Below are 56645 nucleotides of genomic sequence, written 5' to 3'. Positions count from 1 at the left end.
GCCAGGAACGGCGCCGTGCCGCCGGACGCCGCCGGCTACGGAGCGGGCCTCGGCGTCCTGGCACTCCTCGCACATCTGGCCGTACGCCTGCGCGCGCCCTACGCCGACCCCCTGCTGCTGCCGATCGCCGTCCTGCTCAACGGCCTCGGCCTGGTGCTGATCTACCGGCTGGACCTTCAGACCCCGCTCGACCGGGCAGCCCCCACCCAGCTCGTATGGTCCACCTCCGGGGTCGCCCTGTTCATCGTGGCGGTCGTCGTCCTGCGCGACCACCGGATCCTCCAGCGGTACGCGTACATCAGCGTCACGGCCGCGCTCGCGTTGCTCTGCGCCCCGATCTTCTTCCCCGCGGTCAACGGGGCCAGGATCTGGATCCGGGTGGGGCAGCTGTCCTTCCAGCCGGGCGAGTTCGCGAAGGTGCTGCTCGCCGTCTTCTTCGCCGCGTACCTCGCCGCCAACCGGGGCGCCCTCACCCACGCCAGCCGGCTGATCCGCCGGTTGCAGCTCCCCACCGGCCGGGTGCTCGGACCGATCGTCGCGGTGTGGCTGGTCAGCGTCGGCGTCCTCGTCCTCGAACGGGACCTCGGAACCTCGCTGCTCTTCTTCGGGCTCTTCGTCGTCATGCTGTACGTGGCGACCGGCCGGATCGGCTGGATCGCGGTGGGTGTGCTGCTGGCGTCGGCGGGCGCGTACGCCGTCGGCTCGCTCGAACCGCACGTCCACAGCCGGGTCGAGGACTGGCTCGACCCGTACGCCGGCATCGAGTCCGGGCAGGGTCCCGGCCAACTGGCCCAGTCCCTCTTCGCCTTCGCGGCCGGCGGGATGCTGGGCACCGGTCTGGGGCTCGGCCACTCCGTGCTGATCGGCTTCGCCACCAAGTCCGACTTCATCCTCGCCACGGCGGGCGAGGAACTGGGGCTGGTCGGCCTCAGCGCGATCTTCATGCTGTACGGGCTGCTGGTCGCCCGGGGGCTGAGCACCGGGCTCGCTGTGCGCGACCCGTTCGGCCGGCTCCTCGCGGTCGGCCTCTCCTCCATCGTCGCACTACAGGTGTTCGTCATCGCGGGCGGTGTGACGGGCCTGATCCCGCTGACCGGCATGGCGATGCCGTTCCTCGCGCAGGGCGGCTCCTCCGTGGTCACCAACTGGGTCATCGTGGCGCTGCTGATCCGGCTCAGCCACTCGGCCCGCATGCCGCCGCCCGCGCCCGTGGAGGTGGGCGTCCACGCCCCGGCACCGGCGGTGCGGCGGTGACCCGATGCATCCGGCACGCCGCCGTGTTCAGCCTTCTGCTCCTGCTCGCGCTGCTGGCCAACGCCGCCCGCGTGCAGGTGCTGGAGGCATCCGCCCTCGAGAAGAACCCGGCCAACCGCCGGGCGACGATCGCCCGTTACGCGGAGCCGCGTGGCGACATCCTGGTCGACGGGAAGCCGGTCACCGGGTCCGAGGACACCGGTGAACAGCTCCGCCACGAGCGCACTTACCTCGAAGGGCCGCTGTACGCGCCGGTGACGGGCTACTCGTCACAGATCTACGGCACCTCGTTCGTCGAGCACGCGCAGGACGCGGTCCTCAGCGGCAGCGATCCCCTGCTGGCGCCGTTCCCCTTCTGGGGCGACCTGAGCCGCAGCCGACCCTCCGCCGGGGACGTCGCCACCACCGTGAGGGCGGCCGTGCAGCAGGCCGCGTACCAGGGTCTCGGCGGCAGGCGGGGCGCCGTCGCGGCGATCGAACCCTCGACCGGGAAGATCCTGGCCCTGGTCAGCAGCCCGTCGTACGATCCGGAGCTGCTCTCCGGCAACGGGCCCGAGGTCTCCCGGGCCTGGGACCGGCTCAACGGCGCGGACGCACAGCCGATGCTGAACCGCGCGATCCGCCAGACCTATCCCCCGGGCTCCGCGTTCAAGATCGTGACCGCCGCCGCGGCCCTGGAGAGCGGCGTCGTCGATGACGTGGACGCGCCGACGCGCACGCCGGATCCCTACCTGCTGCCCGGCACCCGCACCCCGCTGCCGAACGCGACGAAGGGATGCGAGGACGCCTCGCTGGCCTACGCGATCCAGTGGTCGTGCAACACCGTGTTGGCGAACCTCGGGGCGCGGGTCGGACTGCGGGACATGGTCGCCACCGCCCGCGGGTTCGGCTTCAACGACCCCGGGCTGCGGATTCCTTCGGGCGTGACGGCCTCCAACTTCGACACCGACATGTCGCCCGACCAGCTGGCGCTGTCCTCGATCGGGCAGTTCAACACGACGGCCACACCGCTTCAGATGGCGATGGTCGCGGCGGCCGTCGCGAGCGGCGGCGACATCCGCAGCCCTTACCTCGTGGAGCGGGTGACCAGGGCGAACGGTGACCTGATCGCCCAGAACGGCCCCCGCGCCTACCGGCAGGCGATGACCCCGTTCACGGCGCAGCGGCTGCGGGAACTGATGGTCCGGGCCGTCGAGGAGGGCACGGGCGGCAACGCGGCGATCTCGGGCGCCACCGTCGGCGGCAAGACGGGCACCGCGCAGCACGGTATCGACAACTCGGGACTCCCGTACGCCTGGTTCATCGGATGGGCACAGGCATACGACGCGCCCCGACCGGAGGTCGCGCTGGCCGTGGTCGTCGAGGACGCCTCCGCGGTACGGGAGGACATCAGCGGCGGAGGCAGTGCCGCCCCCGTCGCGCGGGCCGTGATGAGGGCGGCACTCTGGGGTCCATGAACATCGCAGCGTCGCTGGACGCCATCGGGCGACTTGACCCGGAAACGAGCGCCTTCATCGAGGTGTGGGCCGAGGAGGCGCTCGCCCGTGAGGACTCGCTGGACACCGGACTCCCTCTGGCCGGGCTGCCGTTCGCGGTGAAGGGCCCCTCGGGCATCCGGTCCTACGCCGCGCGGCGGCTCACCGCGGCGGGCGGCGTGGCCGTCGGCTCGACATCGGTGCCCGGCCCCGGCACCCCCTGGCAGACCTGGGGTCTCGGCGCGCACGGCCCGACCCGCAACCCCTGGCGGCCGGACCGCACTCCCGGCGGGTCCTCCGCGGGGTCCGCCGCGGCGGTCGCGGCAGGCATGGTGGGCATGGCGACCGGCAGCGACGGTGCGGGGTCCGTACGGATCCCGGCCGCCTGGTGCTCGGTCTTCGGACTGAAGACGACGAACGGGCTGCTGCCCTCGCCCGACCGCACGGGCCTTGCCTCCGCGGGCGTCCTGACGCCGACAGCGGCGGACGCCCGGGCGTATCTGCGCTGCGTACTGGACACCTACGAGCCGGCCGCACCTGTCCTTCCGCTGCCGGCGGTCTGGTCGGCGGGCCTGGGCTTCGCTGACACGGAACCGGAGGTGGCGGCAGTCGCGCTGGCAGCGGTGGAACGGCTGGAGTCCGCCGGTGTCGTACGGCTCACGGACGCCCGCCCGGTACTGCTGGACCCGTGCGACGCGTGGACGGCTGTACGGGCCGGCCGGCCGGCGCGGGGAGCGGCCGTGCGGGCCGAGAACGACCGTCGCCTGGACGCCCTGTTCGCCGGCGCGGCCGTCCTGCTGACTCCCGCGACCCCCAATCGGCCGCACGGTCACGACGGGCCCGGGGCGGACGTCTACTCGACGTCGCTGACCTGGGCGTTCAACCTGAGCGGTCATCCGGCGGCCAGCATCCCGGCGGGCTTCACGAGCGACGGCTGCCCGGTAGGGCTTCAACTGGTGGCCGAGCGGGGGGCGGACGTCTCACTGGTCGAAATGGCGGTGGCGGCGGAGAAGGGCCTGATTACTGTGCGGCCATGACCTCCTTCGAGCTCGCCCAGGTGAACATAGCCCGCCTCAAACACCCGCTGGATTCCCCTCAGTTGAAGGACTTCGTGGACAACCTCGTCCCCGTGAACGCGGTCGCGGACGCCGCCGACGGATTCGTCTGGCGGCTCCGGACCGAGGCCGGTGACGCGACCGACCTCCGGGTCTTCGGCGACGACTGGCTGATGGTGAACATGTCGGTGTGGCGTGACACCGACACTCTGACGGCCTTCATGTACCAGGGCACGCACCGGGAACTGCTGGCCCGGCGCTACGAGTTCTTCGAGCGGGTGCACGAAGTGATGACGACGCTGTGGTGGGTCCCCTCCGGTCACCGGCCGACGGTCCGCGAGGCGGAGGAACGTCTGCTGCGCATCCGTGAACACGGACCGACACAGCAGGCGTTCACCCTTCGCAAGTCCTTCCCGGCGCCCACGGTGTGACGGCGGCGTCGGCCCGCCCCGGCGCTCGCCGCACATGTTCCGGTCAGCTTCGGGCGGGTCCGCGGGCCGGGAGCGTCCGTGACGCCGCCCTGCCGCGCCCGGCGGGGACGGCGTCCACCTGCCTTACGGTGCGTCCGCGCCTTCGGCGATCGCGTCCTCCACCTCCGCCACCCGCTCCTGCTCCTCGGCCGCGAACCGCTCCCGGTCGAGTTGTTCCGCGATGTCCTCGTCCTCGGACATCAGCAGGTCGAGGCTGGCGTCGCCCATCTCGAAGACGCCCATGTCGAGATACGCCTTCTGCAACCGCTCGCCCCACAGCCCGATGTCCTTGACGCACGGCACGATCCGGCTGAAGAGCAGCTTGCGGAACAGGTGGAGGAACTCCGACTGCTCCGAGTACTCCTCCGCCTCCTTCTTCGAGACGCCGAGGTTCTCCAGGACCTCGATGCCGCGCAGCCGGTCGCGCATCAGGTAGCAGCCCTCGATCACGAACTCCTCGCGTTCGCGCAGTTCCGCGTCGCTCAGCTGCTTGTAGTAGTCGCGCAGTGCCATCCTGCCGAACGCCACATGACGTGCCTCGTCCTGCATGATGTACGCAAGGATCTGCTTGGGCAGCGGCTTGGTCGTGGTGTCGCGGATCATGCCGAAGGCTGCGAGGGCCAGGCCCTCGATGAGGACCTGCATGCCGAGGTAGGGCATGTCCCAGCGGGAGTCGCGCAGGGTGTCGCCGAGCAGGGACTGAAGGTTGTCGTTGATCGGGTAGAGCATGCCGATCTTCTCGTGGAGGAAGCGGCCGTAGATCTCGGCGTGCCGGGCCTCGTCCATGGTCTGGGTGGCGGAGTAGAACTTGGCGTCGAGGTCCGGGACCGATTCGACGATCCTGGCCGCGCAGATCATGGCACCCTGCTCGCCGTGGAGGAACTGGCTGAACTGCCAGGACGTGTAGTGCTTGCGCAGCTCGCCCTTGTCCCGTTCGGTCATCTTCGCCCAGTGCCGGGTGCCGTACAGGGTGAGCGCCTCGTCGGGTGTGCCCAGCGGGTCGTACGGATCGACCTCGAGGTCCCAGTCGATGCGCCTGGCGCCGTCCCACTGCTTGTCCTTGCCCTTCTGGTAGAGGGCGAGGAGACGGTCGCGGCCGGCCCCGTTCTTCTGGCCGGGATAAATGGCCTCCCAGCTGAAGCGGGCGGCTCCCGAGGCGGGGACCTGCCAGAGCGGGTTGTCCGGTGCGTGTGTGTAGCGGTCGTGGGTCGACACTTCCGGCTCCTTCGCCTCGTACTCCTGGGTACGCAAGGACAGTTGGCAGGCTCACACGGTGATAGACGCTCAGTCAACAAGTCGTGCACAGGGGATTGACGAGCTTGCTGACGGGGAGTCTCATAACACCGACGCCGGTAATCCGACTCGCGAGGTGCCCTCAGCCATGACGACAGTGACCGACCGCGACGTGCAGCTGCTCCGCGACGCACTCGGCCCGCTCCGGGACCGCGAACAGGTCGCCGCGCGCCTGCTCGAGTCCTCCGCCAAGCACTCCTTCGACCCCGACAAGGAGCTCGACTGGGACGCGCCCGTCGAGGAGGGCAAGTGGTTCTGGCCCCCCGAGCTGGTCTCCCTCTACGACACCCCGCTGTGGCGGAAGATGTCCGAGGAGCAGCGGATGGACCTGGCCAGGCACGAGGCCGCCTCCCTGGCCTCGCTCGGGATCTGGTTCGAGATCATCCTGATGCAGCTGCTGGTGCGCCACATCTACGACAAGTCGGTGACCAGCAACCACGTTCGCTACGCCCTCACCGAGATCGCGGACGAGTGCCGGCACTCGATGATGTTCGCCCGCATGATCCAGAAGGGCGGGGCGCCCGCTTACCCGGTGCCGCGCGTCTACCACAACCTGGCCCGCGTGCTGAAGACCGTCTCGACCACGCCCGGCTCGTTCGCCGCCACCCTCCTCGGCGAGGAGATCCTCGACTGGATGCAGCGCCTGACCTTCCCCGACGAGCGGGTGCAGACGCTGGTGCGCGGCGTCACGCGCATCCACGTCGTCGAGGAGGCCCGCCATGTGCGTTACGCCCGCGAGGAGCTGCGCCGCCAGATGGTGACCGCGCCCCGTTGGGAGCAGGAGTTCACCCGGCTCAGCTGCGGCGAGGCAGCCCGCGTCTTCAGCGTCTGCTTCATCAACCCGCAGGTGTACGAGAACGTCGGCCTCGACCGCCGCGAGGCCGTCGCCCAGGTGAAGGCCAGCGGGCACCGGCGCGAGGTCATGCAGACCGGCGCGCGCCGGCTGACCGACTTCCTGGACGACATAGGCGTGCTGCGCGGGGCCGGCCGCAGGCTGTGGAAGAGTTCCGGCCTTCTCGCGTGATCGCATGAGGGGCGCCGCGGGGGCTGCGGTTACGCTGCGGGGCATGACCAGTCCCGCTCCCGCGACCCGCGCCTACCGACGGCTCAGCGTCGAGGAGCGCCGCGCGCAACTGCTCGCCGCGGCGCTCACCCTCTTCGCGCACCGGCCGCCGGAGGAGATCTCGCTCGACGACGTGGCGGAGGCGGCCGGGGTGTCAAGGCCGCTCGTCTACCGGTACTTCCCCGGCGGCAAGCAGCAGCTCTACGAAGCGGCCCTGCGCTCGGCCGCCGACCGGCTCGAGCTGTGCTTCACGGAACCGAAGGCGGGTCCGCCGACCGAGCGCCTGACCCGGGTGCTGGACCGCTATCTGGCCTTCGTGGACGAGCACGACGCGGGGTTCAGCGCGCTGCTGCGGGGCGGCAGCGTCGCCGAGACCTCCCGTACGACGGCGATCGTCGACGAGGTGCGGCGGGCCGCCGCCGAGCAGATCCTTGTCCACCTCGGCGTGGACGGCCCGGGGCCGCGGCTCCACATGATGGTCAGGACCTGGATCGCGGCGGTCGAGGCCGCCTCGCTGATCTGGCTGGACGAGGACAAGCAGCCGCCGGCCGACGAGCTGCGCGAATGGCTCGTCGACCATCTGGTCGCGCTGCTGGCGGTGACGGCGGCGACCGACGATGAGACGGCCGGCGTGGTCGCGGACCTGCTCGCGCAGGAGACCGCGGCCGGCCCCGTCGGCACGCTGGTGCGCAGGCTGGGGCCCGTCGTGGGCGGCGCCGCCCACCTGCTGTGAGACTGGTGGGGTGAGAAGCGAGAACACCCCCTTCGAGGGCGGCCCCCTGGACGGGCGGGTGCTCCCCGTCCTGGTCGGCCCCACCGGCCATCCCCCGAAGTGGTACAAGGTGCCCGTACCGAACGACGACGGCTCCCCGCCCACCGTGTACGCGTACCGCCGGGCCCCCTCCGGTTACACGAAGCGCCTCGGGCTCCAGCGTGGCTGGAAATACGAGTACGCGCCCGGGGGCGTCGAGCGGCGCGAGATCAGATGGCCCTGGTCCAGGCCGGGGGCGGGCACGTAGGGCGTCTGCGGCACGGGGTGGGTGCCTGCCGGGCGCCGGTGCGCGGATCTCGTGCGGCGGGCTCGTCCCCACCACCCGCTCGTTCCTCCCGAGCCTTGAGCGCGGCGGCCGCCGGCCGCTCGGACCGCTGCTCGCCGGCCTTGAGCCGGGCCATGGCGACCAGGCGGCAGCCGGCCGCGCGTTCGATCAGGTGCTTCTGCTCCAGGGCGCGCCGGGGCCCCGGGCAGCGGCCCCGTCCGCGGGAAGTGGCGTCGGCCGCCCGGAAGCAGCAGGACCGCGATCGGGCCACGGCCCGGCTGCGCCCGCCGAACGGCTGCTCGCGTCACTCTCCGCCGAGCAGGTCGCGGCCCTCGCCACCACGCCCGGCACGCCGTCGGCCCGCCCCGGCCGCCGGCCGGCGCGACGGCCGGCAGCGCGGGCGAGGACGACGGTTCGGGCGGGGCATCGGCCGGCGGCCCTGACGGGAGCGAGGCTGCGGACAGCGGTCAGGCTCCGGAGACCGACGCCAGGTATGCCTCGGCCTTCTCCGGCTCGTAGAAGAAGTTCTCGAAGTCCGCCGGGTCGTTGAAGCCGTTGGCGAACCGGTCGGCCACCGGCTGGAGCACGCCGCCCGCGCCGATCAGGTTGAGCACGTGCTCCGGCGGGACGCCCAGCATCGCGTTCGTCCACTTGGTGACGTGCTGCGCCGTGTCCCAGTAGCGGTCGAAGGTGCTCCGCATCCACTGCTCGTCGAACGGCCGGTCGCCGTGCTCGGTGATCGACGCGAGGTAGGAGGCGGCGCACTTGGACGCGGAGTTGGAGCCCTGGCCGGTGATCGGGTCGTTCGCCACGACGACGTCAGCGACGCCGAGCACGAGCCCGCCGCCGGGCAGCCGGCCGATGGGGTTGCGAACGGTCGGGGCGTACCGGCCGGCAAGCGTGCCGCCCGCGTCGGTCAGCTCGACCTTGGTGGCCCGCGCGTACTCCCAGGGGGTGAACTTCTCCATGAGTTCGAGCGTCAGGGCGAGGTGCTCCGCGGGGTCCTTGACGCCCTGGAAGACGTCCAGCGGCCCACCGGGGACGCCCTCCCAGAAGAGGATGTCGGCCCGCCCGGAGGTGGTGAACGTCGGCATGACGAACAGTTCGCCGACACCGGGGACCAGGTTGCAGCGGACCGCGTCGTAGTCGGGGTGCTCGGGGCGCGGTCCGAGACCGTGGACGTACGCCACGGCGAGCGCGCGCTGGGGCTCCGCGTACGGGGAGCGGGAGGCGTCACGGCCGAACATCGAGACCAGTTCGCCCTTGCCGGCCGACACCAGCACCAGGTCGTAGGTGCGGGAGAAGTAGTCGAGGTCGGAGACGGCGGCGCCGTGGATGACGAGCTGACCGCCTCGCTGGGCGAACGTCTCCATCCAGCCGGCCATTTTCACACGCTGGTCCACCGACTGCGCGTAGCCGTCGAGCTTGCCGACCCAGTCGACCGCGCGGCTGGCGTCGGGCGCGGCGACCGAGACGCCGAGGCCCTCGATCTTCGGGGCCTGCGACTCCCAGAAGTTGAGGCCGAGGTCGCGCTCGTGCTCGAGGGCGGTGTGGAACATGCACTGCGTGGACATGACCCGGCCGGACCGGATCTCCTCCGCCGTGCGGTTCGACATCAGGGTGACCTCGTAGCCCTGGGACTGGAGGCCGAGGGCGAGCTGGAGGCCGGACTGACCGGCACCGACTATGAGTATCTTCCGCATGGCGGGTTCTCCGTGGTTCTGCGTCGCGGTTCGGGAGGCTATTCGGGGGTGGCGTCGAGGGCGTGGGCGACCAGCGCCAGCAGCGACTCGATCACCGTGATCCGGTTACGGGCGTCCATGATCACTACCGGTACGTGCGGCGGCACCGTCAGGGCCTCCCGCACGTCCGCCGCCTCGTACGCGGTAGTTCCCTCGAAGTGGTTGACGGCCACGATGTACGGCAGCCCGCAGCTCTCGAAGTAGTCGAGGGCAGGGAAGCAGTCGGGCAGCCGGCGGGTGTCGGCGAGCACGATCGCGCCGATCGCCCCGCGCACCAGGTCGTCCCACATGAACCAGAAACGCTGCTGGCCGGGCGTGCCGAAGACGTACAGCACGAGGTCGTCGTCGAGCGTGATCCGGCCGAAGTCCATGGCCACCGTGGTGGTGACCTTGTCGGGCGTGGCGGTGAGGTCGTCGGTCTCCTCGCTCGCCCGGGTCATCAGCGCCTCGGTCTTGAGCGGCGTGATCTCCGAGACGGAGCCGACGAACGTCGTCTTGCCGACGCCGAAACCCCCCGCGACGACGATCTTCGTCGCCGTGGGCGCACGGGTGGTGTCCAGCTGCCAGGCCTGCACGGCCTCTTCGGTACGGGCCTCGGGCTCCGTACCGTGGGACGTGTCGAGGGGCGCGGCGTCGGGCCGTGCGAGCGTGTCAGAGGCGGCGGAGTCCACTCAGCACCCTTTCCAGCAGTGCGCGGTCGGGCTGGCCGGTGCCGTGACCGGTCCCGTACACACGGATCTTTCCCTGGTCCGCCAGGTCGCTGAGCAGCACCCGGACGACACCGAGCGGCATCTTGAGCAGCGCCGATATCTCGGCGACGGTACGCATACGGCGGCACAGTTCGACGATCGCCCGCAGCTCGGGCATCACCCGGGCGAGAGTGCCGCCGGGCAGTTCCTTGCGCTCGGGCGGCGCCTCGAGCGCGGCGACGAACGTCTCGACGAGCAGCACGTGTCCGAAGCGGGTACGGCCGCCGGTCAGGGAGTACGGGCGGACCCGGGCCGGGCGTTTGCCGTCACCGCGCACGGGAAGCCGGGGGCCGGTCATGACAGACCACTCTCCATCGATTTGCGCAGCTCACTGCGGACTTCGGGGGTGAGTACGTGTCCGGCGCGGCCTACGAACAGCGCCATGTGGTACGCGACGACGCTCATGTCGCAGTCGGGAGTCGCGTGCACCCCGAGCAGGGAACCGTCGCTGATCGACATGACGAAGAGGCTGCCCTCCTCCATGGCGACCATCGTCTGCTTGACGCCTCCGCCGTCCATCAGGCCGGCGGCCCCGACGGTGAGGGAGCCGATGCCGGAAACGATCGTGGCGAGGTCGGCGCTGGAGCCCTTCGGGCCCTCGCGCGGGGCTACGGCGGCCGGGGCTGCGTTGAGCTCCGCGTCGGAGGACAACAGGAGCAGTCCGTCCGACGAGACGACGGCGACGGAGCGCACACCTGGCACCTCCTCCACCAGATTGCCCAGCAACCATTGAAGGTTGCGGGCCTCCCTGCTCAGGCCGAACGTGCCGGTCGCAGTCAACTGCGTGCCTCCTCGACTGTGTCCCCCGTCTCCGCTTCGGTCTCCCGCCGGCCCGTCCGGTGTGCCGGGTCCGCCGGTTCCGTCTGTGCTGTGGTCTCCGCGAGTTCGGCCTCCGCGTCACGGCGGCCGTCCTTGGCGCCCTGGTGGAAGCCGCCGAGCCGGCGGCGCAGGGCCTCCGCGTCGACGCTTCCGGTGCGCCCGGTGGGGGCGGCCGGGGGCTGGACGGACTTCGGCGTGCGCTTGGGCAGGCCCTTGTCCGTGACCCGGTCCCAGGCGGCGGGAGCCTCCGGCGCGCTTCCGGCAGGCTCCTGCTCCGGTTCCGGCCCCTGTTCGGGCTCCCCCGGTGCCTCGGGCTGCGTCGGCAGCCGCATCGTGAACGTCTCCTGGTCGACGCCGGTGGTCACCGGGTCGCCGTCGGCCGTCCGCTCGTGTCTCTCCGGCTCCGCGGCGGCGGCGAGGATCGCCCGCTCCGCGGCCTCGACGAACGGGTCGGGCTCGAGCCGCTGCTCGGCCTGCGGGCCGGGGCCGTGGCCGTCCTCGTGGTCCTGGGCGAGGTCGTCGCCGTCATGGCCGTCCCCGTGGTCCTGCGCAAGGTCGTCGCCGTCATGGCCGTCCCCGTGGTCCTGCGCGAGGTCGTCGCCGGGGGCGGCCGGGCCGTCGTCGAGCACGTCGGCGCTGTCGAACCCGGTGAGGAGGTCGGCGTCCGGCGCCGTGACTCCGGCCGGTGCGGTCCGGCCTGCCGGTTCCGTCGCATCGGTCGCTTCGGCCTGCGGGGCCGGCTCGGCCCGCTCCGCCACCGGGGCGCTGCCGTGAGCGGGGTGCCCGGGCTCGTGCTGCGCCGGCTCGCCGCCCGCCGGCGACGCGAAGGGCTCCGCCGGTTCCTCACCGGCCGCTTCCGCCTCGTGTTCCGTCCCGCCGGAGTCCTCGACCGGCTCCGCTCCGCCGGACGGGACGTTCTCGGAAACGTCCGGGCCGGCGCCGTCGGCGTCCGCCGGATCCGTGTCCTGCCGCCGCGGGCTCTTGGGCAGGGCGTTCGAGTTCGCCTCCGCCACCGAGCCGGGGAGGTTCAGCGCCGGGGCCGCCCCCGGCACCGGTACCTGGCGCCCCGCCGTCGCGGGCGGTCCAGTCGGCAGCAGCGCCTGCGGCACCACGACCACGGCGGTGATCCCGCCCTGCTTGTGCTCACGGAGCTGGATCCGCACTCCGTGGCGTGCGGCCAGCAGCGCGGCCACGCGCAGTCCGAGGCCCTCGCCCTCACGGCCTGCCGGGGGCTCCGTCTCGTACGACTCCGGGTCCTCGAGCCGGGCGTTGATCTCGGTGATGCGGCCCGCGGTCATACCGATGCCGGCGTCCTGGACGGAGAGCATCACCTCGCCGCTCTCCAGCAGCCAGCCCGAAAGCTCCACCTGGGCGTCGGGCGGCGAGAACGACGTGGCGTTCTCGAGGAGTTCGGCGACCAGGTGGCTGAGGTCGTCCGCGGCGAAGCCGGCGACCTGGGCGTGCGGCGGGAGGGACTGGATGACCACCCGCTCGTAGCGCTCGATCTCGCTGACCGCGGCGCGCAGCACGTCGACGAGCGGGACGGGGCCGACATGGCCGTGTCCGTGGTCGGTGCCGGCGAGGACCAGCAGGTTCTCGCTGTGCCGGCGCATGACGGTGGCCATGTGGTCGAGCTTGAAGAGCGTGGCGAGGCGCTCCGGGTCCTGCTCGCGTTCCTCCAGCTTCTCGATGACGCCGAGCTGGCGCTCCACGAGTCCGAGGGTGCGCAGCGAGAGGTTCACGAACGTGTGGTGGACGGTGTGGCGCAGCCGGTCCAGTTCGCGGGCGGTCTCCTCGGTGCGCCGGCGCAGTTCGGCGCGCGCCTCGGTCAGCTCGGCCTCGAGCGCGGCGCGCGAGCCGAGGAGTTCGCCCCGGCCGGCGTCGAGCCGCGCGGCGCGTGTCCCGAGGTCACGGAGCTTGCCATGGAGGCTGTTGAGGGACCGTACGACCTGGGCGAACTCGTCGTTGCGGCCGGTGAAGCGGACCGGTTCCTCGCTCTGCGGGGCCGGGGCGTCGGCGAGCCTGGCGGCGCCGATCCGCAGGACGGCGAGCGGGCGGGTGAGCGTGCGGGACACCGCGGCGAGCACGCCGACGGTGACGACGACCAGGCCGCCGAGGAGGGCGATACGGATCTCGAGCGCGGTGAGGTCGTCGTCGCGCAGCTGCTCGAACCGTTCGGTCCGTTCGGTGGCGAGGGAGGATTCGGCGCCGCGCATCTGCTCGATCCGGGCGGTGAGCGCGGCCTCAAGTTCGGTGGGGTCGGTGCCGCGTTCCGCGTCGGAGAGCTTGGGCTGGTCGGTCAGGCGGGTCAGGTAGGTCTCGGCCGTCTTGACCTCGGGCCCGGTGACGGTGGCGGCGAACTTGTCCCGGGCGGTCGGTGCTGCGGCCTGGTCGAAGTCGGCGAGGGCGGCCAGTTCGCGTACGCGTGCCTGCTGTGCGGCGGCTGTGAGGGCGTTGCGGGTGCGGGCGTCGGCGCCGGTGTCCTCGCCGGCGCTCTCAACGGGGAGCCCGGTGACGGGGTCGTAGGAGAGGACGGGGTCGGGCTGCGGCACGGCGAGCGCGGCAAGCAGGAGCCCCCGGGCGGCGGACGCCTGTTCGACGGCGAGGCTGAGCTCAGCGGGGGCCCGGGTGGCATCGGCGGCGCGGGGCGGCGTCCGGTCGGCGAGCTCGCCGGCCAGGGCGTGGAGCGCTGAGATGACCGCGGTGTAGGCCTGGTGGGTCTCCATCGCGGTGCCCTCGCCGGACAGCGCGGTGCGGCGGACCGAGGGTACGGACGCGAGCGAGCGCCGCAGCTCCGCACGGTCGGTGCCAAGGGTGTCGCGCATCTCGTCGAGCTGCCGGTCGACGCGGTTGCCGAGGCTGTCGGAGACCTCGCGGCGGTCCTTCTTGCCGCCCTCCTGCTCCTCCCCGCCGGCCGCGATGTACGCGGTGAGCTCGTCGCGTTCGTCGGCGAGCGAGTGTGCGAGGGTGACGGCCTGCCGGTCGAGCGCGGCCAGGGTGACCAGCCGCTGGGACTCGGTCAGATCGCCGGAGGCGGCGAGGATGCCGGGAGTGCCCGCGGCGACGACGACGAGGCCGGCGACGGCGACACCGGCGACCAGCCGGTTGCGTACCCGTCGGGAGCGGCCGGCCGACGCCTGCCCGGTCGAGGTCTGTTCGGCCGGGTCCTGCGCGGCGGTGTCCCGGGCGCGGGGCGCCGGGATCTGCTGGGGAGGGACCGGGGCCTGGGGGTCGCCCGGTGCTCCCGTGGACGGGGTTCCAGTGGGCCTGCCGCCGTTGCCCCGAGGCCGCTTCTTCTGCACCGGTGCTCGCAATCTTGCTTGACTCGTCCACCCATGAAGCAGAGATGACGACCGGTCACGCGCGTAAGCCCCACCCCTGGTACGGCTTCCGACCATTCCAGTGCCTTCGGGAGGGAGGCGCGCATCGGCCGCTCCGCCACCCGAACGAGTGAACAACACTCGTGAGTTGGCGAACAACTTCCCCGAGCGGCCCGCCAGGCCGCGCGGAGCCCGTGGGTTGGACCTTCCGGCGCCCCTTTGGCACTATGTGCGCCCGCAGGTTCGCACAGCCGCCCATTCGGGGCGAAGCACACCGTCTGACCTGCTCGTACGGGCCAGGCGCCGCTCTGCGAGGGCCTTGTGAAGGTCTCATGCAGACTGGGTTCATGCGCATCGATCTGGCTACCTCCCCCGGCTCTCCCGAGCGCCCCAACGAGGACTGGGTGTCCGTCGCCCTGCCCGCCTCGGGCCAGGGTGGAACCGTCGTCGCGCTCGACGGGGTGACACCTCCGAGCGGGGACGCGGGCTGCGTGCACGGCGTGCCGTGGTTCACAGCCCGACTGGGCGGGGCTCTGGTCGAACTGTCCGGTTCGCGGCGTGACCTGACACTTCGGGAGGTGCTCGCCGAGGCGATCCGGCGCACCGCGGACACCCATCGCGACACCTGTGACCTTTCTCACGTGCGCACACCTCAGGCGACGGTGGTGCTGGTGCGTTGGGGCGGGCCGGAGGGGGAGGTCGAGTACCTGGTGCTCTCCGACTCGACGCTGCTGCTCCGGTCGCCCGACGGGACGGTGTCCGCGGTGCTGGACGACCGGCTGGACCGCCTTCCGCGTATGGCGCTGCGGACCCACGCCTCGGCGGACGCGCTGCGGAACGCGGAGGGCGGGTTCTTCACTGCGGCGGCGGACCCGGCGGTGGCCCTGCGCGCGGTGGCGGGCAGCGTTCCGCGCGAGCGGGTGAGCGCCGTCGTGGCGCTCACCGACGGCGCCTCGCGCTGGGTGGACATGTTCGGCGCGGGCGACTGGGCGAAGTGCGTGGCGCTGCTGCGCGAGGAGGGCGCTCAGGGACTGATCGACCGGGTGCGGGAGCTGGAGGCGGAGGCGGGAGCCCGTACGGCGGCGATCCGGTGGAAGCTCCACGACGACGCGTCCGCGGTCTTCGCCGAACTGTGAGACCGCGTGCGCGCGCCGACCTCGTCCATCAGCTCTCCGCGCGGGCGTTGAGCTGGTGGAGCAGCCGCGCCAGCTCCGCGACCTCGTGACGGTCCCAGCCGGCCAGTTTGCTGCGGTACCGGTCGCGGCGGGCGTCGCGCACATGGCGGAACCGGGTCGTTCCGTCCTCCGTGAGCCGTACGAGGGAGGCGCGGCCGTCGGCGGGGTCCGGTTCCCGGGTCACCAGGCCCAGTTCCTCGAGCGCCCGCAGCTGCCGGCTCATGGTCGCCTTGCCGACACCGAAGTAGCCGGCCAGTTCGGTGGCCCGCTGGGCCCCGGCCTCGTCCAGCCGCACGAGGAGCCCGTAGGCGGCGGGCTCCAGCTCGGGGTGGACCTCGCGGGCCATCTCACCGGAGGATGCCCTGGCGCGGCGCAGAAAGACGGACAACTCACGCTCGAGCGCAAGGAATTCCTGGTCCACGCCACTCCCGCCGTTCGGGCCCGTTCCACCCGCCGTACCGCCTTCGTGCACGTCAGCACCCCTCGTACGCTTTCCGGGTCGTGTAAGTTTCTTGACGCGGCCGGTATCACCGCAGCTCCGCCAGTATTTCGCAGGCGTAGACCAACGGCGGCGCCCAAGCCCCCTTCCTACGGCGGGTCTACGTGCGTAGCGTCGCTCATGACATGTCCACACCATCCACTCCGCCATGGCATGTCGACACGTCGCCAGTTCCCCCACGAGGCCTTCGGAGGCACGCAATGCCCGTGCACAGATCCGGAACGACCGGTCGTCGGCGCCTCGCCGCGGCCGGCACTCTCCTCGCAGTCCTCTCCCTCCTCCTCACGCTTCCCGGCACCGCCACGGCCGATCCCAAGCCGGAGCGCGGCTCCGCCCACATGGGCATGGGTGTCGTCGCCCACGACGGCCAGGGCGGCCCCCCGCGCGACACCCGTGCCGTCCAGACGGAAGGCGTCGACGTCTCCAGCCACCAGGGGAACGTCAACTGGTCGGCTCTGTGGACCAGCGGGGTCAAGTGGGCCTACGTGAAGGCCACCGAAGGCACGTACTACAAGAACACGTACTTCACCCAGCAGTACAACGGCTCGTACAACATCGGCATGATCCGGGGCTCGTACCACTTCGCCACCCCGAACACCACGACGGGCACCGCCCAGGCGGACTACTTCGTCGACAACGGCGGCGGCTGGACCCGCGACGGCAAGACCCTTCCCGGCGCCCTCGACATCGAGTGGAACCCCTACGGCGCCGCCTGCTACGGCAAGTCGCAGGCCGGGATGGTCACCTGGATCCGCGACTTCCTGAACCGCTACAAGGCACGGACCGGCCGCGACGCGGTCATCTACACGGCGACCAGCTGGTGGACGCAGTGCACCGGCAACTACGCCGGCTTCGGGGCCACCAACCCGCTGTGGATCGCCCGATACAACACCACGCCGGGCACCCTCCCGGCCGGCTGGCCCTACTACACGATGTGGCAGTACACCTCGTCCGGGCCGATCGTCGGCGACCACAACAAGTTCAACGGCGCGTACGACCGCGTCCAGGCGCTCGCCAACGGCTGACCCCGGCTCACGGGGCCCGTCCCGCCGCGCCGGTCGTCACGACCAGTGCGCGGGGCGGGTGAACCCGTCGGGAAGCCGGGTGGCCGCGTCGCCCCGGGCCGCGTCGAGCTGCGGCTGGGTGAGGAAGATGCAGCCTGTCAGGTCCGCGCCGGACAGATCGGCGTCCCTCAGGTCGGCGCCGATGAGGTCGGCCAGCCGCAGATCGGCACCCGTCAGGTCGGCCGCGATCAGATACGCGCCGCGCAGACTGACACCCCGCAGATCCGCGTTCCTCAGCCGGGCGCCCATCAGGTCCGCTCCCCTGCGGTCCTTCTTCTTCCGCCCGGTCCCCCCTCCCGCGCGCACGAGTTCGCTGGCACGCAGCAGCAGGACGTTGACCTGCTCGCGTTCGGCGCCGACGTCCAGCTTCAGCAGCGCGCCGGGAGCGAGCCGGGTGAGCTCCTCGATGTGTTCCTGGCGCCGGCGCAGCTTCCCATGGAGTTCGCGGGCGGCGTCCAGCGTCAGCGCCTGGGCCACGTACCAGAGCAGTTCGTGCAGCTGCCGTACGACGGGGAAGACCTCGAACATCTCCCGGGCCGTGTCCGGGGCCTCACGCCAGCTCGTCCCGCCGTAGGTGATCTGCGAGACCTGCTGGCCCGCGCCGAAGCAGTCGTAGACGGTGCAGCCCGAGTAGCCGCTGTCCCGCAGGCGGGCGTGGATGCCGCAGCCGAAGTCGGTGCGCAGGTTCGCGCAGGGCTTGCCGGCCTCCTTGCTCACTGCGAAGTCGGCGGAGGCGGCGAAGGGCAGCGCCACACAGCACAGGCCGAAGCAGTTCTCGCAGTCGGCACCCAGGGTCTTCATCCGTCCATTGTGCGGGACCTGCGGAACGCCCCGGAATGCGGCGGCCGAGGGCAGACGCAGAGCGCCGCTGCGCGGCGGGCGGAGGGAGGGGCCCGGCGGTGTTGATCCACCGCCGGGCCCCCCCTCCGCGCGGGTCAGGCCGCCGCGGTCACCGGCACGTCCGCCGAGGACAGCGCGATCTCGAGCACCTGCCGGACATCGGTCACCGGGTGGATCTCGAGCTTCTCGAGGATCTCCGCCGGGACGTCGTCCAGGTCGGGCTCGTTGCGCTTCGGGATCACGACAGTGGTGATGCCCGCCCGGTGGGCGGCGAGCAGCTTCTGCTTCACGCCGCCGATGGGCAGCACCCGGCCGGTGAGCGAGACCTCGCCGGTCATCGCCACGTCCGTACGCACCTGGCGTCCGGAGAGCAGCGACGCGAGCGCCGTGCTCATCGTGATGCCCGCGCTCGGCCCGTCCTTTGGCACCGCGCCCGCCGGGAAGTGGATGTGCACGCCCCGGTCCTTGAGATCTGCGACCGGCAGTTCGAGCTCGGCTCCGTGCGAGCGCAGGAAGCTCAGCGCGATCTGCGCGGACTCCTTCATCACGTCGCCGAGCTGACCGGTCAGGGTCAGCCCCGCGGCACCGGTCTCCGGGTCGGCGAGCGACGCCTCAACGAACAGGACGTCGCCGCCCGCGCCGGTCACGGCCAGACCGGTGGCCACGCCGGGCACCGCGGTGCGGCGCTCGGCCGGGTCCTGGGCGGACTCGGGCACGTGGTGGGGTCGGCCGATGAGCCCGCGCAACTCCTCGTGCGTGACGGTGAACGGCAGCTCCCGGTCCCCCAGCTCGTGCTGCGCGGCGACCTTCCGCAGCAGCCGCGCGATGGACCGCTCCAGGTTCCGCACACCGGCCTCGCGGGTGTACTCGCCCGCCAGCTTGCGCAGCGCGGAGTCGTCGAGCGTCACCTCGCCGGTCTCGAGTCCCGCCCGTTCCAGCTGGCGCGGCACGAGGTGGTCACGGGCGATGACGACCTTCTCGTCCTCCGTGTAGCCGTCCAGGCGCACCAGCTCCATACGGTCGAGCAGCGCCTCCGGGATGGCCTCCAGCACATTGGCGGTGGCGAGGAAGACCACATCGCTGAGGTCGAGCTCCACCTCGAGGTAGTGGTCGCGGAAGGTGTGGTTCTGCGCGGGGTCGAGGACCTCGAGCAGGGCCGCCGCGGGGTCGCCGCGGAAGTCGGAGCCGACCTTGTCGATCTCGTCGAGCAGGACGACCGGGTTCATCGAGCCGGCCTCCTTGATCGCACGCACGATCCGTCCCGGCAGCGCGCCGACGTACGTACGGCGGTGGCCGCGGATCTCGGCCTCGTCCCGTACGCCGCCGAGCGCGACGCGGACGAACTTGCGTCCCATGGCGTGAGCCACGGACTCGCCGAGGCTGGTCTTTCCGACACCGGGCGGGCCGACGAGCGCGAGCACCGCGCCCCCGCGCCGCCCGCCGACCACGCCCAGCCCCCGCTCGGAACGCCGCTTGCGCACCGCCAGGTACTCGGTGATCCGCTCCTTCACGTCCTGCAGACCCGCGTGCTCGGCGTCCAGGACGCTCTTCGCGCCCTGGATGTCGTACGAGTCCTCCGTACGCTCGTTCCACGGCAGTTCGAGGACGGTGTCGAGCCAGGTGCGGATCCAGCTGCCCTCGGGGCTCTGGTCGGAGGCCCGCTCCAGCTTCTCGACCTCCTTGAGCGCGGCTTCCCTGACCTTCTCCGGCAGGTCGGCCGCCTCCACGCGGGCCCGGTAGTCGTCGGACTCGTCCTCGCCGTCCTGGCCGTTGAGCTCGCGCAGCTCCTTGCGCACCGCGTCCAGCTGACGGCGCAGCAGGAACTCGCGTTGCTGCTTGTCGACGCCTTCCTGGACGTCCTTGGCGATGGACTCGGCCACGTCCTGCTCGGCGAGGTGCTCGCGCAGTTGCTCGGTGGCGAGCTTCAGACGGGCGACCGGGTCCTTGGTCTCCAGCAGCTCGATCTTCTGAGCCGTGGTCAGGAAGGGTGAGTAGCCGGAGTTGTCCGCGAGCTGCGAGATGCCGTCGATCTGCTGGACGCGGTCGACGACCTGCCAGGCGCCGCGCTTCTTCAGCCAGTCGGTGGCGAGTGCCTTGTACTCCTTGACCAGTTCGGTCACCGCGCCGGGCAGGGGGTCGGGCACGGTCTCCTCGACCACGGTCCCCTCCACCCACAGCGCCGCGCCGGGTCCCGTCGTGCCGGCGCCGATACGGACGCGGCCGACGCCGCGGATCAGCGCACCGGGGTCGCCGTCGGAGAGCCGGCCGACCTGTTCGACGGTCCCGAGCACACCGGTCGCGGCGTAGGTGCCGTCGACGCGGGGAACGAGCAGCACCTTCGGCTTGTTGCCGGAGGGCCGGGCGGCAGCCTGGGCGGCCTCGACCGCGGCCCGCACCTCGGTGTCGGACAGGTCGAGCGGCACGACCATGCCGGGCAGCACGACCTCGTCGTCGAGCGGCAGAACGGGCAGTGTGAGCGGTGAGTTCGCCTTGATATCGGCAGCCATGATCTCCCCTTAGGCAGTCAAGTTGAGCTGTACCGACTCAATGGTCATGAGCCCTTGATTGTTCCCCGGCGGCTGTTCGCTCTGAGCGATCGGCGAAATCCGGTGGGCGACAGGACCCGGACAGGGCGACAGTGACCCGATGGACAGCAAAGGGCTGAACCCGGACGGGACCATCGCACGCGAGGGTGCGCTCGACCGCGTGACCCCGGCCTTCGCGCCGGTGGTGGCCGCCGCCGGCACGGAGATCGCCGGCCGTTTCGGCGACGGCAGGCTGCACAGCGCCTATCTCTACGGGAGCATCCCGCGTGGCACCGCCGTCCCCGGAGCCTCGGACCTCGACCTGCTGCTGGTCCTGCACACGGAGCCCACGGACAGGGACCGGGCGGACGCCGACGCGACGGAGGCGGTGCTCGACGGGGAGTTCGACGCGATCGACGGCGCCGGCATCCTGCTGGTCGGCGTCGATGCGGCACTCACCGAGGCCGAGCGGTACGACCTGGGCTTCTTCATCTCCTGCCTGTGCACCCTGCTGACCGGCGAAGACCTCGCCGCCCACCTTCCCGCCCAGTACCCCACGTCACTACTGGCACGCGAGACCAACGGCGACCTGGACCTCCTCCTGCCTCGCTGGCGCACCCGGCTGCGCGACGCCGTGACGGACGCCGACCGGCGCGCGCTGTGCCGGACGGCCGCACGGCGGCTCGTACGGTCCGGATTCACACTGGTCATGCCCCGCTGGGGCGGCTGGACCAGCGACCTGGATGCACAGGCGGAGCTGTTCGCCGGCCATTACCCGCAGCGGGCCGACCAAATGCGGCTGGCCGCCGCGGCCGCCCGCCGCCCGACGCAGGACGAGGCGGTGATCCGCACGCTGGTCCAGGAGCTGGGGCCGTGGATGGCCGCGGAGTACACGGCGACTCACGGGACCAAGGCGGCCCGGCCGGCACCGTGACCGTGCGTGACCCACATCACCTCGGAATCAGGTCGCGATCACCCGCCCTCCCACTGTGTAATATCCAAAAGAGCACTTCATCTATTACTTACTCGCTTGAGGAGTTCCCGGATGCCGTTCCCGTCGACCGCGGAGATCGTCCACGCATGGGTCCACGGCTGGGTCGTCTCGCGCGGCGCGGCCGACCCCACGCCCAGACCGTGGGGCTTCACGGTGGACGTCGGACAGGTCAAGCACGCCACCCGTCATGTCCTCACCTCGGACGACGAGGCAACCGTGCGCAAGGTCGCCGCGGAGGTGGCCGCGCCGACGGTCTGGCTGAAGGTCTTCGCCGACCCCGTCCGCGTCCTCGAATGGGCGGGCCCCGCGTGGGCCGTCGACGAGCCCGGCTGGCTGATGTCCACCGAGCTGCGCCGCACCCCGACCACGGTGCCCGCCGGTTACACGTTGAGGACCTGGACGCGCGGCGGTGTCGTGCGGGCCCTGGTCGTGGGGCCTGACGGGTCGTTCGCGGCGCGCGCCCAAGTCGCCCCCACCGGGCGCACGGCCGTCGTAGACCAGGTGGAGACCGCGCCCGAGCACCGCCGCAGGGGCCTCGGCCGGCTGGTGGTGAACACGCTCCACAACGCCGCCCTCGACCACGGGGCCCGCGTCGGTGTACTGGGCGGCACACCGGACGGCCGGGCGCTCTACGAGTCCCTGGGCTGGCACACCCACGCACCGCTGGTCAGCCTGTATCACCGGCCGGCATGACCGCGCCCCGCACCGGGACGGAGGCTTCAAGAACCCGCACCGACGCGGGCGCGCCCACCCCCCGTGGCCGCAAATCGGTTTGTCCCCCTCACATCGGCCCGGCCAAGATGGGGTAGCGATCCGTGTCGTCCCGCACAGCCGCCCGGAGGTCGAGAACCATGCCGTTCCCCGCCGCAGACGCCCCTGTCACCGTCGACCGACGGGAGGGATCCTGTGGCGAGATCGTGCTGCGCAGGCGGGAGTCCGGTGAAGAGTCGGTGTACGAGATCATCGCGAACGGCTGCTTCCTGATGGACACCTCCGACGGGAGGTCGGAGCGGCTGCTGGTCGACGCCGCACGCCGGGCGATCGGCACCGGGAACGTGGCGCCCCGCCTCCTCATCGGCGGCCTCGGGGTCGGCTTCTCGTTCGCCCACGCCGCCACCGACCCGTCCTGGCGGCGGATCGCCGTGGTGGAGAGGGAGGAGGCCGTCATCGACTGGCACCGCGGCGGCCCGCTCGCCGCGATCTCCGGCGACGCCCTCGGCGACCCGCGCTGCCTGATCCTTCACACGGATCTCCTCGAGTACCTCCGCTCGACCACGGACCGTTATGACGCTCTGTGCCTCGACATCGACAACGGGCCCGACTGGACGGTCACCGAGGACAACGGTGATCTCTACTCGCCGTCCGGACTCGAGGCGTGCAAAGGCGCGTTGGACCCCGGCGGGGTGCTGGCCGTATGGTCCGCGAAGCCGTCCACCAGCTTTGAGGACGCGTTGCGGAATGCCGGGTTCACTGGGGTAAGGACCGAAGAGATCCGCCTTGCCCGAGGCGTACCGGACGTGGTCCACCTCGGCGTTCGCCCTGCGTAGCCGGGACGCCGTCGCTGCCTTTACGCTGCTGGACTACACACGGGATCTACCTTCGAACCGGATCCACATGCAGCTCGCAGAGAACGCGTACAAGGGCGGGGCGATGGAGCAGACACACACCACGCAAAACGGCGTCGCGGCCACACCCGGGGCCCAGCGCCGGGTGCTGGTGGTCGAGGACGACGCGACGATCGTCGACGCCATCGCCGCACGGCTGCGGGCGGAGGGCTTCCTGGTGCAGACGGCACTGGACGGCCCTGCCGCCGTCGACGCCGCGGACGCCTGGCAGCCGGACCTGATGGTCCTCGATGTGATGCTGCCCGGCTTCGACGGGCTGGAGGTCTGCCGCCGGGTCCAGGCGCAGCGGCCCGTTCCGGTGCTGATGCTCACGGCCCGTGACGATGAGACGGACATGCTCGTCGGGCTGGGCGTCGGCGCCGACGACTACATGACCAAGCCCTTCTCGATGCGGGAGCTCGCGGCCAGGGTGCACGTCCTGCTGCGCCGCGTGGAGCGTGCCGCGCTCGCCGCGGTGACACCCCGCAGCGGCATCCTGCGCCTCGGCGAGCTCGAGATCGACCACGCTCAGCGCCGTGTAAGGGTCCGGGCGGAGGACGTCCATCTGACGCCCACCGAGTTCGACCTGCTGGTGTGCCTCGCGAACACGCCGCGCGCCGTCCTCTCCCGTGAGCAGTTGCTCGCCGAGGTGTGGGACTGGGCGGACGCCTCCGGGACCCGCACGGTCGACAGCCACATCAAGGCGCTGCGCCGCAAGATCGGCGCCGAGCGCATCCGCACCGTCCACGGGGTCGGGTACGCGCTGGAGACGCCGGCGCCATGAAACGGCGGCGGCCGGGCGGTGGACCGGGGCGGCTGAGTACCGCGTCCATCACGATATCGATCAAGACCAAACTCAGCACGCTCGTCGTGGTCTCGGTCTTCATCACCACCGGTCTGATGCTGATGGCGTTCCACAGCAAGACCGAGGTGCGTTTCATCACGGTCTTCACGATCATCGCGACCCTGCTGATCACGCAGTTCGTGGCGCACGGCCTGACCGCCCCGCTGGACGAGATGAACACGGTCGCCAAGGGCATATCCCACGGCGACTACACCCGCCGGGTACGCGGCGCCGACCGGCGGGACGAGCTCGGCGACCTAGCCTCCACGATCAACCGCATGGCCGACGACCTCGAGGCCGTGGACCGGCATCGCAAGGAGCTCGTCGCCAACGTCTCGCACGAGCTGCGCACCCCCATCGCCGCGCTGCGCGCCGTGCTGGAGAACGTCGTCGACGGGGTCTCCGCCGCCGACCCGGAGACGATGCGGACGGCGCTGAAGCAGACGGAGCGCCTCGGCCGCCTGGTGGAGACACTGCTCGACCTGTCCCGGCTCGACAACGGCGTGCTGCCGCTGAAGGCCCGGCGCTTCGAGGTCTGGCCCTATCTGTCGGGGGTGCTGAAGGAGGCCAATCTCGCCTCCTCGCGACGCAACCTGGCCTCCGGATCGGGCCATCACACCCGCACCGACGTCCATCTCCACCTGGACGTCTCCCCGCCGGACCTGACCGCGCACGCGGACGCCGAGCGGCTGCACCAAGTGGTGGCGAACCTCATCGACAACGCCGTGAAGCACTCGCCGCCGCACGGCCGGGTGACGGTACGGGCCCGGCGCGGCCCGCACCCCGAGTCGCTCGACCTCGAGGTGCTGGACGAGGGCCCGGGCATCCCCGAGCAGGAGCGCCACCGGGTCTTCGAGCGTTTCAACCGGGGCCGCGTCCCCTCACCGCACGGTCCGGGCAGCGACGGCGGCACGGGCCTGGGCCTGGCGATCGCGCGCTGGGCGGTCGATCTGCACGGCGGCCGCATCGGGGTGGCCGAATCCGCACACGGCTGCCGCATCCAGGTCACTCTTCCGGGACTCAGGACGGCACGCCCTTGACGTAGGGTTCGAACCGGAAGCGCAGATTCTCCGTGTAAGTGTTCGGTACACGGGAAGCCGATGTGCACAGCTGCGGAAAGCAGCCGGTCAGCACGTCGCCGGGCACCGTCAGGGGGTGCGGGCCAGGGGCCCGTAGCCGCCGTCAGGCGTACCCCCAAGCGACCGAACCATGCTTGTTTCCCGCCATTAACAGCCCCGAAACGCGCCGTTCGGTGTGACTTGCGCGACGTTGACCGGCCCGGTCTGCACCTCCCGGCCAGGGAGGCGTAGCCTTTATTTCCGCTGTCCATCACCTTGTGAAGCGGAAGAGGGCGGTTCTCGCCGTGTCGTCTCAGTCCCCCAGTAACTCGAGCATCTCGACCGACCAAGCCGGGCAGGGTCAGAACCCTGCCGCCGCCTTCGGTGCCAATGAGTGGCTCGTCGACGAGATCTACCAGCAGTACCTCCAGGACCCGAATTCGGTCGACCGTGCCTGGTGGGACTTCTTCGCCGACTACAAGCCGGGAGCGGCCGCCACGGCGGACACCCCCGCCGCCGGCGCGAAGCAGACTCAGAGCGACGCGGCCGCGGGGGCCGCGGCCGCACCCGCCCCGGCCGCCGCCGCTCCGGCCCGGCCCGCGACCCCGGCGCAGCCCGCCCCGGCCGCCCCGGCCCCGGCCGCCCCCGCCGCTCAGGTTCCGGCTCCGGCTCCCGCCAAGGCGGCCCCCGCGCCCGCCCCTGCGAAGCCCGCCGCCAAGCCGGCGCCGGCCGCCAAGGCCGACGGCACGCAGGCCGACGGCCCCGAGTTCGTGACGCTGCGCGGCCCGGCCGCCGCGGTCGCGAAGAACATGAACGCCTCGCTGGAGCTGCCCACGGCCACGTCCGTGCGCGCGGTGCCGGTGAAGCTGCTCTTCGACAACCGCATCGTCATCAACAACCACCTCAAGCGCGCCCGCGGCGGGAAGATCTCCTTCACGCACCTCATCGGGTACGCGATGGTGCAGGCCATCAAGGCCATGCCGTCGATGAACTGGTCCTTCGCGGAGAAGGACGGCAAGCCGACCCTGGTCAAGCCGGACCACGTCAACTTCGGTCTGGCCATCGACCTGGTGAAGCCGAACGGCGACCGCCAGCTGGTCGTCGCGGGCATCAAGAAGGCCGAGACGCTGAACTTCTTCGAGTTCTGGCAGGCCTACGAGGACATCGTCCGGCGCGCCCGCACCAACAAGCTGACGATGGACGACTTCACCGGCGTCACCGTCTCGCTGACCAACCCCGGCGGCCTCGGTACCGTCCACTCCGTGCCGCGGCTGATGCCCGGACAGTCGGTCATCATGGGCGTCGGCTCCATGGACTACCCGGCCGAGTTCCAGGGCACTTCGCAGGACACCCTGAACAAGCTGGGCATCTCCAAGGTGATGACCCTCACCTCGACGTACGACCACCGCGTCATCCAGGGCGCCGCGTCGGGCGAGTTCCTTCGGATCGTCGCCAACTTCCTCCTCGGCGAGGAAGGTTTCTACGACGAGATCTTCGAGTCGCTGCGCATCCCGTACGAGCCGGTCCGCTGGCTCAAGGACATCGACGCCTCGCACGACGACGACGTCACCAAGGCCGCCCGCGTCTTCGAGCTGATCCACTCCTACAGGGTGCGCGGCCACGTCATGGCCGACACCGACCCGCTGGAGTACCGCCAGCGCAAGCACCCCGACCTCGACATCACGGAGCACGGGCTCACCCTGTGGGACCTGGAGCGCGAGTTCGCCGTCGGCGGCTTCGCCGGCAAGTCGATGATGAAGCTGCGCGACATCCTCGGCGTGCTGCGTGAGTCGTACTGCCGCACCACCGGCATCGAGTTCATGCACATCCAGGACCCGAAGCAGCGCAAGTGGCTCCAGGACCGGGTCGAGCGCGCCACCACCAAGCCGGAGCGCGAGGAGCAGTTGCGCATCCTGCGCCGGCTGAACGCCGCGGAGGCCTTCGAGACCTTCCTGCAGACCAAGTACGTCGGCCAGAAGCGCTTCTCGCTCGAGGGCGGCGAGTCCGTCATCCCGCTGCTCGACGCGGTCATCGACTCGGCCGCCGAGTCGCGCCTCGACGAGGTCGTCATCGGCATGGCCCACCGCGGCCGGCTGAACGTGCTGGCGAACATCGTCGGCAAGTCGTACGCCCAGATCTTCCGCGAGTTCGAGGGCAACCTCGACCCGAAGTCGATGCACGGCTCCGGCGACGTGAAGTACCACCTGGGTGCCGAGGGCACCTTCACCGGTCTCGACGGCGAGCAGATCAAGGTCTCGCTCGTCGCCAACCCCTCCCACCTGGAGGCCGTCGACCCGGTCCTCGAGGGTGTCGCCCGCGCCAAGCAGGACGTCATCAACAAGGGCGGCACGGACTTCACCGTCCTGCCGATCGCCCTGCACGGTGACGCGGCCTTCGCCGGCCAGGGCGTCGTCGCCGAGACGCTCAACATGTCGCAGCTGCGCGGCTACCGCACCGGTGGCACGGTCCACGTCGTCATCAACAACCAGGTCGGCTTCACGGCGGCGCCGGAGTCCTCGCGTTCGTCGATGTACGCGACCGACGTGGCCCGCATGATCGAGGCGCCGATCTTCCACGTGAACGGCGACGACCCGGAGGCCGTGGTCCGCGTCGCGCGGCTCGCCTTCGAGTTCCGCCAGGCGTTCAACAAGGACGTCGTGATCGACCTCATCTGCTACCGCCGCCGCGGTCACAACGAGGGCGACAACCCGCAGTTCACCAACCCTCAGATGTACAACCTGATCGACAAGAAGCGCTCGGTGCGCAAGCTCTACACCGAGTCGCTCATCGGTCGCGGCGACATCACGCTGGAAGAGGCCGAGCAGGCGCTCCAGGACTTCCAGGGCCAACTGGAGAAGGTGTTCGCGGAGGTCCGCGAGGCCACCAGCCACCCGGCCCCGGCCCATGTCCCGGACGTCGAGGCCGAGTTCCCGGTCGCGGTCACCACGGCGGTCTCCCAGGAGGTCGTCAAGCGGATCGCCGAGTCCCAGGTCAACATCCCCGACAACATCACCGTGCACCCGCGGCTCATGCCGCAGATGCAGCGCCGCGCGGCGTCGGTCGAGGACGGCACGATCGACTGGGGCATGGGCGAGACCCTCGCCATCGGCTCGCTGCTGATGGAGGGCACCCCGGTCCGGCTCTCCGGCCAGGACACCCGCCGTGGCACGTTCGGCCAGCGCCACGCGGTGCTGGTCGACCAGGAGACCGGCGAGGACTACACCCCGCTGCTCTACCTGTCGGAGGACCAGGCCCGCTACAACGTCTACGACTCGCTGCTCAGCGAGTACGCGGCGATGGGCTTCGAGTACGGCTACTCGCTGGCCCGCCCGGACGCGCTGGTCATGTGGGAGGCCCAGTTCGGTGACTTCGTCAACGGCGCGCAGACCGTCGTCGACGAGTTCATCTCCTCCGCCGAGCAGAAGTGGGGCCAGCACTCCGGCGTCACGCTGCTCCTCCCGCACGGCTACGAGGGCCAGGGCCCGGACCACAGCTCCGCGCGTCCCGAGCGCTTCCTCCAGATGTGCGCGCAGGACAACATGACGGTCGCGATGCCGACCCTGCCGTCGAACTACTTCCACCTGCTGCGGTGGCAGGTCCACAACCCGCACCACAAGCCGCTGATCGTCTTCACCCCGAAGTCGATGCTGCGTCTGAAGGCCGCGGCGTCCAAGGTGGAGGAGTTCACCACCGGCGGCTTCCGCCCGGTGATCGGCGACGACTCGGTCGACCCGAACGCCGTCCGCAAGGTCGTCTTCTGCTCCGGCAAGGTCTACTACGACCTGGAGGCCGAGCGTCAGAAGCGCGGCGTCACGGACACGGCGATCATCCGCCTCGAGCGTCTGTACCCGCTGCCGGGTGCGGAGGTCCAGGCCGAGATCGCCAAGTACCCGAACGCCGAGAAGTACCTGTGGACGCAGGAGGAGCCGGCGAACCAGGGCGCCTGGCCGTTCATCGCGCTCAACCTGATCGACCACCTCGACCTGGCCGTCGGCGCGGACATCCCGCACGGCGAGCGTCTGCGCCGCATCTCGCGCCCTCACAGCTCGTCCCCGGCGGTGGGCTCGGCGAAGCGCCACCAGGCGGAGCAGCAGCAGCTCGTCAACGAGGTCTTCGACGCGTAGCCGGCACCCCGGCTGCCTCGACGAATGCCCGGCCCGGCCCCGCGAACACCTCGCGGGGCCGGGCCATATTCTGTTCGTATGTACTTCACCGATCGCGGTATCGAGGAGCTGGAGAAGCGGCGCGGCGAGGAGGAGGTCACTTTCGAGTGGCTCGCCGAGCAGCTTCGGACCTTCGTCGACCTCAACCCGGACTTCGAGGTCCCCGTCGAACGCCTCGCCACGTGGCTGGCCCGCCTGGACGACGAGGACGACGAGGAGTAGGTCCGCCGCGCGGGGCCGTCCTCGCGCCGGCCGCTTCCCGGGCCGGGATTGTGTACCGCGGCCGGTCAGGACCGCAGGCGCTCCCGTACCAGCGGCACCAGCCCGTGCACGATGAGCACCGCCCCCGCCGCCGCCCATCCCCCGCTGCGCCGTCGCACCCCGAGCACCACCAGTGCCAGCCCCGCCGCCGGCTGGACCGCTCCAGCCGCACGGAGCCAGGAGGCACGCGGCAGGCCCGGCGGTTCGGGCGGGGCTGCGGAGTCGGTCTCCTCGACGGCCGCCGCGTGCGCGGCGGTGCGGAGAGCGTCCGCCGGGGTACCTGGCGCCAGACCGCTCGGGAGGTCGAGGCCGTGGCGGGTGAGCACGGCCGTCAGGCCGACCAGCCTGGCCCTCGCGTCGGACTCGGGGTCGGGGAGCATCAGCGGTTCCAGGGCCTGGATGTCGAGGACCGGGTCGAGCCCGAGCCGTGCGGCGAAGGTCCGCATCGCCTCGTCCTCGCCGACGGGGGTGCCGTCGGCGAGCCAGATGTATCCGACCGGGCGGCGGAAGCCGGATGCCATGGTGAACCCGGCCCCGTCGTCGTCCCACCAGAGCGCCAGGACGGGACGGCCGGTGCCGATCGACAGTGCCGCGGCCCAGCCGCCGAGCACCGCGTCCACCGCCTCGCCGCCCTCCCGCCAGGGGCTGCCCTCGGGGACGAGCACGCTCCACTCCTGCCCTGCGGGGGCGAGGACCATCGGTTCGCGCAGCAGGCGGGCCGGGAGCCGGAGGGCCGCGGGTTCGGCACGGCAAAGCAGCACGGCTCCCACTGGTGTCGCGTTCATGCCCTCACGCTAGGGCAGTTTGTCCCGTAATCGTCACCGACGGGGCGCGTCGCCCCGCCGGGGGCCGCCTGAGGGAAAGGCACTCGCGCTTGACATCGCGACACCGCGATATATCGTGTTGCCATCGAGACGCGATATGTTGCGTCGTGGCCGGCCCCGGGAGGTCAGCACCATGGCAGAGACGACGTGGGAAGTCGCCGAGCCCCAGAAGCTCACCCTCGACGACCCGCTGACGACGCTCAATGTGCGTGTCGTCAACGGGACGGTCAACGTCGTGGGCACGGACGAAGGTTCCACCCGCCTCGAGGTCTCCGAGATCGAGGGCCCGCCCCTCGTCGTGACCAGGAACGGGTCGACCCTGACCATCGCGTACGAGGACCTGCCCTGGAAGGGGTTCCTCGAGTGGCTCGACCGCAAGGGCCCCCGCCGCAGCGCCGTCGTCTCGATCGCGGTACCCGCGGCGACGACCGTCGAGGTCGGCGTCGTCGGCGCGGGAGCCGTCGTCTCCGGTGTGCGGGGCACGACCGTGGTGCGCGGTGTCAGCGGCGACACCACTCTGGTGGGGCTGGCGGGCGCCGTCCGCGCCGACACCGTCACCGGCAACGTCGAGGCCCAGTCGGTCACCGGCGACCTGCGCTACAACTCGGTCTCCGGCGACCTGACGGTGATCGACGGCGCGGGCGCCGGCGTGAAGGCCGACTCGGTCAGCGGCGACATGGTCATCGACCTCGACCCGGGCGGCAAGCCCACGGACATCCGGCTGACCACTGTCTCCGGCGAGATCGCGGTCCGGCTGCCGCACCCGGCGGACGCCCGGGTCGACGCGAACACGGCCGGCGGCGCGATCTCCAACGCCTTCGACACTCTGCGGGTCAGCGGCCAGTGGGGTGCCAAGCGGCTCACCGGAACCCTGGGCGCGGGAACCGGCACGCTCAAGGCGACCACCGTCTCCGGTTCCATCGCCCTCCTCCGCCGGCCTCCCTCGGAAGAGGATCCCTACGAGGGAACACCCGCGGACGCCCCGAGTGGGAAGGTGCTCTGACATGCCCCCCGTCTTCGCCCACGGCCGGCTCCGTCTCTACCTGCTGAAGCTGCTCGACGAGGCCCCGCGCCACGGCTACGAGGTCATCCGCCTGCTCGAGGAGCGCTTCCAGGGCCTGTACGCGCCGAGCGCCGGCACCGTCTACCCGCGGTTGGCCAAGCTGGAGGCCGAGGGGCTCGTCACCCACGCCACCGAAGGCGGCCGCAAGGTCTACTCGATCACCGACGCCGGCCGGGCGGAGCTGGCCGGACGCAGCGGCGAACTGGCCGACCTCGAACTGGAGATCCGCGACTCGGTCTCCGAACTGGCCGCCGAGATCCGTGACGACGTCCGCGGCGCGGCGGGCAAGCTGCGCAGCGAGATGCGCGCGGCGGCGACCCGAACCGGCAAGAGCGGTACCGGCAAGGGCGAATGGACCCCGGGCCGGGGGAACTTCGGCGACCTCGGGGATTTCGGCGACCTCGCGGACAGCGAGTCATGGCGGGCCGCGAAGGAGGAGCTGAAGCGCGCCAAGCAGGAGTGGAAGGAGCAGGCGCGCCGCGCGAAGGACGAGTCGCGCCGGGCCCGCGAGGACGCACAGCAGGCCCGCCGGCAGGCGCAGGAGGCGCAGGAGACCGCCCGCGCCGAGATGCAGCGGATCGCCCGCCAGGTCCAGGAGCAGGTCCAGGACCACTTCGCCCGCGGTGACTGGCCGACCGGCGTGCGGGAGGGCCTGTCGGAGCTGACCGGTCAGCTCGGCGGACTGGCGCGGGGGACGGCCTGGCCGCCGTTCGTCAAGCCCGAACCCGCGGGCGCGGACCCGAACTGGGCGAAGGACACCGTGGACCCGGAGGACTCGGCCGACCCGGCCCGTGACCTGGAGCGGCTGCTCGATCGCTTCCGGGACGACGTACGGGACGCGGCACGGGACCACGGTGTGACGGCGGAGCAACTGGGCGATGCCCGCCGCCATCTGTCGACGGCGGCGGCCCACATCGTGGCTCTGCTCCGCGGCGGCACGGACTGACCGCCGGACCGGGGGGCGCGGCCGGCGCATCACGTCAGCGAGAGCGGCCGGGTCAGCCGGCCCGCGCCGCGCCGCCGTCCGTCCCGCCGAACATCGCCCGTTCCAGCGCGCCGTACGTCGCCCCGTGTTCGGCGAGGACCTCCGGGACGACGCCGCGGCCCGAGGCGAGGGCCAGCAGGATGTGCTCGGCGCCGATGGTCCGGTCGCGTCGGCCCAGGGCGATCCGCAGCGACTTCTCCAGGATCGACTTCGCCTCCCGGGTGAAGGCGCGGTGGCCCGACCACCAGCGCCGGTCCTTGCGGTCGCCGGCCAGCGCACCGGCCCCGTGGGTCTCCTCGACGCTGGCGACGATCGCGCCGACGTCGATGCCCAGGCCGGCCAGGGCCTCCTCGTCCGCCTTCGTCATGCCGCCGCGCCGGCGTACGTCGGCGAGGGACGCCTCGAGGGCGGCCCGCCGGTCCATGACGCCGAGGGCCGTGAACGCGAAGGCGGTGCGTGAGCCGCCGAGGTCCAGCAGGGCGAGGAGCAGGTGCTCCTCGGTGACCGTGGACGAATCGGCCCGTTCCGCGTGTGCGGTGGCGCCGGTCACCACCGCCCGGGCGTCCTTGGTGAAGCGTTCGAACATCACAGCCTCCCGTGCTTCTTGTGGACCGCTTGGCGGCTGACACCCAGCTCCGCCGCGATCTCCTGCCACGACCAGCCCTGGTTGCGGGCGCTTCTGACCTGTACGGCTTCCAGCTGCTCCAGCAGCCGCCGCAGCGCGGCGACCGCCCGCAGCCCGACGCGCGGATCGCGGTCGCCCGCACGCTCGGCGAGTTCTGTTGCTTCGGTCATGCCTGTCAACTTACATTGACAGGCGAGGGGATGTCAACCGCGGTTGACATCAGGGGCAGGGATGCTTCTCCGGCCCCCAGACCTCACGCACGTCACCGCGCGCCACCGTCCCGCAGAGCAGCACCGTCCGCGACCCCTTCGCACCGCCCTGCTCCACAGCCGTCAGCTTCTTCTCCGTCAGCCGCCCGCCGCCGGCCGCCCCGTGCGCCTCGATCCGTCCGGTGGCCCCGTCGAAGCCTCCGCCGCCGAGCCCCTGGTAGAGCACCGCCTGAAGCAGACCGCGGTCGAGCCGCTCGTCGTTGCCGCCCGTTCCACGCCAAGCCTGGTCGACGCCCTCCGCCAGATAGCGCATCGCGTCCCAGGCGAGCGCCACATGGGCGTCCTGCCGCATCGCGCCGGTACGGGCGCCGTGGTCGTCCGCGTAGGTGCGGTCGTACGCAGAGAGGAAGGCAGCGGCCTCGCCGCTCGCTCCGGACAGGGCGGGCGCCCTGCCGTGCGAGACGTAGTACAGCGTCAGCCCGGCGAAGACCTCCCACGGACGGTGCTCCTCCGTCAGCGCGTTGGTGACGTCGTCGCCGCCGAGTACGGCGACCTTCGGACAGTCACGCGAGTCGCGCGCCAGCTCCCCGAGGAACAGCTGCAAGTGGCTGCCCCGTCCCGCCCACACGACCGCCGTGCGCGGCTCGGCCGCCACCGCACGGCAGACCTCACGCGCCAGATCCTCCATGGCCTGGACCGAGGGCCCCACCGGGCCGCCCGGCACCGGCGAGGGCTCGGGCGCGTCCGTCGGCGTGTAGAGCAGCACGTCGGTGCGTTCGTCGCCGTACGCCGACCGGAACGCCGTCGCCAGGCTCGCGCTGTACGCGTCCGAGGGGTCGGCGATCAGCCTCACCCTCAGCGCGGTCCGGCCCTCCACCACCGCGGCGTGCTCGGCGAAGGACGCCATCACCTGGCCGGCCCGGGTGTCCGTCGGTGCGGTCTGGTAATAGTGCTCGCCCTGGCGGAGCAGCTCGTCGGCGGTGCCGGAGGTGCCGACCATCGGCAGGCCCGCCTCGTCGAGGATGGCCATCGCCTCATAGGTGCGCCGTCGACTCTGGCCGAAACCGACGACCCCCACGATCGAACGGTCCTTATCCGCGAGGTCGACGATCCGCCGTGCCACCGCAGGGGCGTCCTTGAACCGGTCGCCCGCGTTCGCGGCGAGCACCCGCAGCGGCACCCGCTCACCGGTGCGCAGCGCCTGCGCGTTCACATATGCCTGCGCGAGGGCGAGACCCCGCAGTTCGGCGAGCGTGCCGCCGCGCACCGGATCCTCCGCGTCCTTGCCGCCGCTGAGCGGCCCGAAGTACACGACGGTCCGGGAGCGCGGGCGCGGGTCGTCGGCTTCCCGGCCGGAGAGCTCCCGCTCCACCTGCTCGTTCTGCTGCTCTATGCGCTGCAGCACGTCCCGTACGGCCCGCTCGCTGTCGCCCGTGCCGAAGCCCGCGGCACCCTCAGCGACACCGACGCACTGCCCGTCGGTGCCGAGGAAGGTGGAGCCGAGACACGGGTCGGGCCCGACCCTGGTGAACGGCACACCGGCGAGCAGCCCGGCGGTGACCGCGAGGGCCAGCACCCCGGCGCCGAGCGCGCCCACCACCTCCACGCCAGGCCCCCAGCGGTGCGTGGGCGGGGCGAGCGTCGGCCAGCGGCCCAGCCAGTACGTGGCCGCCTGGTCGTCCTCCGGGCCCTCCTCGACCGGGACGACCATGCCGGAGGGGCGGCCCGGCGGGGTGCCGCGCTGGGCGATGTTGGCCAGGTCCGCCCCTGCGGCGGACAGCCCCGGGACCTCGATGTCGGGGATCCGGCTGGCGAGGGTGCGCACCCCGGCGGCCACGGCCACCACCGAGGTGCACCTCAGGTCCTCCATGGCCGAGCGCAGTTCCCTCAGGAAGCGCTGGATGCGCGACTCGGCGGGCCCTGCCTCCTCCACCAGGAGCACGAAGCGGCTGACCCGGCGCCGCCGCCACGGGTCGAAGGGCCGTTTACGACCGGCGGCCTCCAGGTCGGCGAGCAGCGCGTGCACCAGGATCCGGTCGAGCTGCTCCGGATCGCCCTCCGGGCCGCCGCCCACCAGGTCGAGGGCGGAGCGGAAGAACTCGGAGGGCGGGGTCCCCTGCTGCTGCCGTACCCACTCCGCGTACCACCGGCGGCCCCCGGAGCGGCCGCGGCCCAGCATCCGGCGGTTGGCCCTGCGGCCGTACAGGGCTCGCGGCAGCCGCTGGAACAGCGGACCGGCGATGAAATTCCACAGCAGCTCGAGCAGTGTGCCGCCGTTCGCCTGGTCCCGGCCGCCCAGCCACCACAGGCTCCGGGCAAGCGCGGAGACCTCTCGGTGCTGGGCGTAGCAGTGGTCCCGCAGCTCCCCGGGACGCCGTTCCATCAGGCCGCCGACGGCGGGCGCGCAGACGACGCTGCGCAGCAGCCGGTAGGAGGGCAGCCGCAGCCGCCCGGTGCCCGGCGGCATCGAGGCGTCGAGCTGGAAGGCGATCTGCTCGAACAGGTCGAGCGGCGGCTCCGCCGGGTCGGCCGGCACCGCCGGCACGCAGGCGTGCGGGGCGAGCCGCCCCTGCCGGCCGCGTAACCGGGTGCGCAGACCCGCGACGATCCGGCGGCCGGCCCGCCCGTCGCCCGGCTCGCTCAGGAGCACCACGGGCACCTGGCTGCGGCTTCGCCGTGGCTGGACGACGAGCTTGTCGAAGGCGTCGACGAAGCGTTCGACGCCCGGGTACGCCGGAATCCGGCTCTGCTGATCCCCCGTTGACACTGTTCCTCCCCCTTCACGCGCGACCGCGTGGTGTCAGTGCTCGTGCCCCGCATCGATGGGCCGCAATCGTCGCGGCGGCCCTCCCCGGCGGACCATGGGCCGCGTACCGTGGGCCACGTGATCGACTTCCGTACAGACGCTCCTGTCGCCGGCAGCCTTGATGTCCGGTGGCACGCCGGCAGCCCGGCGCCCGGGGACGACACCGCGCCCGCGATTCAAATCCATGCCTACAGCGAGCACACGCTGATTTTGCGTCAGAACAAGTCGGTGCACTTCGAGGCGCCGTTCCTGTACCTGCTGTTCGGCAACGAACGGGCGCTGCTGCTGGACACCGGCGCGACCGCCGACCCGGCCGCGATGCCGCTGCGCGCCACCGTCGACACGCTGATCGGGCAATGGCTCGCCCGGCACCCGCGGGAGCGGTACGGGCTGGTCGTCGCCCACACCCACGGGCACGGGGACCACATCGCGGGCGACGCGCAGTTCGCGGACCGTCCGTACACCGAGGTCGTGGGGCCGTCCCTCGACGCGGTGACGGCGTACTTCGGCTTCGAGCAGTGGCCGCTGCGGCCCGCGGAACTGGATCTCGGCGGCCGGGTACTGGACCTGCTGCCCGGACCCGGCCACGAGGAGGCCGCCGTCGTCTTCCACGACCGGCACACCGGTCTCCTGCTGACCGGAGACTCGCTCTACCCGGGCCGGCTCTACGTCGGGGACACCCCTGCCTTCGCCGCCACGGTCGACCGGCTGCTGGCCTTCTGCGCGACGAACCGGGTGACCCATGTCCTCGGCTGCCACATCGAGATGACCCGCACGCCGGACGACGACTACCCGCGCGGTACGACCTACCAGCCGGACGAGCCGCCGCTCGAGCTGACGCCGGACCATCTGCGCCGGCTGCGCGACGCGCTCGCCCGCCGCCAGGGCCCGAGCGGCGACTTCATCGTGGTGTACGAGGACTGACCCGGACGGTGACGTGTTCGCCGGTGCGGGCGTGGACGCGCACCGTGGCCGTCCGGCCGGCTTCGACGGTACGGACCCGCGGCCAGGCACGGCCCGTCACCTCGATCCGCCAGCCGCTCGCGCGGGGCGGCACCGAGACCTCGGTGACTCCGCGCGCCGAGCGGTACTCCAGCCGGTACGTTCCGCTGTCCGGCGCGTACTCCTCGGCCGTCACCCTGCCCGCCACGGCCGGCGTGTACGGAGCGGCCGTCTGCTCCTTGTTGGTGCGGAAGCGGCCTTCCGCGTCGACCGCGCAGTAGCCGCCGCCGTAGCACCAGACGTAGCCTGCCCAGCCGGAGCCGTAGCGGTTGAGGGAGGCGAGTGCTTCCCGGTAGAAGCGGCCCATGTTCGGCAGCGCGTTGTTGAGCGGGCCCCACTCGCCGACCACGACCGGCATCCGGTACCGCGCGGGGTACTCGGTCACGGCGCGCTCGTACGCTTCGATCCAGCCCGCCGACGGGTCGTAGTCGGCGCCCGCCTCCATGGCGGTGTTGTAGAAGTGCGGGGCGTAGACCGTCTTCGGATCGTCGATCCGACCCAGCCCGGTCGGCACGCCTTCGCCGACGATAGGCGTGGGCTCCACGAACAGCCAGGTGTCCCGGTCCACGGACCGGACCGCATCCGCGATCCGGTTGTACATCGGCGTGAGCTGCTCGGCCTCGATGCGCCGGGCGGCCGCCGGCAGGTCCTCGCCCTCCCGGATCTCACCCATCGGCTCGTTGATGAGGTCGTAGCCGATGACGGCGGGGTGGTCCGCGAAGCGGTCGGCCAGCACCCGCCACATCGCGGCCTGGGCGCCGCGCAGGTCGGGGTCCTCGTAGAGGTGCGTGAACGCGCGCTGGACGGCGGGCTCGAAGTATTCGGCGAACCAGTCGTCGGGGTGCGGGGTGAACGGCAGCCCGTCCGTCCTGGTCGCCCACTCAGGGATGCCGCGGTGGCCGAAGGCGGGGCCGAAGACGTCCTGGTGGGCGTCGATCAGCACATGGACGCGGTATTTGTGCGCCCAGTCCAGTACCTGGTCGATCTTGCGCAGGTACCGCTCGCTGTACCTGCCCCGCAGCGGCTCCAGGTCGTCCCAGAAGACGAGGAGCCGGGCGAAGTTGAAGCCCTGGGCACGCAGGTCGCGGAAGTGCCTTTCGGTGATCGCGGACAGGGCGGCCTCGCCCCGGTGGGTCTTGTCCTCGACGTTCCAGCCGCGCAGGGTCAGGACCCGGCCGCGGTCGTCGGTCAGCCTCGGTATGCCGTCAGGCGCGGCGCCGGCCGTTGTGCCGTGTGCCCCGGCGGGCGCGGCACAGAGCAGCAGGAGCGCGGAGACGAGGACGGCGAGCAGTCGGCGGTACATGAGGAACCTCCGGCACGGTCGTGGACCAGTGCCGGAGATCCCATCAGCAGAACTGACGAACCATCAAGAGTTGGTGAGCACAATCTTCCCGAACAGTTCACCGGTGGCCATCTTCTCGAAGCCCTCCCTGGCCCGGTCCAGCGGCAGCACCTCGTCGATGACCGGCCGCACACCCGTGGCCGCGCAGAAGGAGAGCAGGTCCTCCAGCTCGTCCTTGGAGCCCATCGTCGAGCCGACGACCTTCAGCTCGAGGAAGAAGATCCGGGTGAGTTCGGCGTGCGCGGGACGGTCACCGCTCGTCGCCCCTGAGATCACCAGGGTCCCGCCCGGCCGCAGCGACTTGACCGAGTGGGACCAGGTCGCGGCGCCGACCGTCTCGATGACGGCGTCCACCCGGCGCGGCAGCCGCGCTCCCGGCTCGTACGCCTCCTCGGCCCCCAGCTCGACGGCGCGCTTGCGCTTGGCCTCGTCGCGGCTGGTGGCGTACACACGCAGGCCCGCAGCCCTGCCGAGCACGATCGCGGCGGTGGCCACGCCGCCGCCCGCGCCCTGCACCAGGACAGAATCACCAGGACGCACACCGGCGTTGGTGAAGAGCATCCGGTAGGCGGTGAGCCAGGCGGTCGGCAGGCAGGCGGCCTGCTCGAAGGTGAGTTCCTTCGGCTTCGGCAGCACGTTCCACGCAGGCACGCTGACCTGCTCGGCGAAGGTGCCCTGGTAGCGCTCGGTGAGGATGGAACGGGGCTCGTCGGGGCCGACACCGTGGCCGCTCTGCCCGATGACGGAGTGGAGGACCACCTCGTTCCCGTCCTCGTCGATGCCGGCGGCGTCGCAGCCGAGGATCATCGGCAGCTTGTCCTCCGCGAGACCGACCCCCCGCAGCGACCACAGGTCGTGGTGGTTGAGGGAAGCGGCCTTGACGGTCACGGTCGTCCAGCCTGGGCGTGCCTGAGGTGCCGGGCGTTCGCCCAGTTCAAGGCCGTTGAGGGGCTGGTCGCGGTCGATGCGGGCGGCGTAGGCGGCGAACATGACCTTGAGAGTAGGGCGGGCCGGTGCGTGGCGGAACCACGCACCGGTGTGACACGCGTCCCGCTAGTCCCTCCGCCACTGGGCCGGCGAGTGCTTCGTCGCCGGGTCCTCGTACGAACCGGTGCTGCCCCGGTCGATGTGGAAGGTCGTCAGCGTGGTGACGGGCGACGCCGGGTCGCGGCGGTCCGCGATCACCCTCATGTGGGCGCTGAACCGCTCCGGGGTCACCTCGTACACGTCGTAGCCGTAGCGGTTGCCCTCGAAGTACTTCAGGTGCGGGTTCGCCGCGCCCATCAACGGACCGTTCGTCCGGTTCCAGTCCGCCGAATAGGCCCCTGATGTGACGGAGTGCGCGGTGAACTCCGTGCCCACGACCGGGGACGAGAGGTCGTCGAAGTCGGTTCTGATGTCGTCGACGAACGCGGAGTGCCAGTCGCCGGTGATGACGACGAGGTCCTCGAGGCCACTGCTGTGCACATGGCCCAGCACCTCCTTGCGTTCCGCGAGAAAGCCGTCCCACTGATCGGTGAACATGTACGGGCCGCCCGGCCGTCCGCGGAGCTGGCTGAGCATGATCGAGTTGGCCCAGACGTGCCACGCGTCGGGCGCCCGGTCGATGCCCCGCTTCAGCCAGGACTTCTGCTCCTCGCCGAGGATCGTGCCGTCGGGAAGGTTCTGCGCGGAGCGGTACGAACGCAGGTCGAGCACCGTCAGCTCCAGCAGGTCGCCCCAGCGGCGGACCCGGTGGATCTCCGGATCGGGCAGCGCGAAGGCGCTGTCGTCGCGGTGCGGCTGGTGCTCGTACCAGGCCTGGTACGCGGAGGCCTTGCGCTGCATGAACGGTGCGCCGCCGCCGGTTCCCGAGTAGTCGTTCACCACCTCGTGGTCGTCCCAGGTCAGGAACCAGGGGTGGGCGGCGTGCGCCTCACGCAGGGACGCGTCGCCCTTGTAGAGGGCATGGCGGCGGCGGTAGTCGGCGACGGTGAAGACCGACGGCCCCTCGTGGTCGCGGACGTGGTCCGCGGGGACGCCGCCGACCTGGCCGTGCTCGTAGACGTAGTCACCGAGGTGGACCACGAAGTCGACGTCCTCGCGGGCGATTGCGCGATGGGCGGCGTAGAAGCCGTCGTGGAACGCCTGGCAGTTGGCGGCGGCGAACCTGACCGGGCGGGCGCCCCCGGCCGGCGCGGTGCGGGTGCGGCCGATCCGGCTGGTCCTGCCCAGGGCCTTGAACGCGTACCAGTAGCGGGTGTCCGGGCGCAGCCCCGGGACGGGCACATGGACGCTGTGGCCGAGGGTCGCGGAGGCGGGGGCCGTGCCGCGGGCCACCACCTGGCGGAGTGTCCGGTCCAGGGCCACGATCCACTCGACCTCGACGACCTCCGGCAGGGGCTGCTCGGCGGCCAGCGGTTCCGGCGCGAGCCGGGTCCACAGCAGGACGCTGTTCGCAAGCGGGTCGCCGGACGCGACCCCGAGGGTGAACGGCGCCGGGTCGTAGTCGGCGCCGAGGGCCTCCGCCGCCTCGCGGGCCTGAGCGGGTGAAAGCCCGGCGCTCAGCGGCCACGCCAGGTTGAGGGCGCCCACGGCGGCCGCCGCCTTGAGCAGGTTCCGTCGGTCGGTCCTGGTCACGTCAGTCCCCCCGCGGCTCCGGTCGTGGCCGCCAGAGCGAGCGATATCCCGTCGGCGTACCCGTCGTTGGACGTCCCGCCACCGCTGCGGGTGAGGACGAGCAGCAGGCGTGCGCTGCGGGCGCCGGGCGGCACGGCGGCGGACGCGGTGCGCTCCAGAAGCCCGGTGCGCCCGCCGCGGTCCGCGGCGGTCACGGGCCCGAGCACGCTCAGCGCCACGGGCGTGCCCTTCACGTCGCGGAACTCGACGGAGAGCCTGGCACCGTCCTCCTGGGCGGCGTATCCGCCGAGCCAGGCGGTCAATGTGTACCGGACCCGTCCCGCGTCGACGGCCGCCCGGCCGGTCGCGCCGGTGCCGGGCAGTTCGATGTCCTGCACGAGGGCGGTGCGGGGCGAGTCGCCGCCGCTGAAGAACCGCGAGCCGCGGCGGACGGGCCCGGGATCGGCGGGGGTCGGATAGCCGGCGCCCACGCTGTACCCGACGAGCGCCGGGGCGCCCTGAGCGACGACCCAGCCGGTCACGCTGCCGACGGGCTCGGCGCTCCCTCCCGGCCCGCTCTCGGCATCGCCGTTGACGACCAGATTCACAAGGGGCCTCCTGGGGGACGCGTGCCGGCCGCGGACGCGGGCCGCGGAGCATCACAGCAGCACCGGATGAACCCCGGAAGACCCCCACGGGAACACCCGCCCCGATTCGGCCACACCCCACGCACGGCCCCGCGTCGCACGCCGTCCGCCCCCGGGCAGGGGATGCCTCGCGTCGCATCCCCGGGGGCGCGCCGCCGGCCCTGCCCGGCCGCGGGAAGCCCGCCGGAGCCGCGCCCGGCGGAGTCCCCGCCGGACAGGAACCGGGCCGTGTCGTACCCCCGCACGGGGTACGACACGGCCCGGTTCGTCCAGCCGTGGTGCCGACTCGGGTCAGCGGCGGGCGACACCCTCTGCCCGCGCCGCCGCGGCCACCGCCGCGGTCACCGCGGGCGCGACCCGCTCGTCGAAGGGCGAGGGGATCACGTAGTCGGCCGAGAGCGCGTCACCGACGACGTCGGCCAGCGCGTCCGCCGCCGCGATCTTCATGCCCTCGGTGATCCGCGACGCCCGAACCTGGAGCGCGCCCGCGAAGATGCCCGGGAAGGCGAGGACGTTGTTGATCTGGTTCGGGTAGTCCGAACGGCCGGTGGCCACGACCGCCGCGTACTTGTGCGCGACGTCGGGGTGCACCTCCGGGTTCGGGTTGGCCATGGCGAAGACGAACGACCCCGGCGCCATGGACGCGACAGCGGCCTCCGGCACCGTGCCGCCGGAGACGCCGATGAAGACGTCCGCGCCGGCCAGCGCGTTCTCCAGGGAGCCCGAGAGGCCCGCGCGGTTGGTGAGCTCGGCAAGCTCACGCTTGACCGGCGTCAGGTCCTCACGGTCACGGCTGACGATGCCCTTGCGGTCGGCGACCGCCACGTCGCCGAGACCGGCCTCCAGCAGGAACTTCGCGATCGCCACACCGGCCGCGCCCGCGCCGGAGATGACACCGCGCAGGTCGCCGAGCGTGCGCCCGGTCAGCTTGGCGGCGTTGCGCAGGGCGGCGAGGGTCACGACGGCGGTGCCGTGCTGGTCGTCGTGGAAGACGGGGATGTCGAGGCGCTCCTGGAGCTTGCGCTCGATCTCGAAGCACCGCGGTGCCGAGATGTCCTCGAGGTTCACTCCGCCGAATGACGGCGCGAGACGCACGACGGTCTCGACGATCTCGTCGGCGTCGGTGGTGGCGAGGGCGATCGGGACCGCGTCCACGCCGCCGAACTGCTTGAAAAGGATCGCCTTCCCTTCCATGACCGGGAGGGATGCCTCCGGTCCGATGTCTCCGAGACCGAGCACCGCCGTTCCGTCCGTCACGACGGCGACGACCTGGGACTTCCAGGTGTAGTCGTGCACGAGCTCGGGCCGCTCCGCGATGGCGGTGCAGACCTTGGCGACGCCGGGTGTGTAAGCGAGGGACAGGTCGTCCTTGTTCCGCACCGGCACAGTGGCCTGGACGGCCATCTTGCCGCCGCGGTGCAGTGCGAACGCCGGATCGAAGGGCTCGTCGGCGCTCTCCGTGTCGGCGCTGTCGCTGCGAGGATTGACGATCTCCGCTGCCATGTGGTTGACCCCTTAGGTCTTCATCAGTTGAGGGTGGCCACTCCTGGTTGAGGAGGGGTGGGCGGGCACCGCGTCCGTTCCCTGCGCTAGGGCGGTTGGCCCGCCCCGGCAGGGGGAGGTACGTACGCGCGGGCGCGCCGCACACGCGCCCTGAGCCCCGGATGAGGGGTGTAAGGATCCTTCTTACCGGACGGACCACACCGCGGACGAGTCGATATGCGCTCGGTGACGCGGTTCATAGCCAGAAACCAGGACAAGCCCGCCAGGTGCCGCCGAACCCGCCCAGAAGGCAAGACGGCCGAAGATCTTCCGGTCGTAAGAAGGCTTTCCAGCGAATGGTCCGGCCTTGATGTACCGGCCCGCCGGGGTTCGGGGGTGACCCGTTATCCGATTTTGACATGCGTGGCCCCCTGAATGGGCTCGTCCGAATGGCAAGATGCCGAAAACAGACAAGGTCGCGACACTCGAAGATGAGTGCAGTACGACCTGGTAACTCCACCTTCACCCCGCCGGAGGACCCCGATCATGACCGCAAGCACCAAGCGCCGCACGACCGCCGCCAAGTCCCGGACAGCCGCGGTCGGCGCCATCGCGGTCGCCGGCGCCATGCTGCTGACCGCGTGCGGCGACCAGACGAACAACGGCGCCTCGGAGTCGGAGACCAAGGGCACCGCCTCCGCGGCGCCGCTGGCCGACAAGCTGCCCAAGGAGATCCGCGACAAGGGCGTCATCAAGGTCGGATCCGACATCGCGTACGCGCCGATGGAGTTCATGGACGAGGGCAACAAGCCCGCCGGTGTGGACATCGACATCGCGAAGGCCCTGGGCAAGGTCCTCGGGGTCGAGTTCCAGTTCCAGAACTCCACCTTCGACCAGCTCGTCCTGGGCATGAACAACGGCCGCACCGACATCGTCATGTCCTCGATGACGGACACCAAGGAGCGCCAGCAGGGCGCGACCGAGGACGCCAAGGGCGGTGCCGACTTCGTCAACTACTTCAAGGCCGGCTCCGCGATCCTGGTCCAGAAGGGCAACCCCAAGAAGGTCACCACGCTGGACGACCTCTGCGGCCTGACCGTCGCCGCCCAGCGCGGCACGGCCAACGAGGCGCTGCTGAAGGAGACGCAGAAGAAGTGCGGCTCCGACAAGATCAAGGAGTTCATCTCCGACCAGGACACCGACTCGATCACGCAGCTCCAGACCAAGCGTGCCGACGCGGTGATCACGGACTTCCCGGTCGCCCTCTACAACGAGCTGAACGCCGGCGGCGGCAACCTCTTCGAGGTCGTGGGCGAGCAGATCGACGCCGCGCCGTACGGCATCGCGGTGAGCAAGAAGAACACGCAGCTGCGTGACGCCCTCCAGGCGGCCGTCCAGCACATCATCGACGACGGCTCGTACGGCGACGTGCTGAAGGAGTGGAAGGCCGAGAGCGGCGCCATCGAGAAGGCCACGGTCAACGCCGGCAAGTGACGCCACTCGCCGCCACAACCTCCCTCATGTAAGGCAGCAACTCTGTGACTGACCCCCTCGACAAGGTGCCGGCCGACGTCCCTCCGGACGGCGGCCGGGACGCCTCCCCCCGCAAGGACCCCGCCGTGCACTCGGGGCCCATCAAGGCCGTTCCCGTGCGCCACTACGGGCGCTGGATCAGCGCCGTCGTGGTGCTCGGACTCCTCGCACTGCTGGTGCGGGCGTTCGCCGACGCCCAGATCCAGTGGAGTGTGGTCGGTGACCAGATCACCAACGGCACGTTCGCCTGGGGCGCCTGGGAGACCTTGAAGATCACCGTCTACTCGATGGTGATCGGTGTGGTCCTCGGCGCGATCCTCGCGGTGATGCGACTCTCGCCCAATCCGGTGCTCTCCTCGGTGGCCTGGGGCTACATCTGGTTCTTCCGCGGCACCCCGGTGCTGGTGCAGATCCTGCTGTGGTTCAACCTCTCGCTGGTCTTCCAGTACCTCGACCTCGGTTTCATCTACAAGGACGAGATGAACCAGGTCATGACGCCGTTCGTGGCGGCGCTGCTGGCGCTGGGCCTGAACGAGGCCGCGTACATGGCCGAGATCTGCCGGGCCGGCATCCAGTCGGTCGACGCGGGTCAGACGGAGGCGGCGCACGCGCTCGGCATGAAGGGCGGCAAGACGATGCGCCGCATCGTGCTCCCGCAGGCCATGCGCGTGATCATTCCGCCGACCGGCAACGAGTTCATCAACATGCTCAAGACCTCCTCGCTGGCGTTCGCCATCGGCTACGGCGAGCTGTTCCTGCGGGGCCGTGAATTCGGCTCCCGGACGCTCGCCATCATGGAGGGCTACATCGTGATCTCGCTCTGGTACCTGGCGCTGACGACCGTGTTCAGCATCGGCCAGTACTACCTGGAGCGCTATTACGCCCGCGGTTCGAGCCGTTCGCTGCCGCCCACGCCGCTCCAGCGGCTGCGCAAACAGCTGTCGTCGTTCCGTGTCCAGAGCAACGTCGGAGGCGTGAAGGTATGAGTTCCCAGTCGACGCAGCCGATGGTGAAGGCCGAGAACGTCCACAAGTCGTTCGGCCATGTGAAGGTCCTCAAGGGCATCGATCTCGAGGTTGCGCACCGTGAGGTGTTCTGCCTGGTCGGCCCCTCCGGATCCGGCAAATCGACCTTCCTGCGGTGCATCAACCACCTGGAGCAGATCAACGGCGGCCGGCTCTCGGTCGACGGGCAGCTGGTGGGCTACCGCGAGAAGGGCGACAAGCTCTACGAGCTGAAGGAGAAGGAGGTCGCGGCGCAGCGCAGGGACATCGGCATGGTCTTCCAGCGCTTCAACCTCTTCCCGCACATGACGGCCCTCGCGAACGTCATGGAGGCTCCGGTCCAGGTCAAGGGCGAGTCGAGGGCCGTGGCCCGCGAGCGTGCGCTGAAGCTGCTGGACCGGGTGGGACTGGCCGACAAGGCCAAGAACTACCCGACCCAGCTCTCCGGCGGTCAGCAGCAGCGCGTCGCCATCGCCCGTGCGCTGGCGATGGAGCCGAAGCTGATGCTCTTCGACGAGCCGACGTCGGCCCTCGACCCCGAGCTGGTGGGCGAGGTCCTCGACGTCATGCGCGGCCTCGCGGAGGACGGCATGACGATGATCGTCGTGACCCACGAGATGGGCTTCGCCCGTGAGGTCGGCGACGCGCTCGTCTTCATGGACGACGGCGTGGTCGTCGAGGCCGGCCACCCTCGTGACGTGCTCGGGAACCCGCAGCACGAGCGGACGAAGTCGTTCCTCTCGAAGGTGCTCTGACCTCGAAGGCTCCTCTCGAAGGTGCTCTGACCTCGAAGGCGCTGTGATCCGCCGAAGGCGTTCCGAGCGGAATCGGCAAGGGGCGGTACGGACCCGGTGGTCCGTACCGCCCCTGCGCGTTCCGCCGCTACTTCAGGGCCAGCACCAGCGCGTCCGACGGTGACGCCCACACCGGCCGCGCCTCGGCGAAGCCCGCCGCCCGCAGCGCCTCCGCGTGCCACTGGGCGGAGGGGGTGTCACCGTCGGCGTGCTCGCCGTAGATGCGAAACCGCTCCGCGGTCGGCTCGGCGAGGACCGGGTCCTCGGCGGCGAGCGCCCACCACTCGGCCCAGTCGAGGGCGCCGGCCGCCCTGGCCCGTTCCATGCCCGCGTGCCGGTGCGCGCGCTCGGCGGCGTTGATGCGGGGCGTGGAGACGTCCTTCATGTGGTCGGCGTTCATGAAGACGCCGCCGTCGCGGACGAGGGTGCCGATCTGCCGGTAGAGCGCGGCGAGTGGTTCGCTGTGGAGCCAGTGCAGCGCGGTGGCGGTGAGCACCGCGTCGTACGAGGTGTGCGGCAGGGACGTGGGCCAGGCGGGGTCCTTGAGGTCGGCGGTGACGAACGAGACGCGCTCGTCACCCGCGAAGTGGCCCCGGGCGATGGTCAGCAGCGCGGGGTCGAGGTCGACCCCGGTGCTGGTGGCCTCCGGGAACCGTCCCAGGAGCCGGTCCGTGATACTTCCCGTACCGCAGGCGAGGTCGAGGACTCTCGGCTTGGGGCCGACCGTGGCCTCGACCATGTCCAGCATCACCCGGAACCGCTCCTCGCGGTCGGGCATGTACCACTCCTGCTGGCGGTCCCAGCTCTCCTGCCAGGCCCGCCAGTCGGTGCCCGCCGCCGTGCCCTTGTCCGTCCCGCCCACCGGAAGCCTCCTGTCCGTAATACCCTCGATCGATAAGCAGCCGTTACCCTCACCCTAGAATGCCGCTGTAAGGACTACAAGTGGAACTGGCCTATTACTCGGACTACGCCGTACGGCTGGTCAACACCGAGGAGCCGGCTCGCAACAAGGACTCCCTCACCTCGGTCGAAGCCGTCCGCGAGCTCTTCGGCGCGTCGTCCCAGGCCGCCCGCCGCGCCACCGACTCGGACGTCACCCGCTTCCGCTCGGTACGGGGCAGGCTGCGCGCGGTCTTCGCCGCGGCCGACGCGGGTGAGGAGACCCAGGCCGTCGACCTGCTCAACTCCCTGCTGCTGGAGTTCCCCGTCAGCCCGCAGATCTCGGGGCACGACCACCGGGACGAGGACGGCCGCCCCAAGTGGCACATGCATCTCGCCGACCACCCTTCGAACGCGACCGCGGGCTATGCCGCGATCGCCGCGATGGGACTGGCGTTCCATCTGACCGAGTACGGCGTCGACCGCCTCGGCCTCTGCCAGGCGGCACCCTGCCGCAACGCCTACCTGGACACCTCCACGAACCGCTCGCGGCGCTACTGCTCCGACCGCTGCGCGACCCGGGCCAACGTGGCCGCCTACCGGGCGCGCAAGCGTCTGGAGAGCGAGCGGTCCGGGCCCACCGGCCGCACCGCTGAGACCAGCCAGGAGACGACACCCGTCACGGACCGCTGATCCTGGGTGAGCGGACGGAAGCGGCTGCGCACCCGGCCGAGCAGCAGCTCGGGCGGCACCACCCCGAAGACCCGGCTGTCGCCGTCGGCGCCGGGATTGTCGCCGAGCACCCACCAGCCCCCGTCGCGCCGTTCGGCCAGCCGTTTGACGATGAGGAGGTCCTGCTGGAGGGGATGGCGCAGCACCGCCACGTCGCCGACCCGCAGCGAGGCGCGGTAGTCGACCAGCAGCTGGTCCCCGTGCACCAGCGTCGGAACCATCGACGGCCCGGTCACCTCGGCGACCCCGAACCGGGCCCTCGGCTCCCGCCCCTGTTCAGTCATCAGCCACCTCCGACTCCCACTGTATGTTCGGCCACCGGCCCGGCTCGGACCCCGGACTTTTGACCTAAGCCCATGGGGGCACCCGCCAAAACGGGTTCCTCACGGAGTAATGTCCCACCTGAGAAGACGATCACGAGGAAGGACAGCTCAATGCTCTCCCGCCTGTTTGCCCCCAAGGTGAAGGTCAGCGCCCACTGCGACCTGCCTTGCGGTGTCTACGACCCGGCCCAGGCCCGCATCGAGGCGGAGTCGGTCAAGGCCGTCCAGGAGAAGTACCAGGCCAACGAGGACCCGCACTTCCGCGCCCGTGCCACGGTCATCAAGGAGCAGCGCGCGGAACTCGCCAAGCACCATGTCTCGGTGCTCTGGAGCGACTACTTCAAGCCGCCGCACTTCGAGAAGTACCCCGAGCTGCACCAGCTCATCAACGACACCCTGAAGGCGCTCTCCGCCGCCAAGGCGTCCACGGACCCGGCGACCGGCCAGAAGGCCCTCGACCACATCGCCCAGATCGACAAGATCTTCTGGGAGACCAAGAAGGCCTGACCTCGCGTCAGCTTCCCGCACCCGGCCCGCAAGGCTCCTCGTCCGGAGTCCCGCGGGCCGGGTGCGGCCGTTGAGGCAGCAAATGGAAGTACCGCCTCCGGTTCCAGTGGCCGCAGTGTCGCGAGGAGGAGCCATCGAGCTTCGGGAACGGTCCACGGCCGAGGGCCCTCCGGCCATGCCCCCCGCGTCGGTCGGCGAGCAGCCCGCACCGGCGGACCTGTCCGACCGGGCGCACTCCTTCCTCGCCCCGGCCGCCCTCGCCCTGGCCCTCGGTCTGTGGGGCATCACCCGGCAGGGGACGATGTGGCGCGACGAGTCCGTCACCCACCAGGTCGCGCACCGGAGCCTTGCGGAGATCTGGCAGCTCCTTCAGAACGCCGATGCCGTCCACGGCCTCTACTACTTCCTGATGCACGGCCTCTTCGCCCTCCGGGACGGCGGCCTCATCACCCTCCGGCTCCCGTCCGTGCTGGCCGTGGCCGTGGCCGCCGGGCTGGTGGGACTGACCGGGTGCCGCATCGCCGGGCGCAGGGCGGGCCTGCTCAGCGGCATGGTCTTCGCGCTCACCCCCGAGGTGCAGATGTACGCCCAGGAGGGGCGCTCCTACGCGCTCGTCTGCGCACTCGTCGCACTGGGCACCTATCTGCTCCTGCGCTGTCTGACCGAACCGTCCCGCCACCTGTGGATCCTCTACGGATTCTCCCTGCTCGCCGCGAGCTGGCTCCACGAGTTCGCGGTCCTGTCGCTGCCCGCGCACGGCATCACCGTGCTCGTTTCCCGCGCGGACCGGCCCGTCCGGCTCGCATGGGCGGTGGCGGCGGCCGCCGTGGCCGCCGGCCTGGTCCCGCTGGTCCTGCTCAGCGCGGGCCAGTCCGGGCAGGTGTCGTGGATCAGCGGCCCGAAGCCCAGGGAATGGCTGGAGATCACGGGCGTGGCCCTGGCGGCCGTGATCTGCGCCAGGTACCCCGCCGCCGACCGCAGATCTGTGCTCCTGCCGCGTCTCGCCCTGCCCCTCGCGGTGCTCCCGACGGCCCTGCTGCTGCTCGCGGCGGTCCATGAGCCCATGTACGTGGACCGGTACGTCCTCTTCACCGACATCGGTTTCGCCCTGCTCGTCGGCACCTCTGTGAGCGCGCTCGTCACGGCCGCCTCCCGGCGTGGACCGCTCCGCGCCCGGCTTCCCCGGGCCGCGGTCCTGACGGCGGCGGCTCTCGCGGCCGTGCTCGCGCTCACCCCGGTGACGCTGCAGATGCGGAGCCCGGACAGCAGGAAGGACGACGTGACTGCCGTCGCCGAGGAGGTCCGGCGCGTCTCCGCCCCCGGCGACGGGGTCGTCTTCGCGCCCTCACGCAGACGCGAGTGGAGGCTTTCCCACCCGGACGAGTACGGCGGTCTCGTCGACCTCGCGCTCCGAACGACGCCGCGGGCCTCCGCGTCCCTCCAGGGCGAGGAACTCCCCGCTTCCAAGATCCGCGCCCGCATGCTGTCGACGGACCGGATCGTGGTGCTGAGCGACCCGCCGGGCCAGCCGGAGGACACGGTGCCGCAGGAGGCGGTCAAACGGGAAGTCCTGCACACCCACTTCCACGAGTGCTCCCGCACCCGGGTCAAGGGCGCGCAGGTGACCCTCTACGCCCGCGACGGTGCGTGCCCGGGCGGGCGCGGCAACTGACGGCTGACAGCCGCGGGCGCCCTCCTCATCCCCACGCCGTATCAGGCGCCGGCAGCAGGGCCGGTTCCGCCCGCGTCAGCAGGGGGCTCTTGTGGCGGAGCAGCCATTGCCGGTAGGCGGCCGCCCGCAGGGCCGCCTCGCGGTAGGCGGCGGTCAGGACTACTCGGGTCCGTGCAGCGAGCTGATGTCGGGCGGCGGCCCTGGCACCTCGTGCCAGAACGCCTACCCGAACTCGGCGGAACGCTCCCGGGTGAACCAGCTCTGGGCGAACGGGCTCGCGGCAGCGATCGCCAAGGTCTCCTGACACCGGAGCCGGCCACCGGGAGGGGGCGCCCCGCAGTGCACGGCGGGGCGCCCTGTCACGGGTGCCGCGAGCCGGTGCTCAGGCCTGGGCCGGTTCGCGTCGGCCCAGTTCGGCGCCGGGCGGCAGTTGGCGGCGGATACTGCCGAGGGCGTCCTCGAAGTCCCCGTCCGCGACCCCCGCTTCGTACGCCGCGCCGCCGTAGTGCAGCGTCAGATTGAGGTCCGCCCGGTCGAGGGGCGGCACTCCTTCAGTGGGCTCACCCAGTGTCAGCAGACAGCTGAGGGTCGCCTGCTGGACCGTGCCGTCCGCGTGGACGGGCAGGGGCATGTCCCATTCGAGGACGCAGGAGGCCAGCACCTGGGACGCTCCCTCCGCCCTGAGGGCGGCGAAGGTGGCCCCCTCGTACACAACGCCTCTGATGGATGTGCGCAGTTGGCCGCCGCTCGCCGATATGGTGACCGACTCCGCGCCCTGCCGGTCGCGGTACCAGCCCGCCCAGGCTTCCGTAGACTCCGATGACATGCGCGGACTGTAGCGGTAGGCCCGAGCGGGCCGCGCCGCAGGTGCCCCTCAGGATGTGCCGGTCTGCCTGCCGGACGCGTCGTCGGGTGATTCTCCGGCCGACCCCGCCGCCGAGGCGTCGGAGTCGGATGCGCCGGGTCCGCCCTTCTCCGCCGGCCCGCCGGACCGGCCCGGCCCGACCTGAGGGTCGGCCTTCGCCCCGCCCTCAACGGGGACATAGAGCGGACAGTCAGGATTGCGGCAGGGACCCGGCTCCCACAACGGGACGTACGTCCCCAGTGTCTTGTGCCGCTTCACCGCCGATTCCACGGGTTGCCCGCACGCGGCGCACTTCTGCTGCGGGTCGTGACTCGTCCGCGGTACTTCACGTCCTTTGCTGCCCATAAGGCCAGAATAAGTCGGTATGGACAGCTCGGACAGCTAAGCCCTTACGGACAGCCACCGGCGGCCGGCCCTCCATGGCCAGGCCCCCTTGTTTCTTGAGCGGACGCAGATGGCCGAGCCCTGTACCTGACGACACACGCCCATACCGGCGCCCGGCCGGACCGGAGCCCGCAGCCCGTCACACATAGCGTTTCAGTTGAAGTGGTTACGCGCTCTAAGTGATTTATCGGCTACGGCGGGTGACGAATTCGGCCAAGGACAGGAGGTCGCCGGCCGCGGCCAGGTCCGGGACGGCTCGGGACAGCTGACCGACCGCCCGTGACATCCGCTCACCGGCATGCGTCTGGGCCCAGTCCCGCCCTCCGGCCCGTTCGACCGCGTCGGCGGCCCGGCGGACCGCCGACGCGCTCATCGGCCCCTGGTACAACTCGGCCAGTTCGGCCGCCGCCGCCGTGCCGGAGGCCAGCGCGGCGACCACCGGAAGCGACTTCTTGTGCGCGGCGAGATCCGCGCCGGCCGGTTTGCCCGTCTGCTCGGGGTCGCCCCAGATCCCGATGAGGTCGTCGATGAGCTGGAACGCCAGTCCGGCCTCTCTCCCGAAGGCGTCCATCGCATCGGCCTGCTCCTCGTCCGCGCCGGCGTACAGGGCGCCGAGGGCACAGGCGCAGCCGAGCAGGGCCCCGGTCTTGGCGGTCGCCATGGCGAGGCACTCCTCCAGGGTGACCTCTAGCGGTGGACGTTCCTCGAAGGCGCAGTCGGCCTGCTGGCCCGCACAGAGCTCGATGACGCAGGCCGCCAGCCGCACCGCCGCGGGGACGGATGCCGCATGCCGGTCCTCCGCGAGGAGCCGCAGGGCGAGCGCCGACATCGCGTCCCCGGCGACGATGGCGTCGGCAGTGCCGAAGACGCTCCACGCCGTGGGCCGGTGCCTGCGAGTGGGGTCCTCGTCGATCACGTCGTCGTGCATCAGTGTGAAGTTGTGCGCGAGCTCCACCGCGGCGGCCGCCCGCACGGCCTGCCGCGGGTCACCGCCCAGTGCCTGGCACGCGGCGAGCACCAGCGCCGGCCTGACGGCCTTACCCGTGGAACCGGCGGCCGGGGTGCCGTCGGACCGCTCCCAGCCGAAGTGGTACATGGCGATCCGGCGCATGGGACCGGGCAGCGACGCGATGGCTGAGCGGAGTTCGGGATCGACCGCACTGCGGGTGCGCTCGAGAAGGGCGACGGCCTCTCGGCCACCGACGGTGTCCGGCATGGTCAACTGGCGTTCCTTTCCCGGTGGGTCCTCCTCGCGGGCGGGCGGCGAGCGGCACCGCGCCCCGAAGGTCACGTCACCCCTCGGCAGGTCACCGCCAACGGCTCACCTCGACGTTCTCCAGGACGCCGAGCGCGTCCGGGACGAGCACGGCCGCCGAGTAGTAGGCGGTGACCAGGTACGAGATGATCGCCTGCTCGTCGATGCCCATGAAGCGGACCGACAGACTCGGCTCGATCTCGTCCGGGATGCCGCTCTGCCGGAGGCCGATGACGCCCTGGTCGTCCTCGCCGGTACGCATGCAGATGATCGACGTCGTCCGGGCCTCGGTGACAGGGATCTTGTTGCACGGGAAGATCGGCACGCCGCGCCAGGCCGGCACATGGTGGCCCGCCACCTCCACGCTGTCGGGCACCAGTCCGCGCCTGTTGCACTCGCGGCCGAAGGCGGCGATGGCGCGCGGATGGGCGAGGAAGAGCTTCGAGCCCCGCCGCCGCGAGAGCAGTTCGTCCATGTCGTCCGGGCTCGGCACGCCGTCGTGCGGCTGCAGCCGCTGCCCGTAGTCGCAGTTGTGGAGGAGGCCGAACTCCCGGTTGTTGACGAGCTCGTGCTCCTGCCGCTCACGCAGCGCCTCGACGGTCAGCCGCAACTGCTGTTCCGTCTGGTTCATCGGCTGGTTGTAGAGGTCCGCGACACGACTGTGCACCTTGAGCACCGTCTGGGCGACGCTCAGCTCGTACTCCCGCGGCGCGGCGTCGTAGTCCACGTAGGTGTGCGGCACGACCGCCTCGCCGACATGGCCGGCCGAGAGGTCGATCGCCGCTTCGCCGTACTTGTTGGTGCGCTGGTGGGGCAGCGCCGCCAGGCTCGCCAGGTGCGCGCCCAGCGACTCCGCCCGGTCCGCCAGGTTGAGCACGTCGTCCCTGGTGAGTACGAGGACCGTGCAGGCGGTCGCGGCGCGGGCGGTGTACTGCCAGACCGCTTCCCGGTCCACCAGCGACTGGTCGCCGAAGTAGGCCCCGTCGGCGAGGACTTCGACGACGGCCTCGTCCCCGTACGGCCCCTCTCCCACCTTCTCGACCCTGCCGTGCGCCAGCAGGAAGATCCGGTCCGCCGGCCGGCCGCCGGTCGCCAGCACGTCTCCCGCAGCGAACTCACGCTGTTCGCACCGCCGCGCCAGCTCCGTCAGCGCCACCTCGTCGTCGAAGTCCCGCAGCGCCGGGAGCTCCCCCAGTTCGGCGGGGATCACGGCGACACGGTCGCCGGTCTGGATGAACGTCACGCGGCCGTCGCCGACCGAGTAGCTGAGGCGGCGGTTCACCCGGTACGTACCGCCCTGCACCTGCACCCACGGCAGCATGCGCAGCAGCCAGCGGGAGGTGATCTCCTGCATCTGCGGGACGGACTTGGTGGTGGTCGCGAGGTTCCGTGCGGCAGCCGTACCGAGACTCTGCTGGGGTGTCTGGTCGCGCATGTCCTCGTCGACGGAACCAACCGAACCAACCGTCATGAGACTCCCTCTCGATCATGTTCTGATCTGCGAAAGCAAGCCTCCCAGTGCGCTGTGTAAGTGCGCCATTACACAAATGAGTGTGACTGGATCACGGCCGACCGGGGCAGGAGCCGGGCTCATTCGCACATCCCGCCAGAATGGGTTCATGTCCGAAAGAACATCGTCCGATCCGGTGGCCGCGCTGCGGCCCCGGCTGCCGTCGCCGCTTCAGCCGGTCGAGGACGACCGCTTCTCCCGGCACGGCGTACGGCTGCTCCTCAAGCGTGACGACCTGATCCACCCGGACCTGCCGGGCAACAAGTGGCGCAAGCTGGCACCGAACCTGCGGGCGGCGGCGGGCCGGCCGGTGCTGACCTTCGGCGGCGCGTACTCCAACCATCTGCGTGCCACAGCCGCCGCGGGCCGGCTGCTCGGCTTCCGCACGATCGGCGTCGTCCGCGGTGACGAGCTCGCCGACCGCCCGCTGAACCCGTCACTTGCCCGGTGCGCCGCCGACGGCATGCGCCTGCTGTTCGTCGACCGCGCCACCTATCGTGCCAAGGACGACCCGGACACACTCGCCCGGATCCTCCGGACGGCGGCGCCGGACGACGTGTATGTCGTCCCCGAGGGCGGCAGCAACGCAGCGGCCGCCGCGGGGTGCGCCGGACTCGGCCGCGAGCTGCGCGGCCTCGCCGACGTGGCGGCCGTCGCCTGCGGCACCGGCGGCACCCTCGCCGGCCTGGCGGCCGGACTCGGCGACGGGCAGCGGGCCCTCGGCATCCCGATACTGAAGGGCGGGTTCCTCGGCGCGGCGGTCCGCGCCCTTCAGGAAGAGGCCTTCGGTGGCCCCACCGGCAACTGGTCCGTGGACGAACGCTTCCACTTCGGCGGGTACGCCCGTACCACTCCTGAACTCGAGGCGTTCGCGGCCGCGTTCGGCGCTCGCCACGGCGTTCCCGTGGAGCGCGTCTATGTCGCGAAGCTGCTCAAAGCACTTGTGGAAATCGCCGCGGAAGGGGCCTTCCCGCCCGGCACGACGGTCGCCGCCGTCATCACCGGACAGGAGGACGGGCGGGGAGGCGGTGTCGCCGGGTGACGGCTCAGGCGGTGTCCTCGCGGTAGGCCGCCGCCTCTTCCAGGTCGAGCCTGCGCAGCAGTTTGCGCAACATCTCGTCGTCGATGACCCGCTGGTTCCGCAGGTCCACGAAGACGTCCCGTTCCGCCGCGATCATTCCCCTCGCGAGCCGTCGGTAGGTGTCGTCGGCCGATTCGCCGGTCGTCTCGTTCACCGCACCGAGCCTCTCCCACACCGAGTTCCTGCGGCGTTCCAGCACCGCGCGCAGCCGCTGCTCCAAGGGTTGCGGCAGCCTGTTGCGTTCGTCCGCGAGCAGTTCCTCAAGCCGCCGCTCCGCCGCCGCGGACGCCTGGCTCTGCGCCTGGGCCTCCGCGAGGGTCTCCGCCTGGACGTCGTGGCCGGGGATCTTCAGCGCACGGATCAGCGGCGGCAGCGTGAGTCCCTGCACCACCAGCGTTCCGATCACGGTGGTGAAGGTGAGGAACAGGACCAGGTTGCGGGCGGGGAAGTCCGCTCCGTCGGACGTCGTCATCGGGATGGAGAAGGCGATGGCGAGCGAGACGACACCGCGCATGCCGGCCCAGCTGACGATCAGTGGTCCCGTCCGGCCGGGGTCCGGCTCACGTTCCCTGATCCGCCGGGACAGCATCCGCGGCAGGAAAGTCGCCGGATAGACCCAGACGAACCGCACCAACACCACGGCGAGGAACACCCCTGCCGCGTACCAGAGGGACTCCCCCACGCCGTAGTCGCCCAGTTCCCCCACCACGATCGCCAGTTGAAGCCCGATCAGCGCGAAGACGGTGGACTCGAGGACGAACGCGACCATCTTCCAGACGGCCTCCTCCTGAAGCCGGGTCGCGAAGTCGACCTGGTACGCGTGGTGGCCCAGGTACAGCGCGACGACGACCACGGCCAGGACCCCGGAGGCGTGGACCTGCTCGGCGGCGGCATAGGCGATGAACGGGATGAGCAGCGACAGGATGTTCTGCAGCAGCGCTTCCTTCAGGTGCTTGCGCAGCCAGTGGATCGGGATCATCAGCGCCAGACCGACGCCGACCCCACCGACGGAGGCCAGCGCGAACTCCGCCAACCCGTCGCCCCAGCTGGTGCCGGCTCCGATCGCGGCCGCGAGGGCGACCTTGAAGGCGGTGATCGCGGTGGCATCGTTCACCAAGGATTCGCCTTGGAGGATCGTGGTGATCCGGGTGGGCAGGCCGAGCCTGCGCGCGATGGCCGTCGCGGCGACGGCGTCCGGCGGCGCGACCACCGCGCCGAG

Annotated in this window: 50 protein-coding genes and 1 pseudogene (2 of these 51 cut by a window edge); 27 read left to right on the top strand and 24 right to left on the bottom strand. The window is 71.3% G+C overall.

What is annotated here, in order from left to right:
* The 4 genes in view from MDN94_RS14580 to MDN94_RS14565 are tightly spaced (each overlapping or abutting the next) and all read left to right on the top strand, a layout consistent with a single transcriptional unit that may run on beyond the window.
* On the top strand, positions 1–1254 hold the 3' portion of the coding sequence (locus MDN94_RS14580) for an FtsW/RodA/SpoVE family cell cycle protein (RefSeq protein ID WP_482726237.1). It extends 138 nt beyond the left edge of the window; the window shows 1254 of its 1392 coding nt (coding positions 139–1392); its start codon lies beyond the left edge, outside the window; its stop codon occupies positions 1252–1254.
* Entirely contained in the window at positions 1251–2711 is a 1461-nt protein-coding gene (locus MDN94_RS14575) for a penicillin-binding transpeptidase domain-containing protein (RefSeq protein WP_482726236.1), read from the top strand. The genes MDN94_RS14580 and MDN94_RS14575 overlap by 4 nt, the downstream gene beginning before the upstream one ends.
* Positions 2708–3766: an amidase family protein gene (locus MDN94_RS14570; protein WP_482726235.1), complete on the top strand. Its 1059-nt coding sequence runs from the start codon at positions 2708–2710 to the stop codon at positions 3764–3766. Before MDN94_RS14575 ends, MDN94_RS14570 begins: the two co-directional genes overlap by 4 nt.
* On the top strand, positions 3763–4215 hold the full coding sequence (locus MDN94_RS14565) for a DUF3291 domain-containing protein (RefSeq protein WP_482726234.1): 453 nt from the start codon (positions 3763–3765) through the stop codon (positions 4213–4215). Before MDN94_RS14570 ends, MDN94_RS14565 begins: the two co-directional genes overlap by 4 nt.
* A 123-nt stretch (positions 4216–4338) precedes the next feature.
* Here MDN94_RS14565 and MDN94_RS14560 read toward each other — a convergent pair whose 3' ends face one another.
* Positions 4339–5469, bottom strand: coding sequence for a ferritin-like domain-containing protein (locus MDN94_RS14560; protein WP_482726233.1), 1131 nt, complete (start codon positions 5467–5469; stop codon positions 4339–4341).
* Between the two features lie 166 nt (positions 5470–5635).
* On the opposite strand from MDN94_RS14560, the gene MDN94_RS14555 reads away from it, so the two are divergent.
* Genes MDN94_RS14555 through MDN94_RS14545 form a run of 3 tightly spaced genes read left to right on the top strand, consistent with a single transcriptional unit; the run spans position 5636 to position 7629 of the window.
* Positions 5636–6571: an AurF N-oxygenase family protein gene (locus MDN94_RS14555; protein ID WP_482726232.1), complete on the top strand. Its 936-nt coding sequence runs from the start codon at positions 5636–5638 to the stop codon at positions 6569–6571.
* A 43-nt stretch (positions 6572–6614) separates the two neighbouring features.
* Positions 6615–7343, top strand: coding sequence for a TetR/AcrR family transcriptional regulator (locus MDN94_RS14550; protein ID WP_482726231.1), 729 nt, complete (start codon positions 6615–6617; stop codon positions 7341–7343).
* A gap of 10 nt (positions 7344–7353) precedes the next feature.
* On the top strand, positions 7354–7629 hold the full coding sequence (locus MDN94_RS14545; RefSeq protein WP_482726230.1) for a hypothetical protein: 276 nt from the start codon (positions 7354–7356) through the stop codon (positions 7627–7629).
* A 485-nt stretch (positions 7630–8114) separates the two neighbouring features.
* Here MDN94_RS14545 and MDN94_RS14540 read toward each other — a convergent pair whose 3' ends face one another.
* From MDN94_RS14540 to MDN94_RS14520, 5 genes are read right to left on the bottom strand one after another with little or no spacing between them, the layout of a single operon-like run.
* Positions 8115–9350, bottom strand: a complete 1236-nt coding sequence (locus MDN94_RS14540; protein WP_482726229.1) for a styrene monooxygenase/indole monooxygenase family protein — start codon at positions 9348–9350, stop codon at positions 8115–8117.
* A 38-nt stretch (positions 9351–9388) separates the two neighbouring features.
* Entirely contained in the window at positions 9389–10060 is a 672-nt protein-coding gene (locus MDN94_RS14535) for a GTP-binding protein (protein ID WP_482726228.1), read from the bottom strand.
* On the bottom strand, positions 10041–10436 hold the full coding sequence (locus MDN94_RS14530) for a DUF742 domain-containing protein (RefSeq protein WP_441264157.1): 396 nt from the start codon (positions 10434–10436) through the stop codon (positions 10041–10043). Before MDN94_RS14530 ends, MDN94_RS14535 begins: the two co-directional genes overlap by 20 nt.
* Positions 10433–10918, bottom strand: a complete 486-nt coding sequence (locus MDN94_RS14525; RefSeq protein WP_482726227.1) for a roadblock/LC7 domain-containing protein — start codon at positions 10916–10918, stop codon at positions 10433–10435. Before MDN94_RS14525 ends, MDN94_RS14530 begins: the two co-directional genes overlap by 4 nt.
* Positions 10915–14259: a sensor histidine kinase gene (locus tag MDN94_RS14520; protein WP_482726226.1), complete on the bottom strand. Its 3345-nt coding sequence runs from the start codon at positions 14257–14259 to the stop codon at positions 10915–10917. Before MDN94_RS14520 ends, MDN94_RS14525 begins: the two co-directional genes overlap by 4 nt.
* Before the next feature lie 365 nt (positions 14260–14624).
* Between MDN94_RS14520 and MDN94_RS14515 the strand changes: the two genes are divergently transcribed.
* Positions 14625–15413 carry a hypothetical protein gene (locus tag MDN94_RS14515; RefSeq protein ID WP_482726225.1) on the top strand — a complete coding sequence of 263 codons (789 nt, stop codon included), beginning with the start codon at positions 14625–14627 and terminating at the stop codon, positions 15411–15413.
* Positions 15414–15441: 28 nt separating this feature from the next.
* Here the strand turns inward: MDN94_RS14515 and MDN94_RS14510 are convergent, their stop codons facing one another.
* On the bottom strand, positions 15442–15924 hold the full coding sequence (locus MDN94_RS14510; protein ID WP_482726224.1) for a MarR family winged helix-turn-helix transcriptional regulator: 483 nt from the start codon (positions 15922–15924) through the stop codon (positions 15442–15444).
* Positions 15925–16151: 227 nt separating this feature from the next.
* Here MDN94_RS14510 and MDN94_RS14505 point away from each other — a divergent pair, with 227 nt between their 5' ends.
* Positions 16152–16976, top strand: coding sequence for a lysozyme (locus MDN94_RS14505; protein WP_482726223.1), 825 nt, complete (start codon positions 16152–16154; stop codon positions 16974–16976).
* Between the two features lie 36 nt (positions 16977–17012).
* Here MDN94_RS14505 and MDN94_RS14500 read toward each other — a convergent pair whose 3' ends face one another.
* Together MDN94_RS14500 and lon are read right to left on the bottom strand one after the other, a co-directional pair.
* Positions 17013–17816, bottom strand: a complete 804-nt coding sequence (locus tag MDN94_RS14500) for a pentapeptide repeat-containing protein (protein WP_482726222.1) — start codon at positions 17814–17816, stop codon at positions 17013–17015.
* A 134-nt stretch (positions 17817–17950) separates the two neighbouring features.
* Entirely contained in the window at positions 17951–20362 is a 2412-nt protein-coding gene (gene lon, locus MDN94_RS14495; protein ID WP_482726221.1) for an endopeptidase La, read from the bottom strand.
* 139 nt (positions 20363–20501) lie between these two features.
* Between lon and MDN94_RS14490 the strand changes: the two genes are divergently transcribed.
* The 7 genes from MDN94_RS14490 (at position 20502) to MDN94_RS14460 (ending at position 29265) form a co-directional block, all read left to right on the top strand.
* Positions 20502–21314: a nucleotidyltransferase domain-containing protein gene (locus tag MDN94_RS14490; protein WP_482726220.1), complete on the top strand. Its 813-nt coding sequence runs from the start codon at positions 20502–20504 to the stop codon at positions 21312–21314.
* 111 nt (positions 21315–21425) lie between these two features.
* Positions 21426–22067: a GNAT family N-acetyltransferase gene (locus MDN94_RS14485; RefSeq protein WP_482726219.1), complete on the top strand. Its 642-nt coding sequence runs from the start codon at positions 21426–21428 to the stop codon at positions 22065–22067.
* A 158-nt stretch (positions 22068–22225) separates the two neighbouring features.
* A complete protein-coding gene (locus tag MDN94_RS14480) occupies positions 22226–22921 on the top strand; it encodes a spermidine synthase (RefSeq protein WP_482726218.1) in 696 nt (231 codons plus the stop codon).
* 103 nt (positions 22922–23024) lie between these two features.
* A complete protein-coding gene (locus tag MDN94_RS14475; protein ID WP_037776309.1) occupies positions 23025–23762 on the top strand; it encodes a response regulator transcription factor in 738 nt (245 codons plus the stop codon).
* Positions 23759–24862 (top strand): HAMP domain-containing sensor histidine kinase, encoded by a 1104-nt coding sequence (locus tag MDN94_RS14470; RefSeq protein ID WP_482726217.1) that lies wholly within the window; start codon positions 23759–23761, stop codon positions 24860–24862. Before MDN94_RS14475 ends, MDN94_RS14470 begins: the two co-directional genes overlap by 4 nt.
* Positions 24863–25185: 323 nt before the next feature.
* Positions 25186–29004 (top strand): multifunctional oxoglutarate decarboxylase/oxoglutarate dehydrogenase thiamine pyrophosphate-binding subunit/dihydrolipoyllysine-residue succinyltransferase subunit, encoded by a 3819-nt coding sequence (locus MDN94_RS14465; protein WP_482726216.1) that lies wholly within the window; start codon positions 25186–25188, stop codon positions 29002–29004.
* A gap of 78 nt (positions 29005–29082) precedes the next feature.
* Complete coding sequence (locus MDN94_RS14460) at positions 29083–29265, top strand: DUF6104 family protein (protein WP_005312030.1); 183 nt, start codon at positions 29083–29085, stop codon at positions 29263–29265.
* Positions 29266–29330: 65 nt separating this feature from the next.
* On the opposite strand, the gene MDN94_RS14455 is transcribed toward MDN94_RS14460, so the two are convergent.
* Positions 29331–30089 (bottom strand): hypothetical protein, encoded by a 759-nt coding sequence (locus tag MDN94_RS14455; protein WP_482726215.1) that lies wholly within the window; start codon positions 30087–30089, stop codon positions 29331–29333.
* Positions 30090–30261: 172 nt separating this feature from the next.
* Between MDN94_RS14455 and MDN94_RS14450 the strand changes: the two genes are divergently transcribed.
* Together MDN94_RS14450 and MDN94_RS14445 are read left to right on the top strand one after the other, a co-directional pair.
* Positions 30262–31131 (top strand): DUF4097 family beta strand repeat-containing protein, encoded by an 870-nt coding sequence (locus MDN94_RS14450; protein WP_482726214.1) that lies wholly within the window; start codon positions 30262–30264, stop codon positions 31129–31131.
* A gap of 1 nt (position 31132) precedes the next feature.
* Positions 31133–32137, top strand: a complete 1005-nt coding sequence (locus MDN94_RS14445) for a PadR family transcriptional regulator (RefSeq protein WP_482726213.1) — start codon at positions 31133–31135, stop codon at positions 32135–32137.
* Positions 32138–32189: 52 nt separating this feature from the next.
* Here the strand turns inward: MDN94_RS14445 and MDN94_RS14440 are convergent, their stop codons facing one another.
* From MDN94_RS14440 to MDN94_RS14430, 3 genes are read right to left on the bottom strand one after another with little or no spacing between them, the layout of a single operon-like run.
* Complete coding sequence (locus MDN94_RS14440; protein WP_482726212.1) at positions 32190–32762, bottom strand: Clp protease N-terminal domain-containing protein; 573 nt, start codon at positions 32760–32762, stop codon at positions 32190–32192.
* Positions 32762–32971: a helix-turn-helix domain-containing protein gene (locus MDN94_RS14435; protein WP_159687353.1), complete on the bottom strand. Its 210-nt coding sequence runs from the start codon at positions 32969–32971 to the stop codon at positions 32762–32764. Before MDN94_RS14435 ends, MDN94_RS14440 begins: the two co-directional genes overlap by 1 nt.
* A 49-nt stretch (positions 32972–33020) precedes the next feature.
* Complete coding sequence (locus MDN94_RS14430) at positions 33021–35777, bottom strand: type 1 periplasmic-binding domain-containing protein (RefSeq protein WP_482726211.1); 2757 nt, start codon at positions 35775–35777, stop codon at positions 33021–33023.
* Between the two features lie 117 nt (positions 35778–35894).
* On the opposite strand from MDN94_RS14430, the gene MDN94_RS14425 reads away from it, so the two are divergent.
* The gene (locus MDN94_RS14425) at positions 35895–36740 is read left to right on the top strand and encodes an MBL fold metallo-hydrolase (protein ID WP_482726210.1); all 846 of its coding nucleotides are present in this window, start codon (positions 35895–35897) and stop codon (positions 36738–36740) included.
* Here the strand turns inward: MDN94_RS14425 and MDN94_RS14420 are convergent.
* From MDN94_RS14420 to MDN94_RS14400, 5 genes are all read right to left on the bottom strand, one after another.
* A complete protein-coding gene (locus MDN94_RS14420; protein WP_482726209.1) occupies positions 36718–38121 on the bottom strand; it encodes a cellulase family glycosylhydrolase in 1404 nt (467 codons plus the stop codon). The two genes, MDN94_RS14425 and MDN94_RS14420, sit on opposite strands and share 23 nt — an antisense overlap.
* A gap of 63 nt (positions 38122–38184) precedes the next feature.
* Positions 38185–39150, bottom strand: a complete 966-nt coding sequence (locus tag MDN94_RS14415) for a zinc-binding dehydrogenase (protein ID WP_482726208.1) — start codon at positions 39148–39150, stop codon at positions 38185–38187.
* Positions 39151–39213: 63 nt separating this feature from the next.
* On the bottom strand, positions 39214–40779 hold the full coding sequence (locus MDN94_RS14410) for an alkaline phosphatase D family protein (RefSeq protein WP_482726207.1): 1566 nt from the start codon (positions 40777–40779) through the stop codon (positions 39214–39216).
* The gene (locus MDN94_RS14405; protein WP_482726206.1) at positions 40776–41366 is read right to left on the bottom strand and encodes a phosphoesterase; all 591 of its coding nucleotides are present in this window, start codon (positions 41364–41366) and stop codon (positions 40776–40778) included. The genes MDN94_RS14410 and MDN94_RS14405 overlap by 4 nt, the downstream gene beginning before the upstream one ends.
* A gap of 330 nt (positions 41367–41696) precedes the next feature.
* Entirely contained in the window at positions 41697–42908 is a 1212-nt protein-coding gene (locus MDN94_RS14400) for an NAD(P)-dependent malic enzyme (protein ID WP_356621366.1), read from the bottom strand.
* A gap of 525 nt (positions 42909–43433) precedes the next feature.
* Between MDN94_RS14400 and MDN94_RS14395 the strand changes: the two genes are divergently transcribed.
* From MDN94_RS14395 to MDN94_RS14385, 3 genes are read left to right on the top strand one after another with little or no spacing between them, the layout of a single operon-like run.
* Complete coding sequence (locus MDN94_RS14395) at positions 43434–44381, top strand: ABC transporter substrate-binding protein (RefSeq protein ID WP_482726205.1); 948 nt, start codon at positions 43434–43436, stop codon at positions 44379–44381.
* Positions 44382–44425: 44 nt separating this feature from the next.
* Complete coding sequence (locus MDN94_RS14390; RefSeq protein WP_482726204.1) at positions 44426–45406, top strand: amino acid ABC transporter permease; 981 nt, start codon at positions 44426–44428, stop codon at positions 45404–45406.
* The gene (locus tag MDN94_RS14385) at positions 45403–46179 is read left to right on the top strand and encodes an amino acid ABC transporter ATP-binding protein (RefSeq protein ID WP_482726203.1); all 777 of its coding nucleotides are present in this window, start codon (positions 45403–45405) and stop codon (positions 46177–46179) included. The genes MDN94_RS14390 and MDN94_RS14385 overlap by 4 nt, the downstream gene beginning before the upstream one ends.
* A 127-nt stretch (positions 46180–46306) precedes the next feature.
* Here the strand turns inward: MDN94_RS14385 and MDN94_RS14380 are convergent, their stop codons facing one another.
* Positions 46307–46996, bottom strand: a complete 690-nt coding sequence (locus tag MDN94_RS14380) for a class I SAM-dependent methyltransferase (RefSeq protein WP_482727075.1) — start codon at positions 46994–46996, stop codon at positions 46307–46309.
* A gap of 164 nt (positions 46997–47160) precedes the next feature.
* On the opposite strand from MDN94_RS14380, the gene MDN94_RS14375 reads away from it, so the two are divergent.
* Positions 47161–47790 carry a CGNR zinc finger domain-containing protein gene (locus MDN94_RS14375; RefSeq protein WP_005312054.1) on the top strand — a complete coding sequence of 210 codons (630 nt, stop codon included), beginning with the start codon at positions 47161–47163 and terminating at the stop codon, positions 47788–47790.
* Here the strand turns inward: MDN94_RS14375 and sodX are convergent.
* Positions 47694–48113, bottom strand: coding sequence for a nickel-type superoxide dismutase maturation protease (sodX, locus tag MDN94_RS14370; protein ID WP_482726202.1), 420 nt, complete (start codon positions 48111–48113; stop codon positions 47694–47696). The two genes, MDN94_RS14375 and sodX, sit on opposite strands and share 97 nt — an antisense overlap.
* Positions 48114–48263: 150 nt before the next feature.
* On the opposite strand from sodX, the gene sodN reads away from it, so the two are divergent.
* The 3 genes and pseudogenes from sodN to MDN94_RS14355 all read left to right on the top strand — a co-directional run.
* Positions 48264–48659 (top strand): superoxide dismutase, Ni, encoded by a 396-nt coding sequence (gene sodN / locus MDN94_RS14365; protein WP_159687380.1) that lies wholly within the window; start codon positions 48264–48266, stop codon positions 48657–48659.
* Positions 48660–48834: 175 nt separating this feature from the next.
* Positions 48835–50331, top strand: coding sequence for a glycosyltransferase family 39 protein (locus MDN94_RS14360; RefSeq protein ID WP_482726201.1), 1497 nt, complete (start codon positions 48835–48837; stop codon positions 50329–50331).
* A gap of 160 nt (positions 50332–50491) precedes the next feature.
* A pseudogene (locus MDN94_RS14355) lies at positions 50492–50635 on the top strand (snapalysin family zinc-dependent metalloprotease); the annotation flags it as partial.
* A 78-nt stretch (positions 50636–50713) separates the two neighbouring features.
* Here MDN94_RS14355 and MDN94_RS14350 read toward each other — a convergent pair.
* From MDN94_RS14350 to MDN94_RS14340, 3 genes are all read right to left on the bottom strand, one after another.
* Positions 50714–51157 (bottom strand): DUF6304 family protein, encoded by a 444-nt coding sequence (locus MDN94_RS14350; RefSeq protein WP_482726200.1) that lies wholly within the window; start codon positions 51155–51157, stop codon positions 50714–50716.
* Positions 51158–51764: 607 nt separating this feature from the next.
* Positions 51765–52796, bottom strand: coding sequence for a family 2 encapsulin nanocompartment cargo protein polyprenyl transferase (locus tag MDN94_RS14345; protein ID WP_482726199.1), 1032 nt, complete (start codon positions 52794–52796; stop codon positions 51765–51767).
* Between the two features lie 91 nt (positions 52797–52887).
* The gene (locus MDN94_RS14340) at positions 52888–54306 is read right to left on the bottom strand and encodes a family 2B encapsulin nanocompartment shell protein (protein ID WP_482726198.1); all 1419 of its coding nucleotides are present in this window, start codon (positions 54304–54306) and stop codon (positions 52888–52890) included.
* 148 nt (positions 54307–54454) lie between these two features.
* On the opposite strand from MDN94_RS14340, the gene MDN94_RS14335 reads away from it, so the two are divergent.
* Positions 54455–55387 carry a 1-aminocyclopropane-1-carboxylate deaminase/D-cysteine desulfhydrase gene (locus MDN94_RS14335; protein WP_482726197.1) on the top strand — a complete coding sequence of 311 codons (933 nt, stop codon included), beginning with the start codon at positions 54455–54457 and terminating at the stop codon, positions 55385–55387.
* Positions 55388–55391: 4 nt separating this feature from the next.
* Here the strand turns inward: MDN94_RS14335 and MDN94_RS14330 are convergent, their stop codons facing one another.
* Positions 55392–56645: the 3' portion of a Na+/H+ antiporter gene (locus MDN94_RS14330; RefSeq protein ID WP_482726196.1), read on the bottom strand. 345 nt of this gene lie beyond the right edge of the window; the window shows 1254 of its 1599 coding nt (coding positions 346–1599); its start codon lies beyond the right edge, outside the window — the gene reads right to left on this strand; the stop codon is at positions 55392–55394.

Source organism: Streptomyces sp. WAC00040 (assembly GCF_056835925.1).
Note: the sequence above shows the minus strand (reverse complement) of the source record. Positions and strands in the feature narration are given on the sequence as shown.

Coding starts and splice junctions, on each gene's coding strand:
- MDN94_RS14570 (WP_482726235.1), top strand. CDS start 2,708: ATGAACATCGCAGCGTCGCTGGACGCCATCGGGCGACTTGACCCGGAA.
- MDN94_RS14565 (WP_482726234.1), top strand. CDS start 3,763: ATGACCTCCTTCGAGCTCGCCCAGGTGAACATAGCCCGCCTCAAACAC.
- MDN94_RS14555 (WP_482726232.1), top strand. CDS start 5,636: ATGACGACAGTGACCGACCGCGACGTGCAGCTGCTCCGCGACGCACTC.
- MDN94_RS14550 (WP_482726231.1), top strand. CDS start 6,615: ATGACCAGTCCCGCTCCCGCGACCCGCGCCTACCGACGGCTCAGCGTC.
- MDN94_RS14540 (WP_482726229.1), bottom strand. CDS start 9,350: ATGCGGAAGATACTCATAGTCGGTGCCGGTCAGTCCGGCCTCCAGCTC.
- MDN94_RS14530 (WP_441264157.1), bottom strand. CDS start 10,436: ATGACCGGCCCCCGGCTTCCCGTGCGCGGTGACGGCAAACGCCCGGCC.
- MDN94_RS14515 (WP_482726225.1), top strand. CDS start 14,625: ATGCGCATCGATCTGGCTACCTCCCCCGGCTCTCCCGAGCGCCCCAAC.
- MDN94_RS14505 (WP_482726223.1), top strand. CDS start 16,152: ATGCCCGTGCACAGATCCGGAACGACCGGTCGTCGGCGCCTCGCCGCG.
- MDN94_RS14500 (WP_482726222.1), bottom strand. CDS start 17,816: ATGAAGACCCTGGGTGCCGACTGCGAGAACTGCTTCGGCCTGTGCTGT.
- lon (WP_482726221.1), bottom strand. CDS start 20,362: ATGGCTGCCGATATCAAGGCGAACTCACCGCTCACACTGCCCGTTCTG.
- MDN94_RS14490 (WP_482726220.1), top strand. CDS start 20,502: ATGGACAGCAAAGGGCTGAACCCGGACGGGACCATCGCACGCGAGGGT.
- MDN94_RS14485 (WP_482726219.1), top strand. CDS start 21,426: ATGCCGTTCCCGTCGACCGCGGAGATCGTCCACGCATGGGTCCACGGC.
- MDN94_RS14480 (WP_482726218.1), top strand. CDS start 22,226: ATGCCGTTCCCCGCCGCAGACGCCCCTGTCACCGTCGACCGACGGGAG.
- MDN94_RS14475 (WP_037776309.1), top strand. CDS start 23,025: ATGGAGCAGACACACACCACGCAAAACGGCGTCGCGGCCACACCCGGG.
- MDN94_RS14470 (WP_482726217.1), top strand. CDS start 23,759: ATGAAACGGCGGCGGCCGGGCGGTGGACCGGGGCGGCTGAGTACCGCG.
- MDN94_RS14460 (WP_005312030.1), top strand. CDS start 29,083: ATGTACTTCACCGATCGCGGTATCGAGGAGCTGGAGAAGCGGCGCGGC.
- MDN94_RS14455 (WP_482726215.1), bottom strand. CDS start 30,089: ATGAACGCGACACCAGTGGGAGCCGTGCTGCTTTGCCGTGCCGAACCC.
- MDN94_RS14450 (WP_482726214.1), top strand. CDS start 30,262: ATGGCAGAGACGACGTGGGAAGTCGCCGAGCCCCAGAAGCTCACCCTC.
- MDN94_RS14445 (WP_482726213.1), top strand. CDS start 31,133: ATGCCCCCCGTCTTCGCCCACGGCCGGCTCCGTCTCTACCTGCTGAAG.
- MDN94_RS14440 (WP_482726212.1), bottom strand. CDS start 32,762: ATGTTCGAACGCTTCACCAAGGACGCCCGGGCGGTGGTGACCGGCGCC.
- MDN94_RS14435 (WP_159687353.1), bottom strand. CDS start 32,971: ATGACCGAAGCAACAGAACTCGCCGAGCGTGCGGGCGACCGCGATCCG.
- MDN94_RS14420 (WP_482726209.1), bottom strand. CDS start 38,121: ATGTACCGCCGACTGCTCGCCGTCCTCGTCTCCGCGCTCCTGCTGCTC.
- MDN94_RS14415 (WP_482726208.1), bottom strand. CDS start 39,150: ATGTTCGCCGCCTACGCCGCCCGCATCGACCGCGACCAGCCCCTCAAC.
- MDN94_RS14400 (WP_356621366.1), bottom strand. CDS start 42,908: ATGGCAGCGGAGATCGTCAATCCTCGCAGCGACAGCGCCGACACGGAG.
- MDN94_RS14395 (WP_482726205.1), top strand. CDS start 43,434: ATGACCGCAAGCACCAAGCGCCGCACGACCGCCGCCAAGTCCCGGACA.
- MDN94_RS14385 (WP_482726203.1), top strand. CDS start 45,403: ATGAGTTCCCAGTCGACGCAGCCGATGGTGAAGGCCGAGAACGTCCAC.
- MDN94_RS14380 (WP_482727075.1), bottom strand. CDS start 46,996: ATGCCCGACCGCGAGGAGCGGTTCCGGGTGATGCTGGACATGGTCGAG.
- sodX (WP_482726202.1), bottom strand. CDS start 48,113: ATGACTGAACAGGGGCGGGAGCCGAGGGCCCGGTTCGGGGTCGCCGAG.
- sodN (WP_159687380.1), top strand. CDS start 48,264: ATGCTCTCCCGCCTGTTTGCCCCCAAGGTGAAGGTCAGCGCCCACTGC.
- MDN94_RS14360 (WP_482726201.1), top strand. CDS start 48,835: ATGCCCCCCGCGTCGGTCGGCGAGCAGCCCGCACCGGCGGACCTGTCC.
- MDN94_RS14350 (WP_482726200.1), bottom strand. CDS start 51,157: ATGTCATCGGAGTCTACGGAAGCCTGGGCGGGCTGGTACCGCGACCGG.
- MDN94_RS14345 (WP_482726199.1), bottom strand. CDS start 52,796: ATGCCGGACACCGTCGGTGGCCGAGAGGCCGTCGCCCTTCTCGAGCGC.
- MDN94_RS14340 (WP_482726198.1), bottom strand. CDS start 54,306: ATGACGGTTGGTTCGGTTGGTTCCGTCGACGAGGACATGCGCGACCAG.
- MDN94_RS14335 (WP_482726197.1), top strand. CDS start 54,455: ATGTCCGAAAGAACATCGTCCGATCCGGTGGCCGCGCTGCGGCCCCGG.